The 54,411-nt window shown below is 66.5% G+C and carries 58 protein-coding genes (2 of these 58 running past the window's edge); 26 read left to right on the forward strand and 32 right to left on the reverse strand.

Annotated features, from left to right (window positions below):
- From ACN6PJ_RS15040 to ACN6PJ_RS15055, 4 genes are all read right to left on the reverse strand, one after another.
- On the reverse strand, positions 1–704 hold the 5' portion of the coding sequence (locus ACN6PJ_RS15040; RefSeq protein ID WP_427996664.1) for an enoyl-CoA hydratase/isomerase family protein. It extends 472 nt beyond the left edge of the window; only the first 704 of its 1,176 coding nucleotides appear in the window; its start codon is at positions 702–704; its stop codon lies beyond the left edge, outside the window.
- Positions 701–1,855 (reverse strand): acyl-CoA dehydrogenase family protein, encoded by a 1,155-nt coding sequence (locus ACN6PJ_RS15045; RefSeq protein WP_427996665.1) that lies wholly within the window; start codon positions 1,853–1,855, stop codon positions 701–703. The genes ACN6PJ_RS15040 and ACN6PJ_RS15045 overlap by 4 nt, the downstream gene beginning before the upstream one ends.
- Before the next feature lie 191 nt (positions 1,856–2,046).
- Positions 2,047–2,394: an RnfH family protein gene (locus tag ACN6PJ_RS15050; RefSeq protein WP_427996666.1), complete on the reverse strand. Its 348-nt coding sequence runs from the start codon at positions 2,392–2,394 to the stop codon at positions 2,047–2,049.
- Positions 2,384–2,818: a type II toxin-antitoxin system RatA family toxin gene (locus ACN6PJ_RS15055; protein ID WP_427996667.1), complete on the reverse strand. Its 435-nt coding sequence runs from the start codon at positions 2,816–2,818 to the stop codon at positions 2,384–2,386. The genes ACN6PJ_RS15050 and ACN6PJ_RS15055 overlap by 11 nt, the downstream gene beginning before the upstream one ends.
- 104 nt (positions 2,819–2,922) lie before the next feature.
- Between ACN6PJ_RS15055 and smpB the strand changes: the two genes are divergently transcribed.
- Positions 2,923–3,396: an SsrA-binding protein SmpB gene (gene smpB / locus ACN6PJ_RS15060; protein WP_427996668.1), complete on the forward strand. Its 474-nt coding sequence runs from the start codon at positions 2,923–2,925 to the stop codon at positions 3,394–3,396.
- Between the two features lies 1 nt (position 3,397).
- On the opposite strand, the gene ACN6PJ_RS15065 is transcribed toward smpB, so the two are convergent.
- The 3 genes from ACN6PJ_RS15065 to ACN6PJ_RS15075 all read right to left on the reverse strand — a co-directional run bounded on the left by ACN6PJ_RS15065 (position 3,398) and on the right by ACN6PJ_RS15075 (position 6,070).
- Positions 3,398–4,585 carry a GGDEF domain-containing protein gene (locus tag ACN6PJ_RS15065; RefSeq protein WP_427996669.1) on the reverse strand — a complete coding sequence of 396 codons (1,188 nt, stop codon included), beginning with the start codon at positions 4,583–4,585 and terminating at the stop codon, positions 3,398–3,400.
- Between the two features lie 26 nt (positions 4,586–4,611).
- On the reverse strand, positions 4,612–5,538 hold the full coding sequence (locus ACN6PJ_RS15070) for an SPFH domain-containing protein (RefSeq protein WP_043542871.1): 927 nt from the start codon (positions 5,536–5,538) through the stop codon (positions 4,612–4,614).
- 97 nt (positions 5,539–5,635) lie between these two features.
- Positions 5,636–6,070 (reverse strand): NfeD family protein, encoded by a 435-nt coding sequence (locus ACN6PJ_RS15075; protein ID WP_427996670.1) that lies wholly within the window; start codon positions 6,068–6,070, stop codon positions 5,636–5,638.
- A gap of 169 nt (positions 6,071–6,239) precedes the next feature.
- Here ACN6PJ_RS15075 and ACN6PJ_RS15080 point away from each other — a divergent pair, with 169 nt between their 5' ends.
- Together ACN6PJ_RS15080 and ACN6PJ_RS15085 are read left to right on the forward strand one after the other, a co-directional pair.
- Positions 6,240–6,974 carry a glutamine amidotransferase gene (locus ACN6PJ_RS15080; protein ID WP_427996671.1) on the forward strand — a complete coding sequence of 245 codons (735 nt, stop codon included), beginning with the start codon at positions 6,240–6,242 and terminating at the stop codon, positions 6,972–6,974.
- A 94-nt stretch (positions 6,975–7,068) separates the two neighbouring features.
- Positions 7,069–7,914, forward strand: coding sequence for a bifunctional transcriptional activator/DNA repair enzyme AdaA (locus tag ACN6PJ_RS15085; RefSeq protein WP_427996672.1), 846 nt, complete (start codon positions 7,069–7,071; stop codon positions 7,912–7,914).
- A 79-nt stretch (positions 7,915–7,993) separates the two neighbouring features.
- Here ACN6PJ_RS15085 and ppsA read toward each other — a convergent pair whose 3' ends face one another.
- Entirely contained in the window at positions 7,994–10,360 is a 2,367-nt protein-coding gene (gene ppsA, locus ACN6PJ_RS15090) for a phosphoenolpyruvate synthase (RefSeq protein ID WP_427996673.1), read from the reverse strand.
- 182 nt (positions 10,361–10,542) lie between these two features.
- Here ppsA and ppsR point away from each other — a divergent pair, with 182 nt between their 5' ends.
- The 3 genes from ppsR (at position 10,543) to ACN6PJ_RS15105 (ending at position 12,663) form a co-directional block, all read left to right on the forward strand.
- On the forward strand, positions 10,543–11,370 hold the full coding sequence (gene ppsR / locus ACN6PJ_RS15095) for a posphoenolpyruvate synthetase regulatory kinase/phosphorylase PpsR (protein ID WP_043542832.1): 828 nt from the start codon (positions 10,543–10,545) through the stop codon (positions 11,368–11,370).
- 245 nt (positions 11,371–11,615) lie between these two features.
- The gene (locus ACN6PJ_RS15100; protein WP_427996675.1) at positions 11,616–12,083 is read left to right on the forward strand and encodes a DUF2846 domain-containing protein; all 468 of its coding nucleotides are present in this window, start codon (positions 11,616–11,618) and stop codon (positions 12,081–12,083) included.
- Between the two features lie 100 nt (positions 12,084–12,183).
- A complete protein-coding gene (locus tag ACN6PJ_RS15105; RefSeq protein ID WP_427996676.1) occupies positions 12,184–12,663 on the forward strand; it encodes a DUF2846 domain-containing protein in 480 nt (159 codons plus the stop codon).
- 31 nt (positions 12,664–12,694) lie between these two features.
- On the opposite strand, the gene ACN6PJ_RS15110 is transcribed toward ACN6PJ_RS15105, so the two are convergent.
- The 18 genes from ACN6PJ_RS15110 to rpsB form a co-directional block, all read right to left on the reverse strand.
- Positions 12,695–13,165, reverse strand: a complete 471-nt coding sequence (locus ACN6PJ_RS15110) for a DUF2846 domain-containing protein (protein ID WP_427996677.1) — start codon at positions 13,163–13,165, stop codon at positions 12,695–12,697.
- Positions 13,162–13,494: a hypothetical protein gene (locus ACN6PJ_RS15115; RefSeq protein WP_427996678.1), complete on the reverse strand. Its 333-nt coding sequence runs from the start codon at positions 13,492–13,494 to the stop codon at positions 13,162–13,164. Before ACN6PJ_RS15115 ends, ACN6PJ_RS15110 begins: the two co-directional genes overlap by 4 nt.
- 220 nt (positions 13,495–13,714) lie before the next feature.
- Complete coding sequence (locus ACN6PJ_RS15120; protein WP_427996679.1) at positions 13,715–14,494, reverse strand: TrmH family RNA methyltransferase; 780 nt, start codon at positions 14,492–14,494, stop codon at positions 13,715–13,717.
- A complete protein-coding gene (gene rnhB / locus ACN6PJ_RS15125; protein ID WP_427996680.1) occupies positions 14,491–15,099 on the reverse strand; it encodes a ribonuclease HII in 609 nt (202 codons plus the stop codon). Before rnhB ends, ACN6PJ_RS15120 begins: the two co-directional genes overlap by 4 nt.
- On the reverse strand, positions 15,086–16,282 hold the full coding sequence (gene lpxB / locus ACN6PJ_RS15130) for a lipid-A-disaccharide synthase (protein WP_427996681.1): 1,197 nt from the start codon (positions 16,280–16,282) through the stop codon (positions 15,086–15,088). The genes rnhB and lpxB overlap by 14 nt, the downstream gene beginning before the upstream one ends.
- Entirely contained in the window at positions 16,279–17,073 is a 795-nt protein-coding gene (lpxA, locus tag ACN6PJ_RS15135; RefSeq protein WP_427996682.1) for an acyl-ACP--UDP-N-acetylglucosamine O-acyltransferase, read from the reverse strand. The genes lpxB and lpxA overlap by 4 nt, the downstream gene beginning before the upstream one ends.
- A gap of 3 nt (positions 17,074–17,076) precedes the next feature.
- Positions 17,077–17,532 (reverse strand): 3-hydroxyacyl-ACP dehydratase FabZ, encoded by a 456-nt coding sequence (gene fabZ / locus ACN6PJ_RS15140; RefSeq protein WP_076521293.1) that lies wholly within the window; start codon positions 17,530–17,532, stop codon positions 17,077–17,079.
- A gap of 66 nt (positions 17,533–17,598) precedes the next feature.
- Positions 17,599–18,696 (reverse strand): UDP-3-O-(3-hydroxymyristoyl)glucosamine N-acyltransferase, encoded by a 1,098-nt coding sequence (gene lpxD, locus ACN6PJ_RS15145; protein ID WP_427996683.1) that lies wholly within the window; start codon positions 18,694–18,696, stop codon positions 17,599–17,601.
- Positions 18,697–18,713: 17 nt separating this feature from the next.
- A complete protein-coding gene (locus ACN6PJ_RS15150) occupies positions 18,714–19,274 on the reverse strand; it encodes an OmpH family outer membrane protein (RefSeq protein WP_427996684.1) in 561 nt (186 codons plus the stop codon).
- A gap of 107 nt (positions 19,275–19,381) precedes the next feature.
- A complete protein-coding gene (bamA, locus tag ACN6PJ_RS15155) occupies positions 19,382–21,715 on the reverse strand; it encodes an outer membrane protein assembly factor BamA (protein WP_427996685.1) in 2,334 nt (777 codons plus the stop codon).
- 53 nt (positions 21,716–21,768) lie between these two features.
- Positions 21,769–23,100, reverse strand: a complete 1,332-nt coding sequence (gene rseP / locus ACN6PJ_RS15160) for an RIP metalloprotease RseP (protein WP_427996686.1) — start codon at positions 23,098–23,100, stop codon at positions 21,769–21,771.
- Between the two features lie 42 nt (positions 23,101–23,142).
- The gene (locus ACN6PJ_RS15165) at positions 23,143–24,342 is read right to left on the reverse strand and encodes a 1-deoxy-D-xylulose-5-phosphate reductoisomerase (protein WP_427996687.1); all 1,200 of its coding nucleotides are present in this window, start codon (positions 24,340–24,342) and stop codon (positions 23,143–23,145) included.
- The gene (locus tag ACN6PJ_RS15170) at positions 24,339–25,196 is read right to left on the reverse strand and encodes a phosphatidate cytidylyltransferase (RefSeq protein ID WP_427996688.1); all 858 of its coding nucleotides are present in this window, start codon (positions 25,194–25,196) and stop codon (positions 24,339–24,341) included. Before ACN6PJ_RS15170 ends, ACN6PJ_RS15165 begins: the two co-directional genes overlap by 4 nt.
- A gap of 57 nt (positions 25,197–25,253) precedes the next feature.
- Positions 25,254–26,018: a polyprenyl diphosphate synthase gene (gene uppS / locus ACN6PJ_RS15175; protein ID WP_427996689.1), complete on the reverse strand. Its 765-nt coding sequence runs from the start codon at positions 26,016–26,018 to the stop codon at positions 25,254–25,256.
- 174 nt (positions 26,019–26,192) lie between these two features.
- On the reverse strand, positions 26,193–26,753 hold the full coding sequence (gene frr / locus ACN6PJ_RS15180) for a ribosome recycling factor (protein WP_043542850.1): 561 nt from the start codon (positions 26,751–26,753) through the stop codon (positions 26,193–26,195).
- 15 nt (positions 26,754–26,768) lie between these two features.
- Positions 26,769–27,485 (reverse strand): UMP kinase, encoded by a 717-nt coding sequence (pyrH, locus tag ACN6PJ_RS15185; RefSeq protein WP_102770947.1) that lies wholly within the window; start codon positions 27,483–27,485, stop codon positions 26,769–26,771.
- Positions 27,486–27,579: 94 nt separating this feature from the next.
- Positions 27,580–28,458, reverse strand: a complete 879-nt coding sequence (gene tsf / locus ACN6PJ_RS15190; protein ID WP_043542853.1) for a translation elongation factor Ts — start codon at positions 28,456–28,458, stop codon at positions 27,580–27,582.
- A gap of 180 nt (positions 28,459–28,638) precedes the next feature.
- Entirely contained in the window at positions 28,639–29,388 is a 750-nt protein-coding gene (gene rpsB / locus ACN6PJ_RS15195; protein ID WP_427996690.1) for a 30S ribosomal protein S2, read from the reverse strand.
- A gap of 901 nt (positions 29,389–30,289) precedes the next feature.
- Between rpsB and map the strand changes: the two genes are divergently transcribed.
- From map to ACN6PJ_RS15225, 6 genes are all read left to right on the forward strand, one after another.
- Entirely contained in the window at positions 30,290–31,111 is an 822-nt protein-coding gene (gene map, locus ACN6PJ_RS15200; RefSeq protein ID WP_427996691.1) for a type I methionyl aminopeptidase, read from the forward strand.
- Between the two features lie 19 nt (positions 31,112–31,130).
- Positions 31,131–33,737: a [protein-PII] uridylyltransferase gene (locus tag ACN6PJ_RS15205; RefSeq protein ID WP_427996692.1), complete on the forward strand. Its 2,607-nt coding sequence runs from the start codon at positions 31,131–31,133 to the stop codon at positions 33,735–33,737.
- Positions 33,738–33,813: 76 nt separating this feature from the next.
- Complete coding sequence (locus ACN6PJ_RS15210; RefSeq protein ID WP_427996693.1) at positions 33,814–34,527, forward strand: MarC family protein; 714 nt, start codon at positions 33,814–33,816, stop codon at positions 34,525–34,527.
- 33 nt (positions 34,528–34,560) lie between these two features.
- Positions 34,561–35,046, forward strand: a complete 486-nt coding sequence (locus tag ACN6PJ_RS15215; protein WP_427996694.1) for a disulfide bond formation protein B — start codon at positions 34,561–34,563, stop codon at positions 35,044–35,046.
- Between the two features lie 5 nt (positions 35,047–35,051).
- Positions 35,052–35,645: a nucleotidyltransferase family protein gene (locus ACN6PJ_RS15220; RefSeq protein ID WP_427996695.1), complete on the forward strand. Its 594-nt coding sequence runs from the start codon at positions 35,052–35,054 to the stop codon at positions 35,643–35,645.
- A 2-nt stretch (positions 35,646–35,647) separates the two neighbouring features.
- Entirely contained in the window at positions 35,648–36,169 is a 522-nt protein-coding gene (locus ACN6PJ_RS15225; RefSeq protein ID WP_427996696.1) for a YgjP-like metallopeptidase domain-containing protein, read from the forward strand.
- A 63-nt stretch (positions 36,170–36,232) separates the two neighbouring features.
- Here the strand turns inward: ACN6PJ_RS15225 and purF are convergent, their stop codons facing one another.
- From purF to folC, 4 genes are all read right to left on the reverse strand, one after another.
- Entirely contained in the window at positions 36,233–37,753 is a 1,521-nt protein-coding gene (purF, locus tag ACN6PJ_RS15230; protein ID WP_043542861.1) for an amidophosphoribosyltransferase, read from the reverse strand.
- A gap of 30 nt (positions 37,754–37,783) precedes the next feature.
- Entirely contained in the window at positions 37,784–38,272 is a 489-nt protein-coding gene (locus ACN6PJ_RS15235) for a CvpA family protein (protein WP_056316730.1), read from the reverse strand.
- A complete protein-coding gene (locus ACN6PJ_RS15240; RefSeq protein WP_427996697.1) occupies positions 38,272–39,066 on the reverse strand; it encodes an SPOR domain-containing protein in 795 nt (264 codons plus the stop codon). Before ACN6PJ_RS15240 ends, ACN6PJ_RS15235 begins: the two co-directional genes overlap by 1 nt.
- A gap of 63 nt (positions 39,067–39,129) precedes the next feature.
- Positions 39,130–40,440 carry a bifunctional tetrahydrofolate synthase/dihydrofolate synthase gene (folC, locus tag ACN6PJ_RS15245; protein ID WP_427996698.1) on the reverse strand — a complete coding sequence of 437 codons (1,311 nt, stop codon included), beginning with the start codon at positions 40,438–40,440 and terminating at the stop codon, positions 39,130–39,132.
- A gap of 166 nt (positions 40,441–40,606) precedes the next feature.
- On the opposite strand from folC, the gene ACN6PJ_RS15250 reads away from it, so the two are divergent.
- From ACN6PJ_RS15250 to ACN6PJ_RS15265, 4 genes are all read left to right on the forward strand, one after another.
- A complete protein-coding gene (locus ACN6PJ_RS15250; protein WP_427996699.1) occupies positions 40,607–41,023 on the forward strand; it encodes a cupin domain-containing protein in 417 nt (138 codons plus the stop codon).
- Positions 41,024–41,089: 66 nt separating this feature from the next.
- The gene (locus ACN6PJ_RS15255) at positions 41,090–42,061 is read left to right on the forward strand and encodes a Bug family tripartite tricarboxylate transporter substrate binding protein (RefSeq protein WP_427996700.1); all 972 of its coding nucleotides are present in this window, start codon (positions 41,090–41,092) and stop codon (positions 42,059–42,061) included.
- Positions 42,058–43,284, forward strand: coding sequence for a CaiB/BaiF CoA transferase family protein (locus tag ACN6PJ_RS15260; RefSeq protein WP_427996701.1), 1,227 nt, complete (start codon positions 42,058–42,060; stop codon positions 43,282–43,284). The genes ACN6PJ_RS15255 and ACN6PJ_RS15260 overlap by 4 nt, the downstream gene beginning before the upstream one ends.
- Entirely contained in the window at positions 43,284–44,450 is a 1,167-nt protein-coding gene (locus ACN6PJ_RS15265; RefSeq protein ID WP_427996702.1) for an acyl-CoA dehydrogenase family protein, read from the forward strand. The genes ACN6PJ_RS15260 and ACN6PJ_RS15265 overlap by 1 nt, the downstream gene beginning before the upstream one ends.
- A gap of 24 nt (positions 44,451–44,474) precedes the next feature.
- Here the strand turns inward: ACN6PJ_RS15265 and ACN6PJ_RS15270 are convergent, their stop codons facing one another.
- The gene (locus ACN6PJ_RS15270) at positions 44,475–45,212 is read right to left on the reverse strand and encodes an IclR family transcriptional regulator (RefSeq protein ID WP_427996703.1); all 738 of its coding nucleotides are present in this window, start codon (positions 45,210–45,212) and stop codon (positions 44,475–44,477) included.
- A 141-nt stretch (positions 45,213–45,353) separates the two neighbouring features.
- Here ACN6PJ_RS15270 and ACN6PJ_RS15275 point away from each other — a divergent pair, with 141 nt between their 5' ends.
- The 7 genes from ACN6PJ_RS15275 to ACN6PJ_RS15305 all read left to right on the forward strand — a co-directional run bounded on the left by ACN6PJ_RS15275 (position 45,354) and on the right by ACN6PJ_RS15305 (position 50,577).
- Entirely contained in the window at positions 45,354–45,731 is a 378-nt protein-coding gene (locus tag ACN6PJ_RS15275; protein WP_427996704.1) for a flagellar protein FlaG, read from the forward strand.
- Positions 45,732–45,873: 142 nt separating this feature from the next.
- Positions 45,874–47,265, forward strand: coding sequence for a flagellar filament capping protein FliD (gene fliD / locus ACN6PJ_RS15280; protein ID WP_427996705.1), 1,392 nt, complete (start codon positions 45,874–45,876; stop codon positions 47,263–47,265).
- 18 nt (positions 47,266–47,283) lie between these two features.
- Positions 47,284–47,712, forward strand: a complete 429-nt coding sequence (gene fliS, locus ACN6PJ_RS15285; protein ID WP_427996706.1) for a flagellar export chaperone FliS — start codon at positions 47,284–47,286, stop codon at positions 47,710–47,712.
- Positions 47,713–47,759: 47 nt separating this feature from the next.
- Positions 47,760–48,113, forward strand: coding sequence for a flagellar protein FliT (locus tag ACN6PJ_RS15290; RefSeq protein WP_427996707.1), 354 nt, complete (start codon positions 47,760–47,762; stop codon positions 48,111–48,113).
- On the forward strand, positions 48,110–49,432 hold the full coding sequence (locus ACN6PJ_RS15295) for a flagellar hook-length control protein FliK (RefSeq protein WP_427996708.1): 1,323 nt from the start codon (positions 48,110–48,112) through the stop codon (positions 49,430–49,432). Before ACN6PJ_RS15290 ends, ACN6PJ_RS15295 begins: the two co-directional genes overlap by 4 nt.
- On the forward strand, positions 49,432–49,749 hold the full coding sequence (locus ACN6PJ_RS15300; RefSeq protein WP_427996709.1) for an EscU/YscU/HrcU family type III secretion system export apparatus switch protein: 318 nt from the start codon (positions 49,432–49,434) through the stop codon (positions 49,747–49,749). The genes ACN6PJ_RS15295 and ACN6PJ_RS15300 overlap by 1 nt, the downstream gene beginning before the upstream one ends.
- A gap of 27 nt (positions 49,750–49,776) precedes the next feature.
- Positions 49,777–50,577 carry a flagellar brake protein gene (locus tag ACN6PJ_RS15305; protein WP_427996730.1) on the forward strand — a complete coding sequence of 267 codons (801 nt, stop codon included), beginning with the start codon at positions 49,777–49,779 and terminating at the stop codon, positions 50,575–50,577.
- 30 nt (positions 50,578–50,607) lie between these two features.
- On the opposite strand, the gene fliE is transcribed toward ACN6PJ_RS15305, so the two are convergent.
- The gene (fliE, locus tag ACN6PJ_RS15310) at positions 50,608–50,940 is read right to left on the reverse strand and encodes a flagellar hook-basal body complex protein FliE (RefSeq protein ID WP_427996710.1); all 333 of its coding nucleotides are present in this window, start codon (positions 50,938–50,940) and stop codon (positions 50,608–50,610) included.
- 328 nt (positions 50,941–51,268) lie between these two features.
- On the opposite strand from fliE, the gene fliF reads away from it, so the two are divergent.
- The 3 genes in view from fliF to fliH are tightly spaced (each overlapping or abutting the next) and all read left to right on the forward strand, a layout consistent with a single transcriptional unit that may run on beyond the window.
- Positions 51,269–52,948 carry a flagellar basal-body MS-ring/collar protein FliF gene (fliF, locus tag ACN6PJ_RS15315; protein WP_427996711.1) on the forward strand — a complete coding sequence of 560 codons (1,680 nt, stop codon included), beginning with the start codon at positions 51,269–51,271 and terminating at the stop codon, positions 52,946–52,948.
- Complete coding sequence (gene fliG, locus ACN6PJ_RS15320) at positions 52,938–53,948, forward strand: flagellar motor switch protein FliG (RefSeq protein WP_427996712.1); 1,011 nt, start codon at positions 52,938–52,940, stop codon at positions 53,946–53,948. Before fliF ends, fliG begins: the two co-directional genes overlap by 11 nt.
- Positions 53,941–54,411: the 5' portion of a flagellar assembly protein FliH gene (gene fliH / locus ACN6PJ_RS15325; RefSeq protein ID WP_427996713.1), read on the forward strand. Its footprint extends 273 nt past the window's final position; the window shows 471 of its 744 coding nt (coding positions 1–471); the start codon lies at positions 53,941–53,943; the stop codon falls past the right edge of the window. The genes fliG and fliH overlap by 8 nt, the downstream gene beginning before the upstream one ends.

Genomic DNA, 54,411 nt, shown 5'->3' on the forward strand with positions numbered 1-54,411 from the left:
AGCAGGCCGTCGTTGATCGAGCGCGGGGGGATGGCGTCTTCGGACGCGCCGGCCGCCTGGCCGGCCCAGGGCTGCTCCTCAAGCGAGGCGAGCAGCTTGGGCCAGTCCGCGTGATTCAGGCGGAAATCCGCCAGGCCCGCGAAAAAGGCGTCGGCCGTGTTCATGTGGGCGCCGGTCAGCGCCAGGAACAGTCCGATCCGGCCCGGCATGCGGTTGAGCAGCCAGCTGCCCCCGACGTCGGGAAACAGGCCGATCGTGACCTCGGGCATTGCCAGCCGCGAAGACTCGCTGACCACCCGGTGGCTGGCGCCCATCATCAGGCCGATCCCGCCGCCCATGACGATGCCATGGCCCCAGCACAGCACGGGCTTGGGATAGCTGTGGATGCGGTAGTCCAGCCGGTATTCGTGCTCGAAGAAGCGCCGCGCGTAGGCATTGCTCCAGCCGGGCTTGCCCGCGTTCTCGCGCATGCTGCGATAGAGCCCGTGCAGATCGCCGCCGGCGCAGAACGCCTTCTCGCCCGCGCCCTGCAGGACCACCAGGGCCACGCCCGGGTCGTTCGCCCAGGTATCCAGCTGCGCGGCCAGCAAGTCCACCATGTCCAGCGACAGGCCATTGAGGGTCTGCGGCGAATTCAGCGTCGCGATCCCGAAGCGCATTCCATTGGCAGCGGTTTTTTCTTCGAACAGCACCGGTGCGTTCATCTTATGTCGGCTCCTTTTTCCAACAATTGGCGGGAAATGATCACTCGCATGATCTCGTTGGTTCCCTCCAGAATCTGATGAACGCGAGTATCGCGCACCAGACGCTCCAAGGGATAGTCCCGCAAGTACCCATAGCCGCCGTGGATCTGCTGCGCGTCCAGGCAAATCTGGAAACCCATGTCGGTGGCGAAGCGCTTCGCCATCGCGCAGTAGGTCGCCGCGTCTGGCGCGCCCGCGTCCAGCTTGCACGCCGCCAGGCGCACCATCTGGCGAGCCGCCACCAGATGCGTGGCCATGTCGGCCAGCTTGAATTGCAGCGCCTGGAATTCAGCCAGACGCCGGTTGAACTGCCTGCGTTCGTCCATGTAGCGCCGGGCGGCGTCCAGCGCGCCCTGCGCCGCGCCCACCGAGCAGGTGCCGATATTGATGCGGCCGCCGTCCAGGCCCTTCATCGCGATCTTGAAGCCTTCGCCTTCCTTGCCCAGCATGTTGGCGGCCGGCACGCGGACGTTCTCGAACGTGATGGGACGGGTGGACTGGCTGTTCCAGCCCATTTTCTCTTCCTTGCGCCCGTAGCCGATTCCTTCGCTGTCCGCGGGAATGGCGAACGCGCTGATGCCGCTGGCGCCTTCGCCTCCCGTGCGCGCCATGACCACCAGCAGGTCCGTGTCGCCGCCGCCCGAGATGAACGCCTTGGCGCCGTTGACGATGTAGTCATCGCCGTCGCGCTGCGCGCGCGTGGACAGGGAGGCGGCGTCGGAGCCCGCGCCGGGCTCGGTCAGGCAGTACGAGGCGAGCTTCTGGCCGCTGGCCAGCAAAGGTCCCCAGGCCTCGCGCAGCCCCGGCTGCCCCCACTTGCCCACCATCCAGGTCGCCATGTTGTGAATCGTCAGGAAGGCCGTGGTGGAGGGATCGACGGCCGCCATCTCCTCGAACACCAGGGTGGCGTCCAGGCGCGGCAGGCCCAAGCCGCCGATGTCCTCGCTGGCGTAGATGGCGCAGAAGCCCATCTCGCCCGCGCGGGCGAAGGCCTCGCGCGGGAAGATGCCTTCGGCGTCCCAGTGCGCGGCGTGGGGAGCGAGCTCGCCCTCCGCGTAGTCGCGCGCGGCCTGCGCGAAAGCGCGCTGTTCGTCGGTCAGTTCCAAGTCCACAGCCTGTCTCCTGTTGTAGTCGGTATTGTCTGTTGGCGTTGCTGCCGTCTCGTGAACGCCAGCATGCCGATTTTGGCATGACGTTGACGTAAACGTAAATGCGTAACGACGTTTATGTTACGCCCGAAGCGCCGGCACGATTTGTCTTACCCGCGACAATGTTTCCCCGGGTTTCCACCGGGGCTGGCCGCCTACAGCAGGCCGGCCGGGCGGATGCGCCCGTTCCTGGCCGTCTTGGCGCGGCGGTGCTCCGCGCGGCGGCGGCGCGATTCCTTGGGGTCGAACGTCAGGCCCCGGTAGACCTCCACGCGATCCCCGTCGGCCAGCACGGCCCCGGGTTCGGTGGCGCGTCCGAAAATGCCCACGCCGCGCTCCCAGGGGCGCACCACCGGGAAGGCATCGCCAAAGCCGCTGGCCGCCAGCGCGTCCGCCACGGTGGCGCCCTCGGGCAGGCGCAGCTCGCGCATCCAGACGTGGCCGGGCAAGGCGTAGCAGACGCTTACGCTCAACTGCCGCGCCGGGGACGGCTCATTCGCCATACTTGGCCTGCGCGCGCTTGGTGAAGGAATCGATGAAACTGGTGGCGATGCGGTTGAACACCGGCCCCACCACCATCTCGAGCGCCCGGTTGGAAAACGCGTATTCCATGGTGAAGAGCACTTTGCAGGCGTCTTCGGCAAGCGCCTGGAACTCCCAATGCCCGACCAGGCTGGAGAACGGGCCGTCGACCAGTTCCAGGTCGATCCGGTCGGGATAGGCATGGGTATTGCGCGTGGTGAAGCGCTGCTTCATCCCCGCGAAACTGATCAGGATGGAAGCCTGCATGCCGTGCTCGTCCCGGGTCTGCACCTCGGCGCCGCCGCACCACGGCATGAACTCGGGGTACTTCTCCACGTCGGCGACCAGATCGAACATCTGGGCGGCGCTGTACGGCACCAGGACGGATCGTTGTACTTTGTGCATCGACTATCGCAAATGGCTAGAATGGCACGATTTTACCGGCACAACACGACCTGGGGCCAGAATACGCCCAGCCACCGCGCGCGGCCCCCAGGCACAAGGGCTTTATGAGCATTATCGACAACCGCAAGGCCACGCACGACTATTTCATCGAAGACCGCTACGAGGCCGGCCTTGTTCTGCAAGGCTGGGAAGTCAAGGCGATCCGCGATGGCCGCGTGCAGCTCAAGGAAAGCTACGTCATCGTGCGCGATGGCGAGCTCTACCTGCTGGGCATGCACGTCAGCCCCCTGCCCACGGCCTCCACCCACATCCACCCCGACGCCATGCGCACGCGCAAGCTGCTGCTCAAGGCCGAGGAAATCAGCAAGCTCATCGGCAAGGTCGAGCAGCGCGGCTACACGCTGGTGCCGCTCAATCTGCACTACAAGAACGGGCGCATCAAGCTGGATTTCGCGCTGGGCCGCGGCAAGAAACTGTACGACAAGCGCGACACCGCCCGCGAAAAGGACTGGCAGCGCGAGAAAGAGCGCATGATGAAGCACGACACCCGCGCCCCCCGCAAGGGCAAGGACGACTGATTCACGCGGCCACGGGCTGCGGCTGGCGCTCCAGGTCCGTTCCCGGCCCTGCGATCCCGTTGCGCCCCGCCGCCTTCGCCGCATAGAGCTTGCGGTCCGCCCGCTCGAAGAACGCCTGCAGGTTCTCTCCAGGCACCCAATCCGTCACCCCCGCGCTGAACGTGTACGAAATGGTGCTGCCGCCGTGCGAGCACGGCGTGCGCCGCACCGAGTCCAGCAGACGGTCCGCCACCTCCATCACCGCGTCGCTGCGCAGGTCCGGGAACAGCACGGCGAACTCCTCTCCGCCCACGCGGCCCACGTGGTCGCCCGTGCGCAGCGTGGCGGTCGCCAGCAGGCCGAAATGGCGCAGCACGGCGTCTCCGGCCGCATGGCCGTGGGTATCGTTGATGCGCTTGAAATGGTCGATGTCCAGCAGCAGCATCGCCAGCGGGCGCCGCGTGCGCAGCGCCTGGGCGCAATAGCGCTCGGCCTGCAGCCACCAGGCCTTGCGCGACATCAGGCCTGTCAGGAAGTCCGTGTTCGCCTCCTGCTCGCGGTCCGCGAGCATCCGGTCGTGGATGATCATGATGGTGCCCAGGGTCAGGCATGGCATGGTCAGCACGCCCAGCGTCATGAACGCGATATTCCAGGCGGTGGGCAGCAACAGCGCCTGCGGCTCGGCGATGCCGAGCAGATAGACCACGGCCCGCGCGGCGCACACCGAGGCTGACACGAACGCCACCACGCGGACGAAATGGTAGCTGTAGCGCGACCGGTTCATCGGCATGCCATGCCCCACGGTGACGCCCACGGCCAGCATGAAGCCGGTCATGAGCGCCGACATGGCCACCATGCGCGTCTCGACCCGCGGCTCGATGTACGTGTAGGCGGCCAGCACCAGCAGGGCCGCCCCCGAGGCCAGCGCCATGAGATGCCGGGGCACGGGGCGGCCGACCAGCCTGCACAGGCCCGCATAGTACGCGCACAGGGCCAGGGCGACGGCCGTATTGGCCAGGATCACCGACAGAAACAGAGGCGCGTCGGTGGCCTGGAACGCGAAGGCGCCAAATGCCAGCAGCGTCAGCAGATTGGCGCTTATCGCCTCTTTGATGCCCGCCATGCCGCTGCGGGCCAGCGATCCGAGCACGCACAGCGCCAACACTCCCGCCAGCGCTGCCACCAAAAGCAAGTTAACGGGAGCGATCATCTTGCGGGCGCCGGCGGGCGCGGTTGTCAGCTGTTCCGGGTGGACTTCACGATGGTCATGGCGGAGGCGATCATACCGCCCACGTCGGACAGGTTGGCCGGCAGGATCAGCGTATTGCCTTCCTTGGCCACGTTGCCGAAAGCCTCGACGTAGCGCTCGGCCACCTTGAGGTTCACGGCTTCCATGCCGCCCGGCTGGCGCACCGCGTCCGCGACCTGCGTGATGGCCTTGGCGGTGGCCTCGGCGATCGCGAGCACGGCCGCGGCCTCGCCCTGGGCCTGGTTGATCTGCGCCTGCTTCTCGCCCTCCGAACGGGCGATCGCGGCTTCGCGCTCGCCGGTGGCGATGTTGATCTGTTCCTGGCGCCGCCCTTCCGACGCGGCGATCAGGGCGCGCTTTTCCCGTTCGGCGGTGATCTGCGCCTGCATCGAACGCAGGATCTCATTGGGCGGGGTCAGGTCCTTGATCTCGTAGCGCAGGACCTTCACGCCCCAATTCAGCGCGGCCTCGTCCAGCGACGAAACGATGTTGCTGTTGATGGAGTCGCGCTCTTCGAAGGTACGGTCCAGTTCCATCTTGCCGATGACGGAGCGCAGCGTGGTCTGGGCGAGCTGCGTGATGGCCGAGATGTAGTTCGACGACCCGTAGGACGCGCGCATCGGGTCCGTCACCTGGAAGTACAGCACGCCGTCGACTTGCAGTTGCGTGTTGTCGCGCGTGATGCAGACCTGGCTGGGCACGTCCAGCGGGATTTCCTTGAGCGAATGCTTGTACGAAACGCGCTCGATGAACGGGATGACAAAGCCCGCGCCCGGAGACAGGACCCGGTCGAATTTGCCCAGGCGTTCGACCACCCAGGCGTGCTGCTGGGGCACGATGGCGATCGCCTTGATGACGATCAGTATCGCCAGCGCGACGACGACAAGCAGGACGATGGTGGAAGTATCTATCATCATTCGGAGCCTCTTCTTCTGGTAAGTACGTTCGCAGGGCCCGCCTGGGCGGCATGGGCGCCTGCCGCCGGCCTCGCCCGCGGCGGGCCGGCCCTGCTCATGCCGAGCCGGGCGTGCCCTTTGGGGTCAGCACCAGGATCGAGCCGCGCATTTCGGTAATGATCTGTTCGCCGGCCAGCGGCGCTTGCCCGCGGGCCAGCTCGGCCTGCCAGTGCGCTCCGCGGTACCACACGCGCGCCGTGCCGTTTTCGGACCAGGCCTCGACCGAGACGGTCTGGCCGATGTCCAGGTTGACGTCGGCGTTGCGGGCCGAATCGACTTCGCGCTTCTTCAGGACGCGGGTCTTGCGCAGGACCAGCAGACCCAGCAGCAGCACCACGCCGCAGGCCACGAGCTGCCATTCGAGGCCCGCGCCGAACCAGGCGGCCACGCCGCCGGCCGCCAGCCCCAGGGCCACCAGCAGCAAATAGAACGTTCCCGTCGCCAATTCGCCGATCAGGGCCAGCGCGGCCAGTCCCAGCCATATCCACATAGTTGTCGTTCGCCCGTAAGGATGAGTCCCTGTGCCGGATTGTACGTATTTCCGGGACGCAACGGTGAAGACGCCGCGCTTCAAGGACAATGGCGCTGGATTATGATGTGTGCTTGCGGCGCCGTTCCTCCAGGTCCCGGCGCCCGCGCCTCTTACGCAAAGCCCCCCAATGACCGCAATACCTTCCGCCCTTCCCGTCCTGATCCTGCATACCGGCGACCCGGACGATACGCTCAAAAGCCAGTTCGGCGGCTATGCCGACCAACTCGCTCAGGCCGCGGGCCTCGCGCCCGACGACATGGAAATCGTGGCGGTGCACGCGGGCCAGAGGCCGCGCCCGCCCTCCAGCTACCGCGCGGCGCTGATCACCGGCTCGCCCGCCATGGTGACCGACAAGGAGCCCTGGAGCGAAGACACGGCCGCCTGGCTGCGCGAGGCCGCCGCCGCCGGACTGCCCATGTTCGGCGTCTGCTACGGCCACCAGTTGCTGGCTCACGCCCTGGGCGGCAAGGTGGGCTACAACCCGGCGGGCCGCGAAGTCGGCACCCAAACGGTGGAGCTGCTGCCGCCCGCCACCGGCGACAAGCTGCTGGAGGGTCTTCCGCCCACCTTCCCGGCCCAGATGCTGCATGCGCAGACCGTGCTGCAGGCGCCGCCCGGCTCCGCCGTGCTGGCGCGCTCGGACCTGGACGGGCACCAGATGATCCGGATCGGCCGCAACGTGTTCTCCACCCAGTTCCATCCGGAGTTCGGCCCCGACTTCATCCTCGCCCACCTGGAACGCTACGGGCGCCGGTACGCCGCCGAAAACCTGGACGTGCCGGGCCTGTCCGCGAATGTGCGCGCCACCCCGGTGGCGGGCAGCCTGCTGCGCCGCTTCCTGGACGCCTACGCGCCCGCCTAGGGCGCGGGCCCGCGCAACAACCGGAGTGCGGCGCGCGGCAAGCCTTGAGACGATGCAGTCAAGCGCACCGCCTGCGCACTGTCAGGAGTCCCTTATGAATCACGCCGCCGCCTCTTTGAGCAAACAGCACGCCGCCGCCGTCGAGCGCGCCTGCCGCGCGCTGGAATCCGAGCAGCCGCCGGACCTGGCCACCCTGGCCGAGCAGGCCGGCATGAGCCGCTTCCATTTCCACCGCGTGTTCAAGGCGGCCACGGGCATCACCCCCAAGGCCTACGCCACCGCCTTGCGCGCCAACCGCGCCCGGCAGCAGCTCGGGCAAAGCGCCAGCGTGACCGACGCCATGTACGACGCCGGCTTCAATTCCAGCGGGCGCTTCTACGAAGCCGCGCCCGCCATCCTGGGCATGACGCCCACCGCCTTTCGCAAGAACGGCGCGGGCGTGGATATCCGTTTCGCGGTCGCCCAATGCTCCCTGGGCGCGCTGCTGGTGGCCGCCAGCGACACGGGCATCTGCGAGATCGCCTTGCACGAAGATCCGGAACAGCTCGTCCGGGATCTGCAGGACCGCTTCAAGGCAGCGCGGCTGATCGGGGCCGACGCGCGCTTCGAAAGCTGGGTGGCGGCCGTCGTGGGATTCGTCGAAGACCCGTCGCGAGGCCTGGACCTGCCCCTGGACGTGCGCGGCACCGCCTTCCAGCGCCGGGTCTGGGAAGCGCTGCGCGAAATTCCGGTGGGCGAGACGGCCACCTATGCCGACATCGCCGAACGCATCGGCTCGCCCCGCGCCGTGCGCGCCGTGGCCCGCGCCTGCGCCACCAACAATATCGCCCTGGCCATCCCCTGCCACCGGGTGGTGCGCACCGACGGCTCGCTGGCCGGCTACCGCTGGGGGATAGACCGCAAGCGGGAACTGATCGCGCGGGAGGCCCTGGCGGCCTAGAAGGCTGCGCCCGCTTGCCGCCCGGCGACAAAAAAAACCGCGCCCTCCCGGGCGCGGTTTTTTCACATCGGGAATCCGATCAGTTCTTGGCCAGGCGCTGCCACGTATCGACAACGGTGTCCGGGTTGAGCGACATCGACAGGATGCCCTCGTCCTTCAGCCATTGCGCGAAGTCGGGGTGGTCGCTGGGGCCTTGGCCGCAGATGCCCACGTACTTGTTGGCGGCCAGGCAAGCCTTGATCGCGCGGCGCAGCATGAACTTCACGGCTTCGTCGCGTTCGTCGAAGTCGGCGGCCAGGAGCTCCATGCCCGAATCGCGGTCCAGGCCCAGCGTCAGCTGGGTCATGTCGTTCGAGCCGATGGAGAAGCCGTCGAAATACTGCAGGAACTCGTCGGCCAGGATGGCGTTGGACGGCACTTCGCACATCATGATGAGCTTCAGGCCGTTTTCACCGCGGGCGAGACCGTGCTTGGCCAGCAGGTTGACCACCCGCTCGGCCTGGCCCAGCGTGCGCACGAACGGCACCATGATTTCGACGTTGGTCAGGCCCATCTCGTCGCGCACTTTCTTCAGCGCTTCGCATTCCATGCGGAAGCACTCGGCGAAGTCCTCGGCGATATAGCGCGACGCGCCGCGGAAGCCCAGCATGGGGTTCTCTTCCTCGGGCTCGTAGCGCGAACCGCCGACCAGCTTGCGGTACTCGTTGGACTTGAAGTCCGACATGCGCACGATCACGGGCTTGGGGTAAAACGCCGCCGCGATGGTGGCCACGCCTTCGGCCATCTTCTCGACGAAGAAGGCGCGCGGGCTGGCATGGCCGCGGGCGGCCGATTCCACGGCCTTCTTCAGTTCGCCGTCCACGTTCGGGTAGTCCAGCACCGCCTTCGGGTGGATGCCGATGTTGTTGTTGATGATGAATTCCAGGCGCGCCAGGCCGACGCCGCCGTTGGGGATCTGGGCGAAATCGAAGGCCAGTTGCGGATTGCCCACGTTCATCATGATCTTCAGATCGATGGCGGGCATGTCGCCGCGGCGCACTTCCTCCACCTCGGTCTCGATCAGGCCGTCATAGATGCGGCCTTCGTCGCCTTCCGCGCAGGACACGGTCACGGCCTGGCCTTCCTTCAGCACGTCGGTGGCATTGCCGCAGCCCACGACGGCCGGGATGCCCAGCTCGCGCGCGATGATGGCCGCGTGGCAGGTACGGCCGCCGCGGTTCGTCACGATCGCGGAGGCGCGTTTCATCACGGGTTCCCAGTTGGGATCCGTCATGTCGGTGACCAGCACGTCGCCCGGCTGGACCTTGTCCATGTCGGAGATGTCGCCGACCACGCGCACGGGGCCCGAACCGATCTTCTGGCCGATCGCGCGGCCGGTGATCAGGACCTGGCCGGTGGCCTTCAGGCGGTAGCGCTGCTGGACGTCGGCGGCGCCCTGCTGCGACTTCACCGTTTCCGGACGCGCCTGCAGGATGTAGATCTTGCCGTCCACGCCATCACGGCCCCACTCGATGTCCATGGGACGGCCGTAGTGCTTTTCGATGATGACGGCGTAGCGGGCCAGTTCGTTGACCTCGTCGTCGGTCAGCGAATAGCGGTTGCGCTCGGATACGGGCACGTCCACGGTGCGCACGGCGCGGCCTTCCGGACGCTCCGGGTCGAATTCCATCTTGATCAGCTTGGAGCCGATGCGGCGGCCCACGATCGGGAAATGTCCCTGGGCCAGCGTGGGCTTGAAGACGTAGAACTCGTCGGGATTGACGGCGCCCTGCACCACGGTTTCGCCCAGGCCGTACGACGAAGTGATGAACACCACGTCCTGGAAGCCCGATTCGGTGTCGATGGTGAACATGACGCCGGCGCTGCCCTTGTCGGAACGCACCATGCGCTGGATGCCGGCCGACAAGGCGACGTCGGCGTGGGCGTAGCCCTTGTGCACGCGGTAGGAAATGGCGCGGTCGTTGTACAGCGAAGCGAACACGTGGCGGATCTTGTCCAGCACGTCGTCGATGCCAACAACGTTCAGGAAGGTTTCCTGCTGGCCGGCGAACGAGGCGTCCGGGAGGTCTTCCGCGGTTGCGGACGAGCGCACGGCGAACGAGCCCTTGCCGTCGGCGTCGAGCTTGGCGAAGGCGTCGCGGATCTGCTTTTCGAATTCGGCCGAGAACGGCGCCTCGACGATCCATTGGCGGATCTGCGCGCCGGCGTTGGCCAGCTCGCGGACGTCTTCGGGGTTCAGCGTGCTCAAGCGCTCAGCGATGCGCTTGTCCAGGCCGGAGGCCTTGAGGAAGTCGCGGAAGGCATCCGCGGTCGTGGCGAAGCCGCCCGGCACGCGGACGCCCGCGCCAGACAGCTGACTGATCATTTCGCCTAGTGATGCGTTCTTGCCTCCTACCGAGTCCACGTCCGTCATGCGGAGCTGCTCGAACAAAACAACATACGACATTGAAGTCACCTTTTACAATGGAATGAAAGCGAGTTTGGTCAATGCGTCAGGAAGCTGGATCACAGCCCCAACTCTACGCGCTGACCAAACTGGCCTTGGACCGCCCTTGGGGTGACTTATAGGGGCCTGATTGTACTCGGTGGAGTACGTCCGGCCATCCGCCTGGTTGGAATTTTTTACACATGACATCTACCCCGATCGTACGCACGGTATACATCGTTTCCGACAGTACCGGCATCACCGCAGAAACCTTCAGCCAGTCAGTCCTTTCGCAGTTCGAGGGCGTCGATTTCAAGCCGGTTCGGCTGCCTTTCGTCGACACGCTGGAAAAAGCGGCCGAAGTCGCCATGCGGATCGACCGCAGCGCCCAGGAGGCCGGCGTTCCGCCCATCGTTTTCAGCACCCTGGTCAACCCCGACATGCTGGCCCGTGTTCGTCAGGCGAACGGGATTTTCCTCGACCTGTTCGGCACCTTCGTCAGCCACATCGAGCAGGCGCTGGGGTTGAAGTCCAGCCATTCCATCGGCCGCTCGCACATGCAGGCCAATTCAGAAAAGTACCGCAATCGGATCGACGCGATCAACTTCAGCCTGGCGCACGACGACGGCCAGTTCGTGAACCAGCTGGACCAGGCGGACGTGATCCTGGTGGGCGTGTCCCGTTGCGGCAAGACGCCCACCAGCCTGTACCTGGCCATGCAATACGCCATCAAGGCGGCCAATTTCCCGCTGACGCCGGACGACTTCGAGCGCGGCACCCTGCCCTCGACCATCGCCCCGCACCGCGGCAAGCTCTTCGGCCTCTCGATCCAGCCCGAACGCCTGGCCGAGGTCCGCAACGAACGCCGCCCCAACAGCCGCTATGCCAAGCTGGAGCAGTGCCGCTACGAAGTCGCCGAGGCCGAGCGCATGATGCGCCGCGAAGGCATTTCGTGGCTGTCGAGCACCACGAAATCGATCGAAGAGATCGCGACCACGGTGCTGCAGGAAGTTGGCCTGGACAGGGGCTGAAAACGGCAAGGGCGCGCCCCGGGCGCCCATGGCCGCGGTGGAGTCGCGCAACGCGGGCGCGGCCGCCGCCAGCTGCCCGGTCCAACAGCGCCGTCAGGCATTGTTCGCAAAATAGGACTGATACGGCTCCATTTAGCCGCTATTCCGCCGATTGTAGGCCCCGTCCCCTCTTTATACTGCGCCGTTTGCATGTGGCGCCCGCCCCAAGTTGCCGGCGCCCGGCGCCCTTCGAGCGAGGACAAGGCATGAAGAGCTGGATCAAATTGGGTATGGCCGCGCTGGGCGCGGCGCTGTTGCTGTCAGGCTGCGCCGGGCCCCGCTACGCTGACGTGGCGCAGCGCATCCCCCCGATCGAGCCCGCCGAAGGGCGCATCTACTTCTACCAGCCCGTGACATCGAGCGGCGAAAAGATCGCGCAGCCCGCCATTCTGGTCGACGGCCGCAAGGTCGGCCGCTCCAAGCCGGGACGCTTCTTCTTCGTGGACCGCGCGGCGGGCGACCTCGAAGTCCTCACCGCGACCGATCGCAAGGAACGCAAGAACGCGCTTCGCGTGCCCTTGGCGGTGGGGCAGACCCAGTACGTACGGGTGGATATTTCGGGCGGCAAGCAGGTCTTGAGGCTGGAGGAATCCGCGGACGCGGCCCAGGAGGCCCTGCGGGACCTGCGGTATTGGGGCGCTGGCCGACGCGAAAGAGAGCCGTTGCGCTACTGATCGCTAAATACGTTTTGTAAATATTTGATTCATTCATATACTTACAGGCTTTAGCGATGCACGGGCACGGCAAGCCGGGGCCGATTCTGGAGACGAACACATGAAGAGCGGTTGGAAGATGGTGGCCGCCGCGGCGCTAGGCGCCGTGCTGCTGGCAGGTTGCGGCGGGCCCCGCTACAAGGACGTCGCGAGCTCGATTCCCATCATGGTGCCGGACACCGGGCGCATCTATTTCTACCAGCCGCCGGCCCCGACCGGCGTGGTGTCCGACCAGCCCTACCTGCGGGTCAACGACGTGAAGGTCGGACGCTCCAAGCCGGGCAGTTTTTTCTACGTGAACCGTCCCGCCGGCAACTACGAGGTGGATACCCTGCGCGGCGGCGAGCACGTGTCGTTCACCCTGGCGCCAGGCCAGACGCGGTATGTGCGGCTGAGCATCCAGGGCGTGAGCGGCAATTCGTCCAGCGTGGGCCGGCAGGAAATGCGGCTTGAAGAGTCCGAGGAAGTCGCCACGCGGGAAATGGGGCCGCTGAAGTACTGGGGAGCGGGTTCGCGCGAACGCGTGAAGCTGCGCCGCTGAACCCGGCGGCGCAGCGTCACCCCGCTGCCGGCTACAGCCCGGGCACTTGCTCGGGCGTCGCGGCGCCCCAATAACGCAGCTGGCGCATTTCATTCTCGGCCAGCTCGGGCGGGTCGACCAATTGCATCGACAACTGGCCCACGGCGCTGGTGCTGCCCAGCGATTCCGCCATGATGCGCACATAGCGCGTCTGGCCCGCATCCAGCATGAAGCTCACGCCGTCGCCGGTCCAGTACAGGTTGGTGATGACATAGCTGCCCGCGGGGCGGTCCACGAAGAAGAAGCTGCCAGGCTTGTTGCGGCCCACGACTTCCTTGTTGACACGCAGTTTTTGCTGGGCTGCCGCCATGCTCGCGGGTTGCGGCTGATAGAAATAAATCCGGCCGTTCCCTTCGGCGATGGGGGGGATCCTGCCATGCAGCGATTCGTACCTGGATCCGGCGCAACCGGCCAACAGCGCGGCAACGATCACGGCGGCCGCCATTCTCAACCAGGTTTTCATTGACGCATCTCCACGGGCAACGTGACGGGACGTGACAGAGGCATGTATGCGCTTTCGCCCGGCAGGTAGAAACCGAGCAGCTTGCCGGAAGACGCCACGGCATAGGCTTCGTCCTGGCGACGGGTCTGGATGGTGAAGAGCCCGCTCAGGGGACGATAGACGTCGCCTTGCGGCAAGGCGCCCACGCGGCGCCATTGCGAGCCGGCAGCCAGCGTCACGCTCCTATCGTTCGGCAGGGCCGCGATGACCGGTCTGGACAATTGGATGATGTGGACGGGATCCGCCGGAGCCGCATGCACCATGCTGACTTTCTGGGTATTGACCGACATGCACGCAGCCAGCGCAAACGCGCAAGCGGCCGCCAAGAAAAGCACCCTGGCCCCGCGGGCGGGACGACCTTCAGGCCTACGAACCGGCGATGACGCCATAAACACCTCGGAAGCAAAAGCCGAAGTATATGAGTGCGTCCCATTTTTACAAAACGTTTTCCGCCCGGTTCCGCCCGTCGCCGCAGCCGCGCCGCTTACCCTCCAGCGTTGCGGAACCGGATCAGGCGAGCAAGCCCTGCCGCCGCTGTTCGAACAGGCAGATGGCGGCTGCGGCTCCCACATTGAGCGACTCTACCGCCGCCCTATCGTGCGGGATGCGCAGCTTGTACGAGGCGGCGTCAAGCAAGGCAGCCGCCACGCCCTGCCCTTCGTGGCCGAATACCCAGGCGCAGCGCTCCGGCAGGCGGCTGCGGTACAGATCCTGCGCGCCTTCCAACGCGGTCGCCACCAGCGGCACCCGCAGGCTGGGCAGCAAGGCTGCAAGATCGACATGTTCGTGGATGGCCAGCGCGAAGTGGGCGCCCTGCCCGCTGCGCAGGACCTTGGGCGACCATGCCGCCGCCGTGCCGGTCGCCAGGAAGACCCGTTTCACGCCGGCTGCCGCGCAGGTGCGCAGTAATGTGCCGACGTTGCCCGGATCCTGGATCCGATCGAACAGCACGCAGTTCTCGTCCACCTCCGCGGGCAGCGCCATGGCCGGCGGCGTGACCACGAAGGCCACCCCCTGCCCGCTTTCCACGCTGGCCAGCGATTGCATCAGGCGCGCGTCCAGGGCCAGGCAGCGGCCATCGGGCACGGCGGCCGCCAAGGCGGCGATATCGGGCTGCGACAGGCGCTCCACGTCGAAAACGGCCTGGTCGGGCGCGCCATGGCGCTGCAGCCAGGCCTGGCACAGATGGATCCCGTCCAGCAGCACGGGCGCCCCGCGCTTGCCCGCCGTGCCGGCCAGTTTGGCGAGCGCCTTGACCGCGGGGTTGTCGCGGGAACTGATGTGCTTCATAGGATCGGACCGAAGGCCTTGATCGGCGCGAAGCTGCGGCGATGCTCGGCGCAGGGGCCGTGCTCGCGCAGCATTTGCAGGTGCAGCGCGGTGCCGTAGCCCTTGTGCTGGTCGAACGCATATTGGGGATACAAGGCGTGCAGCCGCAGCAAGTCCGCGTCCCGGGCCGTCTTGGCCAGTATGGAAGCCGCGGAAATCGCGGGCACCAGCGCATCGCCCTTGATGACCGTCTGCACGGAGCAGCCCAGCTTGGGCGCCTGGTTGCCGTCCACGAGCGCCAGTTGCGGCAGGACGGACAACCCCTGGACCGCCCGCTGCATCGCCAGCATCGTGGCGCGCAGGATGTTCAGGCTGTCGATCTCGGCGACGCTGGCGCTGGCGACGAACCAGGCGAGCGAGCGTTCCTGGATCTCCAGCGCCAGGGCTTCGCGCGTCGCCGCCTTCAGCACCTTGGAGTCCGCCAAGCCGTCGATGGGCCGGGCGGGGTCCAGGATGACGGCCGCGGCGTAGACCGCGCCCGCGAGCGGGCCCCGGCCGGCCTCGTCGACCCCGGCCGTCACCATCGGCGGCTGTTCGGGCGCCGCGAAGAGGTCAGGCTGCTCCACCGGCAACCTCCAGGATCGCCTGGGCGGCCAGCGCCGGCGTATCGCGCAGCAGTTCCTGGTGCAAGGCGGTGAAACGCGCCTCGACCCGCGCCGTCAGCGCCTCGTCGGTCAGCGCCGCCCAGGTCGCTTCCGCCAGCTTTTCGGGGGTGGCGTCGTCCTGCAGCAGCTCGGGCACGGCGAAATCGCGCAGCAGCACGTTCGGCAGGCCCACCCACGGCAGATAGGGACGCTGCTGGCCCGACTTCCAAGCCATGATGCGGCGCATCCAGGGCGACAGCACGTAGGAGATGACCATGGGGCGCTTGTACAGCGCCGTCTCGAGCGTCGCCGTGCCGCTGGCAACCAGCACCGCCGTGGCCGCTTCCATTACCGACCAGGCCACGGGAGACTGGCGCTCGCCGCCCTCCCCGTGCAGGTCCTGCGCGGTCACGCAGCGCAGGCCGGGCACCGGATACTGGGCCAGGATGGCCTGGAATTCGGCGCGTCGCTGGTCATTGACCATCGGCACCACGCATTGGAGGGCCGGGTCCTTTTTCTGCAGCAGCTGGGCGGCCTGGAGGAAACGCGGGGCCAGCAGCCGGATCTCGGACGAGCGGCTGCCCGGCAGGATGGCCAGCACGCGGGCGTCCTGGTCTATGCCCAGGCGGGCGCGCGCCGCGGCGCGGTTCGGCTGCATGGGCACGGCCCCGGCCAGCGGGTGGCCCACGTAGGTCACCGGAATGCCTTCCTTGCGGTAGATCTCTTCCTCGAACGGAAACAGCACCAGCATGTGCGACACCGATTCACGGATCTTGTTGATGCGCTCGTAGCGCCAGGCCCAGATGGACGGCCCGACGAAATGCACCGTGGGCGTGCCGGCCTGCCGCAGCTGGTGTTCCAGGCGCAGGTTGAAATCCGGCGCGTCGATGCCCACGAAGACGGAGGGCGGCTCGGCCAGCCAGCGGCGCTTGACGTCGCGATAGGTGCCAAGCAGGCTGGGCAGCCGCTTCAGCGCGTCCACATAGCCGAAAACCGTCAGGGCATGCATGGGATGCCAGGCGTCGAACTCGCGGGCCTGCATCTGCGGCCCGCCGATGCCTTCGCAATGGACGCCGGCGTCGCGCGCTTGCAGACCGGCAATGATGCGACCGGCCAGCAAGTCGCCCGAAGGCTCGCCGGCCACCATGCCGATCCGTGTGTTCATGGGCGGATGATGCCGCGGCTAGCGACGTCCAGGAAATCGAGCAGGGTCTGCAGGCGGCCGGCGACTTCCGGCTCCGCCTGCTGGCGCGCGCGCAGCTCGGCCCGCGCGGCGTCCAGGGAAAGCCCCCGGCGATAGATGATCTTGTAGGCGTCGCGCAGCGCCGAAATCTCGGCGGGAGAGAATCCGCGGCGCTTCAGGCCTTCGACGTTGACGCCGACCGGCCGGCAGGGGTTGCCGGCGGCCAGCACGAACGGGGGGGTATCCTGCATCAAGGAGCTGTTGCCGCCCGTCATGCTGTGCGCGCCGATGCGCGCGAACTGGTGCACCCCGGTCAGGCCGCCCACGATGGCCCAATCGCCCACGTGGACGTGGCCGCCCAGCTGCACGGAATTGGCCAGGATGGTGTTGCTGCCGATATGGCAATCATGCGCCACGTGCACGTACGCCATGATCCAGTTGTCGTCGCCCAGCGTGGTGACGCCGCCGTCCTGCACGGTGCCCGTGTTCAGCGTCACGAACTCCCGCACAGTATTGCGGTCGCCGATTTCGAGACGCGTAGGTTCGCCCTTGTACTTCTTGTCCTGCGGCATGCCGCCGATCGAGCAGTACCGGTAGAAGCGGTTATCGCGTCCGATGGTCGTCACCCCGTCCACCATGCAATACGGGCCGATCTCGGTGCCGGCGCCGATGGTCACATCGGGGCCGATCATCGCGTAGGCGCCGACGACCACGGTCGGGTCGAGTTTTGCCGCCGGATCGACGACAGCGGTGGGGTGAATGTTTCCTGCCATTGACTACTCTTCCAGGCTGCGAATCGCGCACATCAGCTTGGCCGAGGCGACTTCCTGGCCGTCCACCGTCGCGCGCGCTTGGTACTTACAGATGCTGCGGCTCAAACGCTCGGCTTCCACTTCGATGCGCAACTGGTCGCCCGGCACCACGGGGCGGCGGAAACGCGCGCCATCGATGCCGACCAGGTAATACGCCGTCTTGGAACCCTCGCACTTCAGCCCGCCGTTCTCGTCGGTGAACGAGAACAGGGCCGAGGCCTGCGCCATGGCTTCGACGATGAGCACGCCAGGCATCACCGGGTGATGCGGGAAGTGGCCAGTGAAAAACGGTTCATTGATCGAGACGTTCTTGATGGCCACGATGGACTTGCCGGGCACCATTTCGACGACGCGGTCAATCAGCAGCATCGGGTAACGATGCGGCAACCTCTCCATGATCCCCTTGATGTCGAGTTCCATTTTTCTATGCTTTCCTGCAAAGTGAAATAATTGCGCGGCGCGGACGCGCCGGGGCGGCAATGCGCCCTACTCTTTTTCCAGCGTCCGCACGCGGCGGCGCAATTGCGCCAACTGCTGTATCACGGCGGCGTTGCGCTGCCATTCGCCATGTTCCGCATACGGGAATACACCCGTATAGCGGCCAGGCTTCGAAATATTGGACGTCACCGCGGTGCCGCCCGAAATGTGCACGTCGTCGCCCAGCGTCAGGTGGCCCGACAGCATGGCGGCTCCGCCGATCGTGCAGCGCTCCCCGATCGTGGTCGAGCCGGCCACTCCGACGCAGGCCGCCATCGCGGTATGCGCGCCGATGCGGCAGTTGTGGCCGATCATGATCTGGTTGTCCAGCTTCACGCCGTCGGACACCAGGGTGTCTTCGAGCGCGCCGCGGTCGATCGTCGTGTTCGCGCCGATTTCGACATCGTCGCCGATGGTCACGCCGCCCAATTGCGGGATCTTGCCCCAGGCGCCCTTGCCCAGCGAGGGATCCGGCGCGAAACCGAATCCATCCGCGCCCAGCACCGCGCCGCTATGGATGATGGCGCGGGCGCCCACGGTGACGCCTTCGTACAGGGTGACGTGGGCATGCAGGCGGCTGCCAGGGCCCACGGACGAGCCGGCGCCGATGACGCAGCCCGGCCCGAGCACCGTGCCGCGGCCGATCCGGGCGCCGGATTCCACCACGCATTGCGGCCCGATGCGCACGCCCTCTTCGATCGTGGCGTCGTCGGCCACCACCGCGGACGGATGCGTGTGGGCCGGCAGTTCGGGGCGCCTCGCGGCGTCGAACCACTGCGCCACGCGGGCGTAAAGCAGATAGGGATGCTTGCAGGCGACCAGCGCGAAAGGCGGCCGCGAGCCGCCTTCGGCCTCCAGGGCCTCGGCCACCTCGTTCGAGACGATGACCGCGGCGGCCCTGGTGGCGCCGAGCTGGCTCTGGTAGCGGGGATTGGCCAGGAACGAGATTTCCTGGGGGCCCGCCGACGACAGCGTTCCGATGCCGCAGACCCGCAAGGAGTCTGCGCCCGGCGCCGCACTGATGCGCCAGTCCAATCCCTGGGTATTGGCGGCGCTCAACAGTGCTTCAAGCGTCGGCGCGCGGACAAGATCCAGTAAAACCGGCATGACGTGACAGGTGTTACTTACTTGCCCAGGCTCTGGATCACCTTGTCGGTGATGTCGATGCGCGGGTTGACCGTCACGGCGTCCTGGATGATCAGGTCGTAGCTTTCCTGCTCGGCGATGCGCTTGATGGCCTCATTGGCCTTCGTCACGATGCCCGAGAATTCCTCGTTGCGGCGGCGGTTGAAGTCTTCCTGGAACTCGCGGCGCTTGCGCTGCAGGTCGGTATCCAGATTGGACAGTTCGCGCTGGCGCTTGACGCGGTCGGATTCCGACAGGACGGGAGCGTCCTTGTCGAACTTCTCGGCCTGCGAACGCAGGTTGTTGTTCAGGCGCTGGAGTTCGTCGTCGCGCTTCTTGAATTCGGCTTCGATCTTGCTTTGGGCAGTCTTGGCCGGGCCCGACTCGCGCAGGATCCGCTCGGTATTCACGAAACCGATCTTGGTGCCTTGAGCATGCGCGGGAATCGCCGCAGCCGAACCGAGAATGAGCGCACCCACCAGGGCAATGGAGCCGCCCAGCTTGCCGCGGCGCTTGGCACCCAGCGAATTCGATGTTTTAAGTGCGGAATCAGACATCATGAAAATCTCACCTTCCAGTAAGGCAAAGCCAAAGTGTGTATTGTGCCACTAAACAGCAAGGGAGCCGGCCCACCGGCCCCATCCCTTGTTTTCAAGCGTAACGGCGCTCAGAAACCGGTCCCGATCTGGAACTGGAAGCTCTGCTTGTCGTCACCCTGCTTCGAATTGAGCGGACGGGCGTAAGACAACTGCAACGGCCCCATCGGCGACTGCCACGACAGGCCGATACCGGCCGAGAAACGCCAGCCGCAAGGATCGTCCACCTCGCTGCCCGGCTTGCCGTTCGTGCAAGACAGGCCGCTGCCCGCCGCCACCTGGCCCGCGTCCGTGAAAATGAACCAGCGCAGGGTGCGGTCTTTCGTGGCGCCCGGGAACGGCAGGTACAGCTGGGCGTTGGCCACGATGCGGCGCGTGCCGCCCAGGTAGTCGCCCGTCTTGGAATCGCGCGGGCCCAGCGACGAGCCTTCGTAGCCGCGAACGGTGCCGATACCGCCGGCGTAGACGTTCTTGATGACCGGGTAGTCCTTGCTGCCGTAGCTCTGGCCCCAGTCGACCATGCCGTTCAGGGCCAGGGTGTAGGACCCGCCCAGCGGCACGTAGTACTGCTGCTGGGCCGTCAGCATCGTGTATTGCAGGTCGATGGTGGACAGGTCGGCCTTCAGGCGGGTGTACGAACCCTTGGTCGGCGCCAGCGCGCTGTCGCGCGTGTCCTTCGACCAGCCCGTGCTGAAGATGACCGAATTCGTCGCGTCGCCGTAATCATTGACGAACTTCTCGTAGGCCGCCGGCGAGTTGCTGAACAGGTCGATCTGGTTGCGTTCGAAGTTCGCGCCCAGGAAGATCCGGTCGTACTCGGAGATCGGGATACCGAAGTTCATGCCCAGGCCCATGGCCTTGACGCGGTAGTCGCCGTCGTTGTTGTTCCAGGGCTCGGTCACGCGGTAGTACGCGGACGTGGTGCGGCTGATGCCGTCCTTGGTCCAGTACGGATCGGTGTGCGACAGCACGACCGCGCGGTTGGTCTTGCTGGTGTTCAGCTGCAGGGTCAGGTTGGTGCCGCTGCCGAACACGTTGTCTTCGCTGATGCCCGCCGACAGGATGGCCTTTTCGGACGAGCCGTAGCCCACGCCGAGGTTGATCATGCCGGTGGGCTTTTCCTTGACGTCGACGTTCACGTCGACCTGGTCGGGAGAGCCGGGGACCGGGTCGGTCTTGACGTTGACGTCGCTGAAGTAGCCCAGGCGGTCGATGCGGTCGCGCGAGGTCTTGATGTCCTTGGCGTCGTACCAGGCGGCTTCCTGCTGACGCATTTCGCGGCGCACCACTTCGTCGCGGGTGCGGGTGTTGCCGCCGATCTGGATGCGGCGCACGTACACGCGGCGGCTGGGATCGACGTAGAACGTCAGGTCCGCCTCATGCTTGGCGCGGTCCAGCTGCGGATTGGGGTTGACGTTGGCGAACGCGTAGCCCAGCTCGCCCAGGTAGTCGGTGATGGCCTTGGCCGAGTCGTTCGCCTTGGCCGCCGAGAAGGTCTCGTCCGGCTTGACCTGCAACAGCGCGCCGATTTCCTTGTCCAGGCCCAGCAGGTTGCCCGCCAGTTTCACGCTGCGCACCTTGTAGGGCTCGCCCTCGTGCATGGTGATCGTGATGCGGATGTCCTTGCGGTCCGGCGAAATCGTGACCTGCGGCGGCTCGACCGAAAATTCGAGATAGCCCTGGTCCAGGTAGAACGAGCGCAGGCGCTCCAGGTCGCCCTCGAGTTTTTCGCGGGAATACTTGTCGGTGTCGGTGTACCAGGTGAGCCAGCCCGGCGTGGTCAGCTGGAACACGTCCAGCAGGTCGCCCTCGGAAAAGGCCTTGTTGCCGACGAAGCGGATTTCCTGGATCCGCGCGACCGAGCCTTCGAACACGTCGAAGCTCACGCCCACGCGGTTGCGCGGCAGCGGCGTCACGGTGGCGGTCACCTCGACCCCGTACTTGCCCTTGGACAGGTACTGCTGCTTCAGTTCGTATTCGGCGCGCTCGAGCATGGAGCGGTCGAAAATCCGGCCCTCGGCGAAGCCCACCTGCGCCAGCGACGTCGTGATGGCCTTGGAGTCGAACTCGCGCATGCCGTTGAAGTTGACCGAAGCGATCGTCGGACGTTCCTGGACGACCACCACGACGACGTTGTTGTCGGTCTGGATCTGCACGTCGGTGAAAAAGCCCGTGCCGTACAGGCGGCGGATGGCCTCGGTGGCCTCTTCCTCGGTGAATTTTTCACCGACCTTGACGGGCAGATAACCGAAGACGGTGCCGGCGTCGGTTCGTTGAATACCCTCCACGCGGATATCCCGCACGACAAAAGGGTCGAAGGCGTGGGCGATGGCCGGTACCAGCAGTGCGGCGATCAGACCCGGCAGTACACCCTTTTTGTGATGAAACATCCGGCGAAAAGACATCCTTGAGTATCCTCGGTCGTGCAAATGGCGGGGGATTTTATGCTAAATCGCGCTTAAGTGAACAAGCGCGTGAAATCGTTGAACAGCGCAAGCCCCATCAGGCCTGCCAATAAACCTATGCCGGCGCGCTGTCCGATATCGATCCACCTCGCAGGCGGCGGGCTACCCCGCACAATTTCGACGAGATAGTACAGCAGATGGCCACCATCCAGCATAGGAATAGGTAGCAAATTTAGAACGCCGAGACTGATGCTGATCAAGGCGATATAAGCGATATACGCAACAATTCCGATTCTGGCGGTCTGTCCGGCGTAATCCGCGATGGTCACCGGGCCGCTGACATTGCGCCAGGACACGTCGCCCGTCACCATGCGGCCCATCATGCGCAGCGAGAACCAGGCGGTATCCCAGGTGCGGACGGCGCCGCGCCATACGCTTTCGAACACCCCGTAGCGGACCGTCACCATGGGAACGTCGCCACCGAGCTGCACGCCCAGGCGCCCGATCTCCTGGCCGTTGACCATTTCGGGCCTCGGCGTGACGTTCAGGGACACCGGGGCGCCCTTGCGCGTCAGGGTCAGCGCCAGGGTCTTGCCGGCGCTTTCCTGGATCTGCTTGACCAGGGCGCCGGTGTCGGGAGTGGGCACGCCGTTCACGGCCACGATCAGATCGCCCGGCTGCAGGCCCGCCGCCTGCCCTTCCCCGCCGTCGTTCACGACGCGCACGGCGGGCCGGGGCTGGGCCAGCCGGATGCCGGCGGCGGCCAGCGGGTCCCCGCCCGCCGGATCCATCGTATTGGAGGGAAGCGCCAGCTCGCGCTGGTGCACGGCGCCGCCGGAGGTCCGGACCTCGATTTGCGCATTTCCGCCCGTGGACATCACGTCCATCAGGTGCCAGCGGGCGTCCGACCAGGACGCGATTTCCTGGCCGTCGATGGCCAGGATGCGGTCGCCCGGCAGCAGGCCGGCTCGCGCCGCGGGCGTGTCGGCGGCGGGCTGGGCGATGATGGCGACCGGCTCCTCGGTGCCGGCCATGTTCAGGCCCGCATAGAGGAAGACCGCGAGGATCAGGTTGAAAATGGGGCCGGCGGCGACGATGGCGATGCGCTGGCCGACCGGCTTGCGATTGAAGGCGCCCGCTGCCTCAGCGGCGCTGACGCCGGCTGGCGGATCATCCTGCATTTTGACGTAGCCGCCCAGCGGCAACGCCGAAACCGCCCATTCCGTGCCGTGCTTGTCGGTGCGGCGCAGGACGACCTTGCCGAACCCCACCGAGAAGCGCAGGATCTTCACGCCGCACAGGCGGGCCACCCAGTAATGCCCCAGCTCATGAAAGATGATCAGGGTGCCAAGCGCAACCGCAAAGGCCAGCAGGGTGAAAAGCATCGGATTCGGAAGATCTAGGGAATCAGTGGCGGGCAGCCGGCGTCAGGCAAGACCGAGGTTGCCCGCGTAGGCGCGCGCCGCCGCGTCGAGCGCGAGTACGTCGTCAAGACTGCTGAGCGTAACAGAAGCTTGCCGCGCCTGCCACTCCAGGGAGGCCTCGATCACCCTCGGAATCCAGGTATAGGGCAGCCGGCCCGCCAGGAAGGCCTCGACGGCCACCTCGTTGGCCGCGTTCAAGACCACGCAGGCGCCCTGCCCGGCCCTTAGGGCCGCGAAGGACAGGGCCAGGCAGGGGAACCGGGCAAGATTGGGCTTTTCGAAGTCCAACCGCCCGAGGCGGGTCAGGTCGAGCGGGCCCACGCCGCTCTCCAGGCGCTCGGGGAAACCCAGCCCGTAGGCGATCGGCGTGCGCATGTCGGGCTGGCCGAGCTGCGCCAGCACGGAGCCGTCGTTGTACTCCACCATCGAATGCACGACGCTCTGCGGATGGACCACCACCTCGATGCGATCGGGAGGCATGGCGAACAGCCAATGCGCTTCGATCACTTCCAGGCCCTTGTTGAGCATCGTGGCGGAATCCACCGAGATCTTGCGGCCCATGCTCCAGTTGGGATGGGCGCAGGCCTGGGCCGGCGTGACGTCGTGCAGGTCTTCCAGGTCCCGCCCGCGGAACGGGCCGCCGGAGGCCGTCAGCAGGAGGCGCCGCACGCCGGGCGCGGGAGCGTCCGGGGCCTCTGCCCTGCCGCCTTTCGGCAGGCATTGGAAAATCGCATTGTGTTCGCTGTCGATGGGCAGCAGTTCGGCGCCGTTGTCGCGGATAGCCTGCATGAAGAGCGAACCGGCGGCGACCAGGGCCTCCTTGTTGGCCAGCAACACGCGCTTGCCGCTGCGCGCCGCGGCCAGGGCGGCGGGCAGCCCCGCCGCGCCCACGATGGCGGCCATCACCGAATCGCATTGCGGATCGGCCGCGGTTTCGGCCAGCGCCTGCGCGCCCACCCTGATCTCGGGCATGGGGCCGGAGCCCATCCAGGCCGCCATGAACTTGCGGCGCGCCTCGTCGTCGGGCACCACCACCACGGCCGCCCGGCTGGCCTGGGCCTGTTCGGCCAGGCGGCTCATCCGGCTGTACGCGGACAAGGCATAAACCGCCAACCGTTCGGGGTGGCGGGCAATCACATCCAGCGTGCTTTCACCGATCGAACCGGTCGATCCCAGCACAACGACGCGTTGAAAAGCCGTCAAAACAACACTCCAGACAAAAGTAGCGCGAACGGCGCGACGGGAAGGATCGCGTCGATGCGGTCATAGACGCCGCCATGGCCGGGCAGCAGCGTGCTGGAATCCTTGCGGCCGGCGCGGCGCTTGAGCAGCGATTCGAACAGGTCGCCCACGATGGACACCACGCCCAGCAGCGCGGCGATCGGCAGCGCCAGCCAGAACGTCCAGCGTTCGACCAGGGCGTGCCCGAACGTGCCCTCCCAGAGGCTGGAAAGGCCGATCCAGACGACCGCGCCCAGCACGCCGGCGATGGCGCCCTCGATCGTCTTGCCCGGGCTGACCCGCGGGGCCAGTTTACGCCTGCCGAATGCGCGGCCGGCAAAATAGGCCGCAATATCGGCCACCCAGACGAGCGCCAGCAGCGACACCACGAAGCCGGCGCCGCGCGCCATGAACATCTGCGCGAGCACGGCCCAGGCCGCGAAGGCGGCGGGCACGGAAAAGACGGACCAGCCCAGGCTGGCCGGCGCGGCATCGGAGCGGCCGCGGACTACCGCGGCCAGTCCGGCGAACAGCCAGACGGCGGCCACGGCCGGCACCACGTAACGCAGCACCCAGGCGGGGTCCGCCACGCCGGTTCGGTCGCCCGCCAGCCAGGCGGATGCCAGGCCCAGCATGCCCGCGAACAGCAGCGCGGCGACGCCGACGGCAATCAGGGGGGAAGGCGGTTGCGGCAGCGTCAGGCGCAGCCACTCCCAATTGGCGCAGGCGGCCGCCAGGGCCAGCAAGGCGACGAACCACCAGGGATTGGCGCTGAACATCGCGGCGGCCAGGATGGCCAACAGGACGACGGCGGTAACGATACGCTGGCCCAACATGTGACGGTCTCCTCGTGTACAGCTCTGGAAAGACGCGCTTGTCGCCGTCTGGTTTGCTTACTGCGCGCCGTCTTCGCTGAGCTGCGCGCTGGTGCGGCCGAAACGGCGCTCGCGCGTACGGTACCAGTCGAAGGCGGCCTGGAGTTCCGCTGCGCCGAAGTCCGGCCAATAGCGGTCCGTGAAGTAGAACTCCGCGTAGGCCATCTGCCAGATCAGGAAATTGGAAATGCGCTGTTCGCCGCCCGTGCGGATGAACAGGTCGGGCTCGGGCGCCCAGGCCATGGAAAGGTGCCTGGACAGCCGTTCTTCATCCACCCGCTGCGGTTGCGCCGCCAGCCCGGGCTCGGCCGCCAGCATGGCGCGGGTGGCCTGCAGGATGTCCCAGCGGCCGCCATAGTTGGCCGCGACCGTCAGGTGCAGGCGGTCGTTGTGGGCGGTGCGCTCCTGGGCGGCGAAAATGAGTTCCTGCAGGCGGGGCTCGAAGGCGCTCAGGTCGCCGATGACGTGCAGCCGCACGCCCTGCTCCTCCAGCTTGCCGACCTCGCGTTCCAGGGCCTGCACGAACAGGCGCATCAGGAGCGAGACTTCCTCGGCGGGACGGCGCCAGTTCTCGGAACTGAAGGCGAACAGCGTCAGGTAGCGGACGCCGGCGCGGCCGCAGGCCTCGACCACGCGCCGCACGGCCTGCACGCCCTTGGCGTGGCCCGCCGTGCGAGGCAGCAGCCGCCGCGTCGCCCACCGGCCATTGCCATCCATGATGATGGCCACGTGCTCGGGAACATCGCGAGTAGCGGGAACCGCCTGGGTCGAACTGGTTGCCATGGGTGTGGTGCTGCGCGCGGAGGGCCGGCGAAAATCGGGAATACGGGGAAAAGCCTGCGCCGTCGATCCATCGCTACGTAGAGATGCTGCGAAACAATGGATAGGACGGCGCGCGGGCAAGAATATCCTGGGCCCGGGCACGGCCGCGACGGCCGCGCCCGGAGCGTGCAGGAATTATACGGTCATGATTTCCGCTTCTTTCTGGGCCACCATCTTGTCGATGTCGGCCACGCTGCGGTCCGTCAGCTTCTGGACGTCGTCCTGGGCGCGGCGCTCGTCGTCCTCGGAGATTTCCTTGTCCTTGACGAGCTTCTTCAGCGCTTCGTTGGCTTCGCGGCGCAGATTGCGCACGGCCACCTTGGCATCCTCGCCTTCGCTGCGGACGACCTTGGTCAGGTCGCGGCGGCGCTCTTCGGTCAGGGCCGGCATCGGCACGCGGATGGTGTCGCCCATCGACATCGGGTTCAGGCCCAGGTCCGATTCGCGGATGGCCTTCTCGATGACGGAAGCCATCGGCTTCTCGTAGGGCTGGACGCTGATCGTGCGGGCGTCCACCAGATTGACGTTGGCCACCTGGCTGATCGGCACGGGCGACCCGTAGTACTCGACCTGAACGTGATCCAGGATACCGGTATGGGCGCGGCCCGTACGGATCTTGGCCAGGCTGGTCTTGAGCGTATCAAGCGACTTGACCATCCTGGCTTCGGCGGATTTGCGGATTTCTGCGACGCTCATGGAATTTCCTTTTCTTTAAACGTGTACCAAGGTGCCTTCGTCTTCGCCGCTGACGACCCGCTTGAGGGCGCCGGACTTATTGATCGAAAACACTTTGATCGGCAGCTTCTGGTCGCGGCACAGCGCGAACGCGGTGGCGTCCATGACTTCCAGGCGGCGGACGATCGCTTCGTCGAAGCTGATGCGCGCGTAACGCGTAGCGGTGGGATCCTTGTTGGGGTCCGCGCTATAGATACCGTCGACCTTGGTGGCCTTCAACACGATCTCCGCGCCGATTTCGGCGCCACGCAGGGCGGCGGCGGTGTCGGTGGTGAAGAAGGGGTTGCCGGTGCCCGCCGCGAAAATGACGACCTTGCCCTCTTCGAGGTAGCGCAGGGCCTTGGGGCGGATGTAGGGCTCGACGACCTGATCGATGTTCAGGGCCGATTGTACGCGGGTGTCGATTCCCTTGTGCTTGAGCGCGTCCTGCAAGGCAAGCGCGTTCATGATGGTGGCCATCATGCCCATGTAGTCGGCCGTCGCGCGGTCCATGCCCTGCGCGCCCGGGGCGACGCCACGGAAGATGTTGCCACCGCCGATGACGATGGCCAGTTCGACGCCGGCGGCGGCGACTTCGGCGATCTCATCGGTCATGCGGACGATGGTGGAGCGATTGATGCCGAACGCATCTTCGCCCATCAGCGCCTCGCCGGAAAGCTTGAGAAGAACCCGTTTGTATGATCTGCTGCTCATAGGTGATATCCCGAGGAACAATCCGACGAAAGTGTAAGACAAGAAATAGGCCGGCCTGATTTTAGTCAGTGCCGGCCTCTAAGCAAACTACCGATTAGGCGCGGCCAGCGGCGGCGGCGGCAACCTCGGCGGCGAAATCGCTGGTCTTCTTCTCGATACCTTCGCCGACGACGAACAGCACGAACTTGCTGATCGAAGCGCCCTTGGCCTTCAGCATCTGCTCGACCGTGGCCTTGTCGTCCTTGACGAACGGCTGCGACAGCAGGGTGACTTCCTTCAGGAACTTCGCGACCGAACCTTCGACCATCTTGGCGACGATTTCAGCGGGCTTGCCCGATTCGGCGGCCTTCTGCTCGGCGACCGAGCGCTCGGCGGCGATGTCGGCGGGGTTCACGCCGTCGGCGTTCAGGGCCTTCGGCTTGGTCGCGGCGATGTGCATCGCCAGGTCCTTGCCCACTTCCTCGGCGCCCGAGTATTCAACCAGCACGCCGATGCGGCCGCCGTGCACGTAGCTGGCCAGCGCGTTCGGCGTCTCGATGCGCTCGAAGCGGCGGATCGACATGTTTTCGCCGATCTTGCCGATCAGGGCGGTGCGGGTGGATTCGATCGTGCCGTCGCCGTAGGGCAGCGCCGACAGCGCTTCAACGCTGGCGGGGTTCTGCGTGGCGACGATCTCGGCCAGCTTGTTCACGAAAGCGACGAAATCGTCGTTCTTGGCGACGAAGTCGGTTTCGCAGTTGACTTCGATGACGGCGCCTTGCTTGGCGTCGGCAGAGATGAACAGACCGATCAGGCCTTCGGCGGTGACGCGGGCGGCGGCCTTGCTGGCCTTGTTGCCCAGCTTGACGCGCAGGATTTCCTCGGCGCGGGCCAGATCGCCTTCGGCTTCCGTCAAGGCCTTCTTGCACTCCATCATGGGGGCGTCGGTCTTTTCGCGCAGTTCCTTGACCAGGGCAGCGGTAATTTCAGCCATGTTTGCTCCAATTTTGCTAGAACACGCCCCGGCGGGCCGGGACAGTGATGTGATTCGATGGGACATCCGCGATTCGCGGATCTGGAAGATGGGAGCCCACCTTCGCTGTGCCGGCGAGGCGGGAGCGGGCCGGATCCCCGGACCGCTCCCAGACGCTAACCGCCGGACATGACAGCCGGCTTAGGCCTGGTTGTCCTGCACTTCGACGAACTCTTCCTGGCCTTCGCCCAGCTCTTCGACCAGACCGTTCAGGTTCTGCTCGCGGCCTTCCAGCACGGCGTCGGCGATGCCCTTGGCGTACAGCGCGATGGCCTTGGCCGAGTCGTCGTTGCCGGGGATGACGTAGTCGATGCCTTCGGGCGAGTGGTTGGTGTCAACCACGGCGACCACGGGGATGCCCAGGGTCTTGGCTTCGGCGATGGCGATCTTGTGGTAGCCGACGTCGATCACGAACATGGCATCGGGCAGACCGTTCATGTCCTTGATGCCGCCGATCGACTTGTTCAGCTTGTCCAGTTCGCGTTGGAACAGCAGGCCTTCCTTCTTGATCATGCGCTCGGCGCCGCCTTCGGCGACCACGGCTTCCATGTCCTTCAGGCGCTTGACCGAGGTCTTGACCGTCTTGAAGTTGGTCAGCATGCCGCCGAGCCAGCGGGCGTCGACGAAGGGCATGCCGCAACGGGCGGCTTCGGCGGCGACCAGCTCGCGCGCAGCGCGCTTGGTGCCGACGAACAGGATGTTGCCGCCGCGAGCAGCCAGCTGCTTCACGAACTTGGTGGCTTCCTGGTACTTATCAACCGTCTTTTCGAGGTTGATGATGTGAATCTTGTTGCGATGGCCGAAGATATAGGGGGCCATCTTGGGGTTCCAGTAACGGGTCTGGTGACCGAAGTGGACACCCGCTTCCAGCATTTCGCGCATCAAAGACATGACTTTCTCCAAGGGTTGATTTCTTGCGCCGCACCTGCATCAGCCACTGGCTGACACCCTGGGTGGTGTTGCGCGCGATTTCCCGCAACGGCGGGATGACAAAATTCTAACCGGGCCGGCCGATCACTGCCGCAATAACTCCGGCGCCTTCAGGCGAATCCGCCCTCGACGCCTCCTACCACGCTGCCGCGATAAACCCAGACAGCCGCCACGACGAAAACCTCGCGCCGCATGCATGCAACGCGTCTCCCGACCCGCCAGGAATTTCCTGGAAGTTTCTTCGAGACGCACCCGGACCTGTTTTGTTGGCGGCGAAATCCAGCTCTGGCTAATCCTGCTCTTCGCGCCCGGAAAGACGCCAAATCTGGCATCCGTACGACCGCGCATCAGACCATCGGGGCATTTCTTAAGAAAACATGAACGTTTTCAAGAACTTAATCCGACATCCACACCGAGCACAGACCCTAAGCCTGCATCGCCGCTCTAAAACTTGACCAGGCTTGCAAGCACACCGCGCCCCGGCTCGCGCCAGCCGTGGATTCGCCGCCGCCCACGCCCGTCCGGCCCGCATCCGCTGCGCGCTCCCCGCCACCAGCACCCGCGGCCTGCCCGATTTCGCTCCACAACCTTCGCTTGCGGTGAAACTTCGGGGCGTGCCGCCGATCCCAATGGGTGGATGATCCGCACAACCAGAATACCTGCCGGGCTTGCGCAAAGGCTGGCGCCAACGCCACCATGCCAACACCCGCCGGGATCGGCTCTTGCCGTTACCCAGTAGTACTGAGTAGCCGGGTTATTCGCCCCGCCCCTCACTACCATGCATCCCCAAAAATTTAGGGAAGCCTATAATTCTACTATTCTTTTAAGCAGACATTCAAGCGACCGATCGCCAAGCTAATCCATGGGCACCATTACCAATCAAGCCGACCTGGCCAAAATGCGCGCGGCCTGCCAGGACGCCGCCAAAGTCCTCGATTTCATCACCCCCCACGTCAAGCCGGGCGTCACGACCGGCGAGCTGGACCGTCTCTGCCTGGAATACCTGACCGACGAGCTGGGCGTGAAGTCCGCCACGGTGGGTTACGCGCCTCCGGGCTATCCGCCCTTCCCCGGCGCCATCTGCACCTCGGTGAACCACCAGGTCTGCCACGGCATCCCGGGCGACAAGGTGCTGAAAAATGGGGACTCATTGAACATCGATGTCACCATCATCAAGGACGGCTGGTTCGGCGACACCAGCCGCATGTACGCCGTGGGCGAGCAGTCCATCCTGTCGCGCCGCCTGACCGAAATCACCTTCGAATGCATGTGGAAAGGCATCCAGCAGGTGAAGCACGGCGCCACGCTGGGCGACGTGGGCAACGCGATCCAGAAGCACGCCGAGGCCAACGGCTTCTCCGTCGTGCGCGAATTCTGCGGCCACGGCATCGGCCAGCGCTTCCACGAAGACCCGCAGGTTCTGCATTACGGCAAGCCGGGCACGGGCGTGGCGCTGACGACGGGCATGCTGTTCACCATCGAGCCCATGATCAATGCCGGGCGGCGCGAAATCCGCCAATTGTCCGACGGCTGGACTGTCGTCACCCGGGACCACAGCCTGTCTGCCCAATGGGAGCATGCTGTCTGCGTGACCGAAACCGGCTACGAAGTCCTGACCCTGTCGCCCGGCATGCCGCAGCCGCCGGCGTTCATCACCGAACCCATCGTCATTCCCGCCCTCTGAAGCCCCGCCGTCCGCCACCATGACCGCCGAATACCTCAGCGCCCTGCGCGAACGCATCCAGGAATCCCGGCGGACGGCGGTGGCCCAGTTCCGCGGACACGAGCGGCCGGACACCCTGTTGTCCGAGTTGCGGCGCATCGTTGACGTCGCGCTGCGCGACCTGGTGAAACAATGCCCGCTGCCCGTCGGCGCCACGCTGGCGGCCGTGGGCGGTTACGGCCGGGGCGAACTGTACCCGCATTCCGACGTCGACCTGCTCATCCTGCTTCCAAACGCTCCCACCCGCGAAGACGAAACGGCCATCGAGCGGCTGGTCGCCTCGCTATGGGACCTGGGCCTGGAACCCGGCCACAGCGTGCGCACCATCGAAGACTGCGAGCGCGAGGCCGACGCCGACATCACCGTGGAAACCGCGCTGCTGGAATCCCGCTGGCTGGCCGGCAGCCGCGCGCTGATGAAGAAGTTCGAGGCCGCCACCAAGTCCAGGCTGGACCCGCGCGCCTTCTTCCGCGCCAAGCGCGTCGAAATGCAGCAGCGACATGCGCGCTACCACGACACGCCCTACGCGCTGGAGCCGAACTGCAAGGAATCCCCCGGCGGCCTGCGCGACCTGCAGGTCATCCTCTGGATGGCAAGGGCGGCCGGCTTCGGCGACAGCTGGCGCTCGGTGGCGCAAGCCGGCCTGCTGACCTCGTCGGAAGCGCGCGACCTGCGCAAGGCCGAACAGGCCTTCAAGCGGCTGCGCATCGAGCTGCACCTGCTGGCCAACCGGCGCGAAGACCGCGTCCTGTTCGACCTCCAGCCCGCGCTGGCGGAGGTCTACGGCATCCACGCCACCGCCACGCGCCGCGGCAGCGAACTGCTGATGCAGCGCTATTACTGGGCCGCGCGGCTGGTGACGCAGCTGAACGGGATCCTGGTGCAGAACATCGAAGAGCGGCTGTTTCCCCGCCCCGACAGCGACGCCCGCGACATCGACGACGATTTCCGCAACCTGCGGGATCGCCTGGACATCATTCGCGACGACGGCTTCGAACGCAACCCGACCCTGCTGCTGCGCGCCTTCCTGGTCATGCAGCAGCATCCGGAACTCACCGGCATGTCGGCGCGCACACTGCGCGCCATCTGGCATTCCCGGCACCGCATCGACGCGCAGTTCCGCCGCAACCCCGTCAACCGCAAGCTGTTCCTGCAGATCCTGCAACAGCCGCGCGGCATCGTGCACGAGCTGCGGCGCATGACCATGCTGAACATCCTGCCGCGCTACCTGCCGGTGTTCCGCCGCATCGTGGGCCAGATGCAGCACGACCTGTTCCATGCCTATACCGTGGATCAACACACGCTGGCGGTGGTGCGCAACCTGCGCCGCTTCACCATGCCCGAGCACGCCCAGGAATATCCGCTGGCCAGCCAGCTGATCGCCGGGCTGGACCGGCATTGGCTGCTGTACGTGGCGGCGCTGTTCCACGATATCGCCAAGGGGCGCGGCGGCGACCATTCCGAGCTCGGCGCGCGCGAAGTCCGCAAGTTCGCCCAGGACCACGGCATGGAGCCCGAGGACACCGCCCTGGTCGAATTCCTGGTCCGCCAGCATCTGCTGATGTCGGCCGTGGCGCAAAAACGGGACCTGTCCGACCCGGCCGTGGTGCAGGATTTCGCGGCCACCGTGAAGGACGAGCGCCACCTGACCGCCCTGTACCTGCTGACGGTGGCCGATATCCGCGGCACCAGTCCCAAGGTCTGGAACGCCTGGAAGGGCAAGCTGCTCGAAGACCTGTACAAGCTCACGCTGGCCGCCCTGGGCGGCGCGCACGCCGACGCGCACACCGTGCTGACGGAACGCAAGGAAGAGGCCGCCCGCCTGACCCGGCTGGCCGGGCTGCGCGACGACGCCCGCGAGGCCTTCTGGAACCAGCTGGACGTGGCGTACTTCCTGCGCCACGACGCCTCGGACATCGCCTGGCACACGCGCCACCTGTACCATCAGGTCGCGCCGGCCCAGGCCGTCGTCAAGGCCCGCCCCACCGAACATGGCGAGGGCCTGCAGATCATGGTGTACACGCGCGATGCGCCCGACCTGTTCGTGGCCATCTGCGGCTACTTCGACGCCAAGGCCCTGTCCATCCAGGACGCCCGCATCCACACCACGCGCCATGGCTGGGCGCTGGACAGCTTCATCGTGCTGCTGCCGGAAGGCGCCAGCGACCTGCGCGCCCAGGCCACCCTGGTCGAACATGAGCTGGCCGAACGGCTCAAGGACCCGCAAGCCGCCGCCCAGCCCCACTCTTCCCGCGGCGGCTATTACGGCCGCGGCCGCCAGTCGCGCGTGTCGCGGGTGTTCCCGGTGATGCCGCAGGCGGAACTGCAGCCCGACGAGCGCAGCACCTCCTGGCGCCTGTCGGTGACGGCCACCGACAGGCCCGGCCTGCTGCACGCGCTGGCGCGCGTGTTCGCGCGGCACGAGGTGAACCTGCTGATGGCCAAGATCATGACGCTGGGCGACCGGGTGGAAGACGTGTTCATCGTCGACGGCCAGGCGCTGACCCGGCCGCGCAGCCAGATGCAGTTCGAACGCGACGTGCTGGACGCCCTGGCGGGCGAGGAAGCCAGCCAGCGCGCCGCCTGAGGCGCCCCCGCCACCATCGCCAGCGCCTTGCGGACGGCATACAATCCCGGTTTTCGGCCACGCGGCGTCCGTATCTATGCAGCTCAATGACTATCTGCGCGTTTTCGGGGGCAGCTTCTTCTTCGCGCTGGCCACGCTGCTGCCCTTCCTGAATCCGCCTGCGATCGCGCCGATCTTCCTCTCGCTGACCGAAGGGGCGTCGTCCTCGACCCGGATGGTGCTGGCCAAGCGGGTCGCCATCAACGTCTGCCTGATGCTGATCGTGGCCATGGTCGCGGGCAACGTGCTGTTGAGCTTCTTCGGGATTTCGCTGTCCATCGTGCGGGTCGGCGGCGGCATGCTGGTGATCGCCAGCGCCTGGCGGCTGGTGAACTCGCCCGACGCCGACACCGAGCGCGTGGCGCGCATGGCCGAGTCGTTCACGCCTGAAATGGCCAAGGCCCGCGCCTTCTATCCCCTTACCTTCCCGATCAGCTGCGGCCCGGGCTCCATCGCCGCGGCCATCACCGTCGGCGTTTCGCTGCGGGACCAGAACCACGTGCTCAGCCTGGTGCGCCTGGGCGGATCCATCCCCGGCATCATCGTCGTATCCGCGACGCTCTATGTCTGCCTGCGCTTCGCCGCGCAGATGCTGCACCGGCTGGGCGATAATGGCACCGCCGTATTCATGCGCCTGTCGGCCTTCATCATGCTGTGCCTGGGCGTGCAGATCTTCTGGGAAGGCTCGCGCGAATTGCTGCTGGGCGTCCTGCAGCAAGTGATGCAACCAATTCCGGTTCCCAAGGCCTAAGCCCTGGTCTCCCTCCACCCTCACCGCAGAACAATGACTTCACGCTCCGAACGCCTGCTCCGCCTGATCGCCCTTTTCTGCTTCGGCGCCGTCGGCATCGCCCTGGTTTCCCAGCACGTCTTCGACATGCCGCCCTGCGCCTGGTGCGTCATGCAGCGCCTGATCTACCTGGTGATCGGCGTCGTCGCGCTGGTGGGCGGATTTGGCGGCGGCCGCGCCCTGACCCGCATTTGCGGCGCGCTGGCGGCGTTGCTTTCCGTGTGCGGCGTGGTCGCGGCCTGGTACCAATACAGCGTGGCGGCCAAGATGCTGTCCTGCGACCAGACCTTCGCCGACCGCTTCATGACCGGCATCGGGCTGGATGGCGGCGTGCCTTGGCTTTTCGGCATCTACGCCACCTGCATGGACGCCCTGGTGTCCGTCCTGGGCATCGAGTACGCGCTCTGGAGCCTGGCGCTCTTCGTCATCCTGTTCTTCATGGCGCTGCCTGTCGTCTTCAGGCGCGGCCGCGCGCTGTAGAAGCGGTGCCTCCGTACACGGAAGAACAGGCCGCCGCGCTGCGAGCGCTGGTGCGGGCGCACGCGCCGCTGATGCGCTGGCTGCGCGCCGCCCGCGATCACGGCCCTGCGGGCGGCTGCATTGCGGCCGGCGCCATCCGGTCGCTGGTCTGGAACCATCTGCATGATTATCCGGCGGCAAGCCGCCCCTGCGCCGACGTCGATTTCGTGTATCACGACGCCTCGGACCTGAGCCCCGGGCACGAAGCGGCAGTGGCCCGACGCCTGCGCGAGGCAGCGCCCGACGCCCCATGGGAAGTGGTGAACCAGGCGCGCGTGCACCTGTGGCGCCGGGACAGCCGCGGAGACGCACCGCCCCCGGCGGCATCGCTCGAGGACGGCATCGCCGCCTGGCCCGAAACGGCCACCTGCGTGGGCGCCAGGCTGACGCGCGATGGCCACGTCGACATCGTCGCCCCGCATGGGCTGGCCGACCTGTTCGCGCTTGTGCTGCGCCCCAGCCCCGGCGCCGACCGCCTCGCCTATGCGCAGCGGCTTGCGGCCAAGCGCCATCCCGAAACCTGGCCGCGCCTCACCGTCATCCCTCCCGAAGCGTCCTGAACGTGGCCCCTTTGAAATACCTCGCCGGCTATCCGGAACCCCTGCTGCAACAGGCGCGCAAGCTGCTCGACGAAGGCAAGCTCGGCGCCGCCCTGCTGTCCCGCTACTCCGAGGGCGCGCACGGCGTGCGCACCGACCGCGCGCTCTACCAATACGTAACGGATCTGAAGAACGCCTACATGCGCAACGGCGACCAGATCAACAAGGTTGCGTTCGACAGCAAGATCCACGTGATCCAGCACGCGCTGGGCCAGCACACCTACGTCTCGCGCGTGCAGGGCGGGAAGCTGAAGGCCAAGCACGAAATCCGCGTGGCGACGCTGTTCAAGACCGTGCCGGCCGAATTCCTGAAAATGATCGCCGTCCATGAGCTGGCCCACCTCAAGGAGAAGGACCACAACCGGGCCTTCTACAACCTGTGCCTGCACATGGAGCCGCAGTACCACCAGTACGAGTTCGACCTGCGGCTATATCTGACGCATCTGGAAGCCACGAACGTGGCGCTGTGGAAGGCCGCCGCCTGAACGCAGCTGGCCGAAAAAAAGCCGCCCAGACGGGGCGGCTTTTCGTTCCCGCAGCCTGGCGGGTCAGGCGTCGTTGGCGGCGTAGCCCATATTGAACTGCAGGCCGCTGGCGCCGCCCTCCTCGCCGGACTCGCTGCGGGACTGCCCCAGGCGCGCCAGGTACTCGGCGGTGATGTCGCCGGTGACATACTCGCCGTCGAAGCAGGACGCCTCGAAACGCGACAGCTTGGGGTTGATGTCCCGGACCGCCTGCTGCATGTCGTGCAGGTCCTGGTAGACCAGGTTGTCGGCGCCGATGGCGCGGGCGATTTCCTCGTCGCTGCGGCCAGTGGCGATCAGCTCGCTCTGCGTGGGCATGTCGATGCCGTAAACGTTGGGGAAACGGACCGGAGGCGCGGCGGAGGCGAAATACACCTTGTTGGCGCCGGCGGCGCGGGCCATGTCGACGATCTCGCGGCTGGTGGTGCCGCGCACGATGGAGTCATCGACCAGCAGCACATTCTTGCCCTTGAACTCCATGCCGATGGCGTTGAGCTTCTGGCGCACGGACTTCCGGCGCACGGCCTGGCCCGGCATGATGAAGGTGCGGCCCACGTAGCGGTTCTTGATCAGGCCTTCACGGTAGTCCAGGTTCAGGCGGGCGGCCAGCTGCATGGCGGCCGGACGCGACGAATCCGGGATCGGCATGACCACGTCGATGTCGCCCAGGCGCATGTTGCGCGCCACTTTGTCGGCCAGGTATTCGCCCATGCGCAGGCGCGCGTCGTAGACCGACACGCCGTCGATCAGCGAGTCCGGACGCGCGAAGTACACGTATTCGAAGATGCAGGGCACCAGTTGAGGGTTCTCGGCGCACTGGCGGCTGACGAAGCGGCCGTCCAGGTCGACGAACACGGCCTCGCCCGGCTCGACGTCGCGCACGAAAGCGAAGCCGCTGCCTTCCAGGGCCACCGATTCCGAGGCGACCATCCATTCCACGCCCTCTTCGGTTTCCTGGCGGCCGATGCACAGCGGACGGATGCCGTTGGGGTCGCGGAAGGCGAGCAGGCCGTAGCCCGAGATCTGGGCGACCACGGCGTAGGCGCCGCGCACGCGCTTGTGCACGGCGGACACGGCCCGGAACATCGCGTCGTCGTCCAGCGAAACGCCATTGGCGGCCGATTGCAGCTCGTGGGCCAGCACATTCAACAGCACTTCCGAATCGGAATTGGTATTGATGTGGCGGCGGTCGACGCGGTACAGGGACTCGCGCAGTTCGCGCCAGTTGGTCAGGTTGCCGTTGTGGGCGAACATGATGCCGAACGGCGCATTCACGTAGAACGGCTGGGCCTCTTCCTCGCTGGCGCTGGAGCCCGCCGTGGGATAGCGGACCTGGCCGATGCCGGACGTACCGGGCAGCGCGCGCATGTTGCGCGTACGGAAGACGTCGCGCACCAGACCGTGGGCCTTGTACATATTGAACTGGTTGCCTTGCGACGTCGCGATGCCCGCGGCGTCCTGCCCGCGGTGCTGCAACAGCAGCAAGCTGTCATAGAGCAGCTGGTTGACCGGCCCGCGCCCGATGACCCCTACGATTCCACACATGGTGAGATTTCCTGGTTGATTTGAAGCTAATCAATACGGCAGCCACGTCGCCAGGGTTGGCGGCAGCCACGTCTTGATATGTTTGATGGCCTCGATGGCCGAATGCGAAAACATGGCGTCCTGCCACCACGGCTCTTGCGGCAGCGGCGTGTACCCTGCGGCGGCGACCAGCGCCAGCACGATCAATAGACCACGGGCCAGCCCGAACATTCCGCCCAGGCCGTGATCGGCGGGGCTGAGCCCGGTGCTGCGGATCAGGGCGGCAAGCGTCATATTGACCAACCCCACGCCGAGCAACACGATGATGAACACCGCCGCGTAGGAGACTCCCATGCGCAGCAGCGTCGTTTCAATATAGGGCTCCAGCCAGGTATAGACCGTGGGGCCCCACCATATCGCGGCCACGAAGGCCAGCAGATAGGCGACCAGCGACAGCACCTCTTTGAGCAGGCCGCGCACCAGGCCGAGCACACCCGAAACCACCAGGATGGCCAGCACGACGAAGTCGAAGCCGGTCACTATTGCGCGGCGATGAAACCATTGTCATAGCCCAGGGTGCGCAAGCGCGCCTGGGCCGCCTGCGCCGCCTCGCGCGAGGGGAACGGCCCCACGCGCAGGCGGTACTGCTGCTTGCCACCGATGGTGGCCTGTTCGACGAATGCGTTCGTGACCCCGGCCTGGTGCAGCTTGCTGCGGCGCGACTGGGCGTCTTCCGAGGTCGTGTAGGCGGCGATCTGGAGCACGAAATTGCCCTTGGCGGCCGGCTTGGGCGCGGGCGCGGCCGGCGCCGCGCGGCCTTCCAGCAGCGCCAGGGCGCGCGCGCCGTCATCGGAGCGCGTGTCCGGCTTGGGCGGCGTGGCCGGCTTGGGTTCGGGCTTGGGCGCCGGCGCGGCCGGCTTGGGCGTGGCGGCGGGCGGCGCCGCCGGCTGCGACGCGGGCGGCTGGGCCGGCGCGGCGGCGATGGGCGCCGGCACGGAAGTGATCGGCGGCGGCGTGGGCACGGACGAAGGCTCGGTGGGCGCGGCAGCCGGCGCCGGCGTCTCCGGCGCGGCGACTTGCGGCTCGCTCACTTGCGGCTGGAACGGCGTATTGCGTTCCGGCACCTTGATGGGGATGTTGTCGGCCACCGGCACGGGCTGGGAATCGAGCACCATGGGCAGGATGATGACGGCTGCCAGGACCAGCGCGATGGCGCCCGCGAGCCTGCGCCGCGCGCGGCCGCGCAGCTCCGCAGCCTGGACCTCGCTAGGCACTGCCGCCCTTTTGGAGGACTGCGCCTGGTCGGCAGGATCTTTGCGTTTGAAAAAACCCATGGAGGAGAATTCCTTGCGGCTATATGGCGGCGGGCCGCCCTGGAGCGTCTGACCCGTTCTTGCCTATGCCTTGCGACCCAGAGCCTGCAAAACCGAGGCTACGGTGAGAAACGATCCGAACACCACGATTCTATCATTCTCGCCCGCCCGTTCGCGCGCGGCCGCGAAGGCCTGGGCAGGATCGGCATAGGCGGTGATGCCCGGGCTTTCGCCGCCCGCCGGCACCGGCGGCAATGCGGCGGCGACCTGCGCCGCCAGGTCCTCTCCGGCGGTGCCGCGGGCGCCCGGCAGGCCGGCGCAATACCAGTAGTCGATGCGCGTGCCCAGCTTGGCCACGACACCGGCCAGGTCCTTGTCGTTGAGCATGCCGAATACCGCGTGGGTATAGGGGTGGAAACCCATGTTGTCGAGGTTCTGGGCCAGCACCGCCGCCGCGTGCGGATTGTGGGCCACGTCCAGGATGACCGCGGGCTGGCCGGGCAGGATCTGGAACCGGCCGGGCAGCGACGCCTGCAGCAGCCCCAGGCGCACGGCCTGCTGCGGCACGGGCAGGCGATCGCGGATGGACTCCAGCGCGGCCAGCGCCGCCGAGGCGTTCAGCAGCTGGTTGGCGCCGCGCAGCGCCGGATAGGCCAGCGAGTTGCGGCGCTGCTCGCGCCCGCCGTAGGCCCATTGCTGCCGGTCGCCCGAATAGTTGTAGTCGCGGCCGAAGAGCCACAGGTCGGCGCCGATTTCCGCTACGTAGTCCAGCAGGGACTGGGGCGGCACCGGATCGCTGCAGATGGCGGGGCGGCCGGCGCGATAGATGTGAGCCTTCTCGAAGCCGATCTTCTCCCGCGTGTCGCCCAGCCAGTCGGTGTGGTCCAGGTCCACGCTGGTGACGATGGCGCAATCGGCATCGACGATATTGACGGCGTCCAGGCGGCCGCCCAGCCCCACTTCCAGCACCACGGCGTCCAGGCGGGATTGCGAGAACAGCCGCAGAATGGCCAGGGTGGTGAATTCGAAGTACGTGAGGGAAACGTCGCCACGCGCCGCCTCGACCGCCTGGAACTGGGCGATCAGGGCCTCGTCCGTTGCGATCTGGCCGTTGATGCGGGCGCGCTCGTTGAAATCGATCAGGTGCGGGGAGGTATACAGCCCGACCTTGTAGCCGGCCGCCAGCAGGATGGCTTCCAGCATGGCACAGGTGGAGCCCTTGCCATTGGTGCCGCCGACGACGAACTTCACGGCGGAAAGCTCCAGCTCCATGCGGGCCGCCACTTGCCGCACCCGGTCCAGGCCCATGTCGATCGCGGTGGCGTGGATGGATTCCAGGTACTGCAGCCAATCGGACAGGGTTGCGGAAGCGTCAGGCGTGCGGACAGAAGACATGGCGGGGCCGTGAAGTGGGATCAGCGCTGGATTTTAGCAGTCCGGGCCCGGTGTTTTCCCTAATCCCCTAGGGCGCGGCACGGTATCCGCCGGGAAAAAACGCTTGCCGTTATTTTTCCCATACGTAAAAATAAATTCACATATGAGAATTTTTGGTGAAGCATCCATGACCCAATCCAAGACGCCCAGCTGGCTCGTCCGCGAGGCCGACGTCCCCGGCTACCACCCCGCCAACCACACCGGCACCCTCAATCGGCGGCTGATCGGCCCGGACACCGTCGGCGCCCGCGGCGTGGAGGTGTTGCTGGGCGTCATCGACAAGGGCAAGGGCGCCCTGCCGCACGCCCATCCGGGCATTGAACAGGTCTGCTACCTGATCTCGGGCACAGCCCGCGCCCAGGTGCAGGACGAATGGGCCGACATGGGCCCCGGCGACTGCTGTTACTTCCCGCCCGACATTCCCCACGTGTTCACGGTCACCAGCGACGAGCCCGCGCGCCTGCTGGTGATCTACACGCCCCCCTACGAAGAATCCCCCGAGCGCGTAATCCGCGACTTTCCGGCAAATCCCCCGGCCGCCTGACGCGGCACACTCCGGGACAGCGGCCGCAGAAGCCGGCCCCGGACCGACTACACAGGAGACAACCCCATGAAATTCCCGAGCCTGCTGAGCGCCGTCCTGGTCAGCGGGGCGGCCCTGATGGGCGCGCCTGCCGCCCAGGCCGCCGATTACCCCACCAAGCCCATCACCCTGATCGTTCCCTTCCCGGCCGGTTCCGGCACGGACGCCGTGGGGCGCATCTTCGGCTCCGAACTGTCGGCCATCCTGGGCCAGCAGATCGTGGTGGAAAACAAGCCCGGCGCCAACGCCACCATTGCAGCCAGCTACGTGGCGCGCGCCAAGCCGGACGGCTACACCCTGTTCGTCACCACCAACACCTCGCATTCAGCCGCCCCGTGGCTGATGAAGAACGTGCCCTACGATCCGGTCAAGGACTTCACGCCCATCGCCCGTGGCGGCAACCTGCCCTTCATCCTGGTCGTCAACCCGAAGCGCCCGTGGAAAACGGTCGGAGACCTCATTGCCGACGCGCGCCAGCATCCGGGCCGCATCACCTACGCCAGCGGCAACAGCACCGGCATCGTCGCCGGCGCCACCCTGGCCAACCGCGCCAAGATCGACATCCTGCACGTGCCCTACAAAGGCACGCCGCAGAGCCTGACCGACGTGGTCGGCGGCCAGGTGGACTTCATGTTCACCGACCTGGCGTCCGGCCTGCCCTTCGTCCAGTCGGGCCAGTTGCGGGCGCTGGCCGTGTCCACCGCCGAACGCAGCGCCATCGTGCCTGACCTGCCGTCCATGGCCGAGGCGGGCGTGCAGGACTTCGACCTGAACTCCTGGAACGGCTACTTCGGCCCGGCGGGCCTGCCGCCCGAAATCGTCGCCAAGCTCAATGCCGCCATCAACCAGGTGGTTGCCAAGCCCGACGTCAAGAAACGCCTGGCCGACCTGGGATTCGACGCCTTCTCCGGCACGCCGCAAGCCTTCGGCCAGTTCGTCGGCGAACAGCGCGACCTCTGGGGCAAGCTGATCCGCGACGCAGGGATCGAACAGCAATGACCGCACAATCCGCTTCCGCCGCCCCCGGCCCCCTGGCCGGGGTGCGCATCCTGGACCTGAGCTCGGTCGTCATGGGTCCCTACGCAACCCAGGTCCTGGGCGACCTGGGCGCGGACGTCATCAAGGTGGAACCGCCCACGGGCGACAATCTGCGGGCCGTCGGCCCCATGCGCAACCCCGGCATGGGCCATCTGTATCTGCACCTGAACCGCAACAAGCGCTCGGTCGTGCTGGACCTGAAGACGCCCGAAGGCCTGGACGCCTGCCTGAAGCTGGCCGAGAGCTGCGATGCCCTGCTCTATAACATCCGGCCTCAGGCCATGGCTCGCCTGGGCCTGTCCTATGAAGCGGTCGCGGCCCGCAATCCGCGCATCGTCTACCTGGGCGCCTATGGCTTCGGCGAGGCAGGCCCCTACGCCGGCCGGCCCGCCTACGACGATCTGATCCAGGGCCAGACCGGCATCGCCGCCCTGTCCGCCCAGCAAAGCGGCGAATTGCCGCGCTACGCGCCGCTGACCCTGGCCGACCGCGCCGTCGGCCTGCACGTGGGCATCGCCCTGGTGTCCTCGGTGCTGCATGCGCGGGCCACGGGCCGCGGCCAGCAGGTGGAGATCCCCATGTTCGAAGGCATGGCCCACCTCGTCCTGGGCGACCACCTGGGCGGCGCCACCTTCGAGCCCCCGCTGGGGCCGACCGGCTACGCGCGCCTGCTCGCGCCGCACCGCCGCCCCTACGCCACCGCCGACGGCTATATCTGCCTGCTGATCTACAACGACAAGCACTGGCGGAACTTCTTCGCCCTGATCGGCAAACCCGAACTCTCGGAAGACCCGCGCTTCTGCTCGCACGGCGCGCGCGCCGCCCATATCAGCGAGGTCTACGCCTACGTCGCCGAGGTGATCGCCACGCGCCCCAGCCAGGACTGGCTGGAAGACCTCGCGCGCGCGGACATCCCGGCCTCGCAACTCTATACGGTGGACGGCCTGCTGGAAGACGAGCACCTGGCCGCGACCGGCTTCATCCGGCGCCTGGACCATCCCAGCGAAGGCCCGATACGCACCACCGCTCCGCTGGGCAGGTACGAGGGCACGCCGACCGCCCTGAGCCGGCCCGCCCCCAGGCTGGGCCAGCACAGCCGCGAGGTGCTCGAGGAAGCCGGCTACGACGACGAATGGATCAACGCCATGGCCGCCCGTGGCATCACCAAGGATGGAAACGACTGATGGACTTTGACTTCACTCCCGACCAGCTGGCGCTGCGCGACGCGGTCTCCCGCATCTGCGAACGCTATCCCGACGAATACTGGCTGGAGCGCGACCGCGAAGGCGGCTTTCCGGAGCCGCTGCACGCCGACCTGGCGCGCGACGGCTGGCTGGGCATCGCCATGCCCCAGGAATACGGCGGCGCCGGCCTGGGCATGACCGAAGCCGCCCTGATGATGCAGACCATCGCCGCCTCCGGAGCCGGCTTCACCGGCGCGTCCGCGGTCCATATGAATATCTTCGGGCTGAATCCTGTCGTGGTGTTCGGCACCGACGAGCAGCGCGGCCGCTGGCTGGAACCGCTGATCGCGGGCCGCGAGAAGGCCTGCTTCGCCGTGACCGAACCGGACGCCGGCCTCGACACGACCAAGCTCAGCACCCGCGCCGTGCGCCAGGGCGATGAATACATCGTGCACGGCCGCAAGATCTGGATTTCGACGGCGCAGGTCGCCAACAAGATGCTGCTGCTGGCGCGCACCACGCCGCTGTCGGAAGTGGAAAAGCCCACGCAGGGCCTGTCGCTGTTCTATACCGACCTGGACCGGGAGCGGATCGAGGTGCGCGAGATCGAGAAAATGGGCCGCAAGGCCGTGGACTCGAACATGCTGTTCATCGACGGCCTGCGCATCCCCGTGGCGGACCGCATCGGCGAGGAAGGCCGGGGATTCGAATACATCCTGCACGGCCTGAATCCGGAACGCATCCTGATCGCGGCCGAAGCCGTGGGCATCGGCCGCGCCGCGCTGGACCGCGCGGTGAAATACGCAGGCGAACGCACCGTGTTCGGCCGTCCGATAGGCCAGAACCAGGGCATCCAGCATCCGCTGGCCCAGGCCTGGATGCAGCTGGAGGCGGCGGACCTGATGGTATTCAAGGCCGCCAGCCTGTACGACGCGGGCAAGCCCTGCGGCCCCTTTGCCAACACGGCCAAGTACCTGGCTGCGGAAGCCGGCTACAACGCCTGCCAGACCGCGGTCATGACGCTGGGCGGCATGGGCTACGCCAAGGAATACCACGTAGAGCGGCTGCTGCGAGAAAGCTTCATCCCCCGCATCGCGCCGGTCAGCCCGCAGCTGATCATGTGCTTCATCGCGGAAAAGGTGCTGGGGCTGCCCAAATCCTATTGAGCCCCGCGGACGGCGGGCCCTGCCTCAGGCCTGCTGCTCCAGCCCCGTGCAGGCCGCCCTCAGGATGCGGGCGTAGTTCTCCTGCTGCGGCTCGATCCGGTAGATCGGGCCGCCCACCGAAATCGCGTAGTGCTCGCCCGACAGGGTGACCGGCCAGGCGATCGCGCCCACGTCCGGAATGGACTCCCCGCTGTTCATGAACCATCCGCGCTGGCGCGACAGCCGAAGATCGTCCAGCAGGGCTTCGCGCGTGACCAGCGTGCGCTCGTTGTGACGGGTCATGGACATGCCCGCCAGGAGCGAGTCCCGCGCGCCTTCGTCGAGCAGCGACAGAAGCGCCTTGCCCAGCGAATTGGCGTGTACGTCCTTGAACTCGCCCGCAACGGGCGCGTATCGGATCGTATGTGGCGAATCCAGCACGTCCAGGTACACGACCCGGCCATCCTGGCTGAGTTTGGCGAAAACGATGGTTTCGCGGGTGGCGTCCCGCAATTCCGTCAGGCTGGGATAGACCCGGTCCAGCACGGGATCGGCGCGCGCGATGCGCTGCGCCATGGCCAGCAGCCGGCCCGTCGGGTAGTAGCCCTGGCGCCGGCCGGTCTCGTACAGGTAGCCCAGGCCGGTCAGGGTGCGTATCAGCGCCAGGCAGCTGGAAACCGGCACGTCGAGCAACCGGGCCAGTTCCGACAAGGGCAGCGCGCGCTTCTCGCGGGCATAGGTTTCGATGATTTCGATAACTCTCAGCGCCGTCTTGACACTCATTGCCCCATCCGAACCCTTAGCGTGTGAAACATCTGGCCCGCCCGAGGCTAAAGTTCCCTGCGCGCCTGCCGTAATGGTAGCTGAGAATTCCCTGAAAACAGCGCGTTCCTCCGAGACGCCCTCATCGCCGTTGGAGTGATCATGGCCGTAACCCCGTTAGCCCCTGTATCGTTCGCACCCGCGCCGGTCGCGCCCGCCCCCGTCGTGGCGGAGCCGGCCATCAGCGTGACGCCCGCCGCAACCGCGACGAACAGCGGAGCCTCCGACAGCGCCACGTCGGGTCAATCCGATTCGCAAAAGCTGCCCCTGGACAAGGCGCTGGAGGAAATCAACGACCAGATGAAGGCCTGGTCCACCCAACTGCAATTCGAAATCGACCCCGACGTGCACCAGGTGGTGGTGTCCGTCGTGGACGCGGAATCGGGCGACGTCGTTCGCACCATTCCCAGCGAGGCCGTGCTGAGAATCGCCAAAATGATCGTGAACATGCAGGGCAACGGCATCAAGACGAGCGCCTGATGCTCGAATTAAAACGGTGTTTATCCAGTTTTCGGCGCCAATCCGCGCCAGAAGCACCGAATTAGGCATGCCTTATGCCCTTACCCGGCCAATCGCCGGCTCCGTATTTTTGACAGAATCGCATCGCTAGGAAGGATTTCACATGGCTTCTATTACCAATCTCGGTTCGACCACCGGACTCCCGCTCGAGGAGATCCTCACGAAGCTTCAGGCTGCTGAGGACAAGAAGCTGAGCCTGTACACCAACCGTCAGGCCAGCTACGAAGCCCGGGTGAGCGCCTATGGCCAGATCCAAAGCGCAGTGGAAGCCTTGCAGAAAGCGGCGGCAGCCCTGGGCAAGTCGTCGACCCTGGACGCCGTCAAGGCCAACGTGGTAGGCGACGGACTGACCGCGACCATCGGCGAAGATGGCGCCACGATGGGCGAATACGCCATCAAAGTGAAGAATCTGGCCGCCGCCCAAACGCTGCAGTCCGGCAACGTCGGAGACCGCACCGCTACCAACGGCGCCGACGGCTCGTTTGAAATCGAGCTTACCAATGGCGACAAGCACACGATCGAGCTGAACGGCGACACTTCGCTGAACGGTATCGCCAAGGCCATCAACAGCGACGACAAGGCTGGCGTGCGCGCCACCATCATTACCAACGAAAGCGGCAGCTACCTGATGCTTAGCGCCAAGGACACGGGCGTACAGGCGTCGGTCAAGTCCATCACGGTGACGGGCGACGACAAGCTGAAGAACATCCTGAGCTACAACGCCGGCTGGAGCCAGGAAATGACGCAACAGACGGCGGCTGCGGACTCGGAAATCGAGATCAACGGCATCACCGTCAAGAGCGGCAGCAACAATGTCTCGACCGCCATCGATGGCATCACGCTGAACCTGACCGCGATTACCGGCAAGGACAGCACGACGGGCGCCGACAAAGTCGTCACGCTGAAGCTGCAGAGCGACACCAGCGTGGCCAGCAAGGCGGTCCAGGATTTCGTCAATGCCTACAACTCGCTGCAGAGCACGATCAGCAAACTGACGGCATTCGACGTCGCGGCCGAAACCAATCAGGCCCTGACCGGCGACAACACCGCCCGCGGCATCCAGTCGTCCATGTCCAACGCATTGCAGGTGGTCACGTCCGAGGGCGCACTGCGCTCCTTGGCAGACCTGGGCATTTCGATGGATCCCAAGACCGGCCAGTTGAAACTGGACCAGAAAGAGCTGGACAAGGCATTGACCGGCAACCCCGCCGACGTCAAACGCATCATGACGTCGACCGACGGCCTCGCGGCCCGGTTCGACGCTGCCACCAAGACCATTCTTGGCAGCAACGGCTCCATCAAGATCAGCCAGGACGGCCTGAACGAATCCATCAAGGACGTGAAAGACCAGCTCGCTCGCGCCAAAGCCTCGAGCGATGCGTCCATTGCTGCCATGCGCGCCCAATTCATCGCGCTGGACAAGTTCGTATCGCAGCAGACTGTCACGGCCAACTACCTGACCCAGCAGTTCGCGGCCCTGAGCAAATCCAAGTAATTTATAGAAGATGCCTTGATGACTTACGCCGCCCGCCGTCCAACCGGCTCCTATTCCGTGCGTTCCTACACCGACATCGGCCTGGAGACCCAGGTCCTGGGCGCCAGCCCGGAAAGGCTGATTTCACTGCTGTACTCGGGAGCCCGGGCCGCAATTGGACAGGCCCGCCTCCATCTGCAGGAAGGCAGGGCAATGGAGCGGGGCGCGGCGCTTTCGAAGGCAATCAAGATTGTCGATGAAGGCCTGAAAACGGGCTTGAACATGGAGGCGGGCGGCGAAATTGCCGCTAACCTCGCCCGCCTGTACGACTACATCGTCCGCACACTGCTGTTGGCGAATCTGCGCGCTGATGAAGAAGCGCTCGAAACGGCGGACCGCCTGTTGGCGGATCTGGCCGAGGCCTGGCAAACCTCCGTAGACCGCTCCGCAGCCGGCACGCAGCCTTGAAGGCGTGGCATACGCATAGCCCCAGCCATCGAACGCCCGAGATTTCCATGACGTCCATTACCCAGCACACTTCGCCCATCCTGGAACACTACCAGGAGATCGCCCTCATCACGGGAGAAATGCTAGCGGCCGCCCAACTGGGCGACTGGGACGGGGCAATGATCCATGGCCAGCTTTACTGCGAACGAGTGGAACGTCTGCGCCAGGTGGAACATGCGGCGCCGCTGGACGAGTCCGGCCGTGCCATGAAGTACGACCTGCTCGTGCGCATTCTCGAAAACGATGCCCAAACGCGGGACCTCGCTCTGCCGCAGTTGGCGCGCCTCGGAGAATTGCTGGGACGCATGAAGCGCCAGCAGACCCTCCTGTCCGCCTACGGCCACCAGGCGTCTGAAGAATGAGCGTAGGTCCCGCCGCACTCGGCAACGTCCTGGTGCAGCGGTTGGACGCCGTGCTTGGCACGACGATGTCCGCCGCCAACGCGAATCTCGTCTCCGGCGCGCGGCCGGACGCCGTCAGCCAGCCCGGCAGCCCGGAAAAGCCCGGCCCGTCGGACGGCTCGGCCCGCGATCCCCGGCAAGGCGTGCAGGCAGGCGGCGCCCGGGGCGACCGCCAGAATACCGTCATCGACGCAAAAACGGCTGCCGCGCTGGCCTTGGCGGCCCGCGGGCTGGTCACCAGCAGCGACACCACGGCCTCGGCCCCGACCACGCTGGGCACGACGGCGCGCACCATTCTTGCCCTGCTCGCCCAGTATCCCGAAGCCGCGCCGGCGCTGCAGGGCCGCGCCCCCCTCTGGAGCGCCAACGGCGCTGCCGGCCTGCCGCCCGGCGCGCCCGCCCAGGCGCCCGCAGGCCAGGCGGGCCTGCCCGGGCAGCCCGCACCGGCCGCGCCGCAAACGCCCGGACAAGCCGCCGCGGCCCAGCCGCAGGCAACCGCGGACGGCATGGCCGCAGCCGGCAAACCGGACCGTCCGGCCGCCCATGCCGACGTCCCCGCCGGAGCCAAGGGTCCCGACGCCGCGGCGCACGCCGCGCTTGCGGCCGGCGGTCCCTCCGCCCGCGCGCTCGGCCAGGCCCTGCGCCAGGCGCTGCAGACCAGCGGCCTGTTCTATGAGTCCCACCTGACCGACCTGGTTTTCGGCCGCGCGACTCCGGCCCAGCTACGCGAAGAGCCCCAGGCCCGGCTGGACAAGGACGCGGCGGCAAAAAACACCGCGCCCGCCCGCGCCCGGTCCGAATCGCCCGCCGCCGCCCGCGGCGGCAGCGACGCGCCGGCCTCCACGGCCTCCTCCGGCGCCGCCTCGCCGCCGACGCCCGGCTCGCCCGTCAGCGGCATCCACCAGGACCTGACCGTGCTGGTGCGCCAGCAGCTCGACGTGCTGGCCAACCAGGCGCTCACCTGGCAAGGCGAGGCCTGGCCCGGCGCGCCCATGGAATGGGAGGTGCAGCGCGACCCTTATGGCGGCGACCCCGATTCCTCGGTTCCGACGTGGGCCACCCGCTTGAAACTGGACCTTCCGCGCCTGGGGCTGGTGGACGCGCGCCTGAACCTGGCCGGCGACCAACTGGTCCTGCAGCTCGTGGCTCCGCACAGCGCCTCCGAAATCCATGACGCGTCGGACACGCTGCGCTCGCGCCTGCTGGCCGCCGGCCTGACCCTGAGCAATCTGTCGGTGAGCGTGGTGGAGCCGCGTCCCGCCATTCCGGCCGATATCTGATGAACACGCCCGCAAACTCCCCGGACGCCGGCCCCAATGCGAACCGCAATGCGGCGGTCGCCATCTCCTACGAAGAAAAGGACGACGCGCCGCGCGTGGTCGCCAAGGGCTATGGGCAGCTGGCCGACACCATCGTCCGCGCCGCCCAGGAAAACGGCCTCTATGTCCATGAATCGCGCGAACTCGTCGGCCTGCTGATGCAGGTGGACCTGGACGCGCATATCCCGCCCCAACTCTACGTAGCGGTGGCAGAATTGCTGGCTTGGCTGTACCGCCTGGAATCGCGCGAGCTTCCCGAATCCGCGCCCCCCGCCTGACCCTACTGATTGAGGACGACCATCGTGATGGACGCCAGCGACCCGGAATTCCTGCTGACCCGGCCGGAAGACATGCGCGCAGCCCTGTTCGAGCTGACCCACCCCGACAGCCACATCCTGGTGCGCGACGCCGCGGATCGCGAGATGGCCGTGTTCATCCTGGGCGCGGACAAGCAGACGCAGCAGTTCTTCTGGCGTCCGCGCGACTATGCCGGCGCGGACTTCGAACACGCCGACAGCATGGGCCTGCTGACCGGCACCACCTTCTATTTCAATGCCACGGCCTACGGCGGCGTGCAGATCCGTTTCCGGGTGCAGCGGCCGGAAGTCATCCATTTCGACGACGGCAGCGCCGCGCTGGTATCGCCCTTCCCTGAACGCCTGGCCCGGATCCAGCGCCGCAAGATGTTCCGCGCCTCGCTGATCGCCAGCGCCAGCCGCAGCCACGCGACGTGGCAGGCTTCGCCCACGGAAAAGCCGCACAGCTTCACCGTGCGCGACATTTCGGTGGACGGCGTGGGCCTGCGCGCCGGCCTGGAGGTCGGCTCCCTGCCCCAGCGCGGGACCATCATGGAGAACGTCCAGCTGGACTTCGGCGAATTGGGCAGGATCAGCGCCAGCCTGGAGGTGCGCAACGTCTATCCGGTTTCCGGGCAGCCGATGACGCAGGGCGTCCAGCCCGGCGAGGCCGCCCCGCGGCATGTGTCCCTTACCGGCGAGCCGCCGGTAAGCCATCTCGGGGCAATCTTCCTGAATCTGGATGCGCGCCAGGAAAACTGGCTGCAACAGGTGGTATGGCGCCTCGAGCGAGGCGCCCAGCGCGGCTGAGTCCGCGAAAAGCCGCGTGTCGGGCCTGGATCAGATGGACATCGAGGAGATTTCCTTGTAGGCCGCAACCAGCTTGTTGCGCACCTGCACCGCCGTCTGGAAGCCGATGCTGGCTTTCTGCAGATCGATCATCACGTCGTTGAGCGAAATGTCCGGAGCGCCCAGCTCGAAGGCCTTGGCCTGGGCGGTGGCCGCGTTCTGGGCGTTCGTGACGCGGCGGATGGAACGTTGCAGTTCGGCGGCGAAGCCGTCCGGCCGGCCGACCATTTCGCCCGCGGCGAGGTTGCCCGTCTCCGCCTTGCTGACGACCGCGCGCATCTGCTGGAGCATGCTTTCGATGCCGGACAAGCCTGATACAGCCATTACTGATTCCTTGCTGGTGGGATTACGCCAAATTTGCACACAGCGTAACGCCGATCGCGCCCGGCCATAGCCGATAAGAACCGCCAAAAAACCCGACATTTCGCCGAATGAGGTCGCCCCGCGCGGGGGCCGCGGCGACCCCGTCCCCTTTCTGGGCGACATAGGGGATAAGTAACGCCAAAAACCGGCTGTTTTCAACGATTGGGATTGTCGTCTCAGGGGCAATAATCCACGCTCTCCCCAGACCAGAAGCACGTTGCATGTGTAATCTGCCCTACCAAGACATGAAGCTCCATTCCCAGCTCCGCGTAGCCAGCGGGAGCCGTCGATGAACCAGCAGGCCACCCTGAGTTCGTCGCTGCTGGCGAAGTTCCCCGTGCTGGAGAAGGTCCGCGCGCTGCCCAAGCCTATCCTGCTCGGCGGCGCGGCGGCCCTCGTCGCCGCGATCGTCGCCGTTGCGATGTGGAGCAGCGAGCCCAACTACAAGGTCCTGTTCTCCAACCTGGACGACCGGGATGGCGGCGCGATCGTGACGGCGCTGGGAACGATGAACGTGCCCTATCGCTACAACGACACCGGCACCGCCCTGCTGGTTCCGGCCGACCGCGTGTACGACGCCCGGCTGCAGCTGGCGTCCCAGGGTTTGCCGCGCGGCGGCTCCGTCGGCTTCGAGCTGATGGACAACGCCCGCTTCGGCGCGAGCCAGTTCGCCGAGCAGATCAACTACCAGCGCGGTCTGGAGGGCGAGCTGGCCCGTTCGATCGAAGCCATGCACACCGTGCAGCACGCCCGCGTGCACCTGGCCATGCCGCGCCAATCGCTCTTCGTGCGCGAGCGCCAGGCGCCCACCGCCTCCGTGCTGCTGAACGTCTACCCGGGCCGCAGCCTGAGCGACGCCCAGGTTTCCGCGATTTCCTGGCTGGTGGCGTCCAGCGTCCCCGAGCTGACGGCGGAAAATGTGTCCATCGTCGACCAGAACGGCCGCCTGCTGTCGGCGCCGCTGGGCGAAGGCCGTGGCATGGACGCCGACCAGATGCGCTTCGTGCGCGAAATGGAACAGCGCACGGTCGAACGCATTCTCACCATCCTGAACCCGCTCGTGGGGCCCGGCAATGTCCACGCCCAGGCGAGCGCCGACGTGGATTTCTCGCGCCGCGAGGAAACGTCGGAAGTCTATCGCCCGAACCAGGAGCCCGGCCAGGCCGCGGTGCGCAGCCAGCAGACCAGCGATTCGACCCAGCGCGGCGTCAACCCCGCGCAGGGCGTGCCCGGCGCGCTGTCGAACCAGGCGCCCGCCAACGCGCAGGCGCCCATCGCCAACCCGCCGCAACCGCAGCCGCCCCGTCCCGGCCAGCCGCAGCAGCCGGCCAACGCGCAGCAGCAACAGCAACAGCAACAGCAGACCGGCACGCAGACCGCGCCGACCAATCTGAACGAACGCCGCGATGCGACCACCAACTACGAAGTGGACCGCACCATCAGCCACATCAAGCAGCCTGTGGGCACGCTCAAGCGCCTGTCGGTCGCCGTGGTCGTCAACTACATCCGCGACAAGGACGGCGAGCCGCAGGCCCTGCCGCCCGAAGAGTTGAACAAGCTCACCAATCTGGTCCGCGAAGCCATGGGCTACTCGGAAACGCGCGGCGATTCGCTGAACCTGGTCAACAGCCAGTTCAACGATGGCCCGCCGCCGCTGCCGCTCTGGCGCGATCCGGAAATGATCTCGCTGTTCAAGACGATCCTGGCCTGGCTGGTCGGCGGCGTCCTGGCGCTGTGGCTGTATCGCCTGCTGCGCCGCACGGTGGGCGACTACCTGTACCCGCCGGTCGATCCCGAGCAGGCCGAGGCCGAACGCATCGAAGCCGCCCGCGAAGCGCAGGAAGTGGCCCGCGCCAAGGAAGTGGACCGCTACCAGGACAACCTGGAACGCGCCCGCACCATGGCCAACAAGGACCCGCGCGCCGTCGCGATGGTTCTGCGCACCTGGATGAACAAAGATGAAAAATGATTCCCTTCCCCTGGACGGCATGACGCGCAGCGCCGTCCTCATGATGTCGCTGGGCGAGGACGCGGCGGCCGAGGTCTTCAAGTACCTCAGCGCCCGTGAGGTCCAGCAGGTCGGCGCTGCCATGGCCAGCCTGAAGCAGGTCACCCGCAACGACGTGGCCGTGGTGCTGGAAGAGTTCCGCCAGGAAGCCGACCAGTTCATGGCCGTCACCCTGGGGTCGGACGACTACATCCGCACCGTGCTGACCAAGGCGCTGGGCAGCGACCGCGCGGCCGGCCTGATCGAGGACATCCTGGAAGCCGGCGAAGGCGGCAGCGGCATCGACGCGCTGAACTGGCTGGATCCGAACACCGTGGCCGAGTTGATCGGCGACGAGCACCCGCAGATCATCGCGACCATCCTGGTGCACCTGGAGCGCGACCGCGCCGCCGGCGTGCTGGCGCTCCTGACCGACCGGCTGCGCAACGACGTGATGCTGCGGATCGCCACGTTCGGCGGCGTGCAGCCCGCGGCGCTGTCCGAGCTGACCGAAGTCCTGAATTCCGTGCTCGCCGGCCAGGGCGCCAAGCGCAGCAAGATGGGCGGCGTGCGCACCGCGGCCGAGATCCTGAACATGATGAATTCGGCCGAAGAAGAAACCGTCGTCGCCAGCCTGCGCGAACGCGACAACGACCTGGCGCAGAAGATCATCGACGAGATGTTCGTCTTCGACAACCTGCTCGACGTCGAAGACCGCGCGATCCAGCTCATCCTCAAGGAAATCGACAACGACACGCTCATGGTCGCGCTCAAGGGCGCCCAGGAAGAGCTGCGCGCCAAGTTCCTGCGCAACATGTCCAGCCGCGCCGCCGAAATGCTGCGCGAGGACCTGGAAGCCCAGGGCCCGATCCGCATGTCGAAGGTCGAAACCGAACAGAAGAAGATCCTGCAGATCGCCCGCCGCCTGGCGGAAAGCGGCCAGATCGTGCTGGGCAACTCCGGAGACGACGCGTATGTCTGAAGCGGACAGCGGCGCGACGACGCTCATCTCGCGCAGCGCCGCCTGGCGGCGCTGGCAGATGCTGTCGTTCGACGAGCCGGCGCCCGTCGAGGCCGAGCCGGAGCCGGAACCCGATCCCGGGCCGGACCCCGAGGTCGTCCTGGCCCAACTGCGCGCGCAAGCGCTGGCCGAGGGCCGGGAGGAAGGCCACGCGGAAGGCCATGCCGCCGGCTTCGAGGCCGGCCGGCAGGCGGGCCATGCGGAAGGCTTGGCCGCGGGGCGCGAACAAGGCTACGCCGAGGGCCTGGCGCAGGCTCGGGAACAGGGAGCGGCCGAAGCCCGGCGGCTGCATGCGCTGGTGCAGTCATGCGCCCTGTCGCTGGGATCGCTGGAAGAGAAAATGGGCCAAGGCCTGCTCACCCTGGCCCTGGACATCGCGCAGCAGGTACTGCGCACCACCCTCGCCGAGCAACCCGAGTCCGTA

The organism is Achromobacter sp., from assembly GCF_050285585.1.
Classification (GTDB): domain Bacteria; phylum Pseudomonadota; class Gammaproteobacteria; order Burkholderiales; family Burkholderiaceae_B; genus Achromobacter.

Excerpts from the sequence above, each read along its gene's own strand:
- fliD (WP_427996705.1), top strand. The coding sequence starts at position 45,874 with ATGGCTTCTATTACCAATCTCGGTTCGACCACCGGACTCCCGCTCGAG.
- folC (WP_427996698.1), bottom strand. The coding sequence starts at position 40,440 with ATGTCTTCTGTCCGCACGCCTGACGCTTCCGCAACCCTGTCCGATTGG.
- lpxA (WP_427996682.1), bottom strand. The coding sequence starts at position 17,073 with ATGGCAGGAAACATTCACCCCACCGCTGTCGTCGATCCGGCGGCAAAA.
- ACN6PJ_RS15205 (WP_427996692.1), top strand. The coding sequence starts at position 31,131 with ATGACCGCCGAATACCTCAGCGCCCTGCGCGAACGCATCCAGGAATCC.
- ACN6PJ_RS15050 (WP_427996666.1), bottom strand. The coding sequence starts at position 2,394 with ATGGCGAATGAGCCGTCCCCGGCGCGGCAGTTGAGCGTAAGCGTCTGC.
- map (WP_427996691.1), top strand. The coding sequence starts at position 30,290 with ATGGGCACCATTACCAATCAAGCCGACCTGGCCAAAATGCGCGCGGCC.
- ACN6PJ_RS15115 (WP_427996678.1), bottom strand. The coding sequence starts at position 13,494 with ATGTCGGTCAATACCCAGAAAGTCAGCATGGTGCATGCGGCTCCGGCG.
- ACN6PJ_RS15250 (WP_427996699.1), top strand. The coding sequence starts at position 40,607 with ATGACCCAATCCAAGACGCCCAGCTGGCTCGTCCGCGAGGCCGACGTC.
- ACN6PJ_RS15240 (WP_427996697.1), bottom strand. The coding sequence starts at position 39,066 with ATGGGTTTTTTCAAACGCAAAGATCCTGCCGACCAGGCGCAGTCCTCC.
- ACN6PJ_RS15055 (WP_427996667.1), bottom strand. The coding sequence starts at position 2,818 with ATGCACAAAGTACAACGATCCGTCCTGGTGCCGTACAGCGCCGCCCAG.
- fliE (WP_427996710.1), bottom strand. The coding sequence starts at position 50,940 with ATGGCTGTATCAGGCTTGTCCGGCATCGAAAGCATGCTCCAGCAGATG.
- ACN6PJ_RS15265 (WP_427996702.1), top strand. The coding sequence starts at position 43,284 with ATGGACTTTGACTTCACTCCCGACCAGCTGGCGCTGCGCGACGCGGTC.
- tsf (WP_043542853.1), bottom strand. The coding sequence starts at position 28,458 with ATGGCTGAAATTACCGCTGCCCTGGTCAAGGAACTGCGCGAAAAGACC.
- purF (WP_043542861.1), bottom strand. The coding sequence starts at position 37,753 with ATGTGTGGAATCGTAGGGGTCATCGGGCGCGGGCCGGTCAACCAGCTG.
- pyrH (WP_102770947.1), bottom strand. The coding sequence starts at position 27,485 with ATGAGCAGCAGATCATACAAACGGGTTCTTCTCAAGCTTTCCGGCGAG.
- ACN6PJ_RS15080 (WP_427996671.1), top strand. The coding sequence starts at position 6,240 with ATGACCGCAATACCTTCCGCCCTTCCCGTCCTGATCCTGCATACCGGC.
- fliS (WP_427996706.1), top strand. The coding sequence starts at position 47,284 with ATGACTTACGCCGCCCGCCGTCCAACCGGCTCCTATTCCGTGCGTTCC.
- ACN6PJ_RS15295 (WP_427996708.1), top strand. The coding sequence starts at position 48,110 with ATGAGCGTAGGTCCCGCCGCACTCGGCAACGTCCTGGTGCAGCGGTTG.
- frr (WP_043542850.1), bottom strand. The coding sequence starts at position 26,753 with ATGAGCGTCGCAGAAATCCGCAAATCCGCCGAAGCCAGGATGGTCAAG.
- uppS (WP_427996689.1), bottom strand. The coding sequence starts at position 26,018 with ATGGCAACCAGTTCGACCCAGGCGGTTCCCGCTACTCGCGATGTTCCC.
- ACN6PJ_RS15105 (WP_427996676.1), top strand. The coding sequence starts at position 12,184 with ATGAAGAGCGGTTGGAAGATGGTGGCCGCCGCGGCGCTAGGCGCCGTG.
- ACN6PJ_RS15305 (WP_427996730.1), top strand. The coding sequence starts at position 49,777 with ATGGACGCCAGCGACCCGGAATTCCTGCTGACCCGGCCGGAAGACATG.
- ACN6PJ_RS15120 (WP_427996679.1), bottom strand. The coding sequence starts at position 14,494 with ATGAAGCACATCAGTTCCCGCGACAACCCCGCGGTCAAGGCGCTCGCC.
- ACN6PJ_RS15275 (WP_427996704.1), top strand. The coding sequence starts at position 45,354 with ATGGCCGTAACCCCGTTAGCCCCTGTATCGTTCGCACCCGCGCCGGTC.
- ACN6PJ_RS15150 (WP_427996684.1), bottom strand. The coding sequence starts at position 19,274 with ATGATGTCTGATTCCGCACTTAAAACATCGAATTCGCTGGGTGCCAAG.
- lpxD (WP_427996683.1), bottom strand. The coding sequence starts at position 18,696 with ATGCCGGTTTTACTGGATCTTGTCCGCGCGCCGACGCTTGAAGCACTG.
- ACN6PJ_RS15110 (WP_427996677.1), bottom strand. The coding sequence starts at position 13,165 with ATGAAAACCTGGTTGAGAATGGCGGCCGCCGTGATCGTTGCCGCGCTG.
- ppsR (WP_043542832.1), top strand. The coding sequence starts at position 10,543 with ATGACATCTACCCCGATCGTACGCACGGTATACATCGTTTCCGACAGT.
- fliF (WP_427996711.1), top strand. The coding sequence starts at position 51,269 with ATGAACCAGCAGGCCACCCTGAGTTCGTCGCTGCTGGCGAAGTTCCCC.
- ACN6PJ_RS15070 (WP_043542871.1), bottom strand. The coding sequence starts at position 5,538 with ATGATAGATACTTCCACCATCGTCCTGCTTGTCGTCGTCGCGCTGGCG.
- ACN6PJ_RS15065 (WP_427996669.1), bottom strand. The coding sequence starts at position 4,585 with ATGATCGCTCCCGTTAACTTGCTTTTGGTGGCAGCGCTGGCGGGAGTG.
- rpsB (WP_427996690.1), bottom strand. The coding sequence starts at position 29,388 with ATGTCTTTGATGCGCGAAATGCTGGAAGCGGGTGTCCACTTCGGTCAC.
- fabZ (WP_076521293.1), bottom strand. The coding sequence starts at position 17,532 with ATGGAACTCGACATCAAGGGGATCATGGAGAGGTTGCCGCATCGTTAC.
- ACN6PJ_RS15215 (WP_427996694.1), top strand. The coding sequence starts at position 34,561 with ATGACTTCACGCTCCGAACGCCTGCTCCGCCTGATCGCCCTTTTCTGC.
- ACN6PJ_RS15100 (WP_427996675.1), top strand. The coding sequence starts at position 11,616 with ATGAAGAGCTGGATCAAATTGGGTATGGCCGCGCTGGGCGCGGCGCTG.
- ACN6PJ_RS15255 (WP_427996700.1), top strand. The coding sequence starts at position 41,090 with ATGAAATTCCCGAGCCTGCTGAGCGCCGTCCTGGTCAGCGGGGCGGCC.
- ACN6PJ_RS15085 (WP_427996672.1), top strand. The coding sequence starts at position 7,069 with ATGAATCACGCCGCCGCCTCTTTGAGCAAACAGCACGCCGCCGCCGTC.
- ACN6PJ_RS15290 (WP_427996707.1), top strand. The coding sequence starts at position 47,760 with ATGACGTCCATTACCCAGCACACTTCGCCCATCCTGGAACACTACCAG.
- ACN6PJ_RS15260 (WP_427996701.1), top strand. The coding sequence starts at position 42,058 with ATGACCGCACAATCCGCTTCCGCCGCCCCCGGCCCCCTGGCCGGGGTG.
- ppsA (WP_427996673.1), bottom strand. The coding sequence starts at position 10,360 with ATGTCGTATGTTGTTTTGTTCGAGCAGCTCCGCATGACGGACGTGGAC.
- lpxB (WP_427996681.1), bottom strand. The coding sequence starts at position 16,282 with ATGAACACACGGATCGGCATGGTGGCCGGCGAGCCTTCGGGCGACTTG.
- rseP (WP_427996686.1), bottom strand. The coding sequence starts at position 23,100 with ATGCTTTTCACCCTGCTGGCCTTTGCGGTTGCGCTTGGCACCCTGATC.
- smpB (WP_427996668.1), top strand. The coding sequence starts at position 2,923 with ATGAGCATTATCGACAACCGCAAGGCCACGCACGACTATTTCATCGAA.
- bamA (WP_427996685.1), bottom strand. The coding sequence starts at position 21,715 with ATGTCTTTTCGCCGGATGTTTCATCACAAAAAGGGTGTACTGCCGGGT.
- ACN6PJ_RS15075 (WP_427996670.1), bottom strand. The coding sequence starts at position 6,070 with ATGTGGATATGGCTGGGACTGGCCGCGCTGGCCCTGATCGGCGAATTG.
- ACN6PJ_RS15210 (WP_427996693.1), top strand. The coding sequence starts at position 33,814 with ATGCAGCTCAATGACTATCTGCGCGTTTTCGGGGGCAGCTTCTTCTTC.
- ACN6PJ_RS15170 (WP_427996688.1), bottom strand. The coding sequence starts at position 25,196 with ATGTTGGGCCAGCGTATCGTTACCGCCGTCGTCCTGTTGGCCATCCTG.
- ACN6PJ_RS15270 (WP_427996703.1), bottom strand. The coding sequence starts at position 45,212 with ATGAGTGTCAAGACGGCGCTGAGAGTTATCGAAATCATCGAAACCTAT.
- fliG (WP_427996712.1), top strand. The coding sequence starts at position 52,938 with ATGAAAAATGATTCCCTTCCCCTGGACGGCATGACGCGCAGCGCCGTC.
- ACN6PJ_RS15300 (WP_427996709.1), top strand. The coding sequence starts at position 49,432 with ATGAACACGCCCGCAAACTCCCCGGACGCCGGCCCCAATGCGAACCGC.